At 62.0% G+C, this 41737-nt stretch carries 39 protein-coding genes, 1 tRNA gene and 3 pseudogenes; 17 read left to right on the top strand and 26 right to left on the bottom strand.

Annotation, left to right across the window (positions count from 1 at the left end):
• Positions 1-257: 257 nt before the first annotated feature.
• The 9 genes from ccmB to soxX all read right to left on the bottom strand — a co-directional run bounded on the left by ccmB (position 258) and on the right by soxX (position 7412).
• Entirely contained in the window at positions 258-929 is a 672-nt protein-coding gene (gene ccmB, locus G3480_RS12390; protein WP_164654202.1) for a heme exporter protein CcmB, read from the bottom strand.
• A gap of 6 nt (positions 930-935) precedes the next feature.
• Entirely contained in the window at positions 936-1553 is a 618-nt protein-coding gene (gene ccmA / locus G3480_RS12385) for a cytochrome c biogenesis heme-transporting ATPase CcmA (protein ID WP_164654201.1), read from the bottom strand.
• Positions 1554-1673: 120 nt separating this feature from the next.
• Entirely contained in the window at positions 1674-3836 is a 2163-nt protein-coding gene (gene rlmKL, locus G3480_RS12380; protein ID WP_164654200.1) for a bifunctional 23S rRNA (guanine(2069)-N(7))-methyltransferase RlmK/23S rRNA (guanine(2445)-N(2))-methyltransferase RlmL, read from the bottom strand.
• 153 nt (positions 3837-3989) lie between these two features.
• The gene (locus tag G3480_RS12375; RefSeq protein WP_206171695.1) at positions 3990-4403 is read right to left on the bottom strand and encodes a YajD family HNH nuclease; all 414 of its coding nucleotides are present in this window, start codon (positions 4401-4403) and stop codon (positions 3990-3992) included.
• Positions 4404-4486: 83 nt separating this feature from the next.
• A tRNA-Leu gene (locus G3480_RS12370) sits at positions 4487-4571 on the bottom strand.
• 107 nt (positions 4572-4678) lie between these two features.
• Complete coding sequence (locus tag G3480_RS12365) at positions 4679-5356, bottom strand: rhodanese-like domain-containing protein (protein WP_164654199.1); 678 nt, start codon at positions 5354-5356, stop codon at positions 4679-4681.
• Positions 5357-5390: 34 nt separating this feature from the next.
• Positions 5391-5945, bottom strand: coding sequence for a hypothetical protein (locus G3480_RS12360; protein WP_164654198.1), 555 nt, complete (start codon positions 5943-5945; stop codon positions 5391-5393).
• A 93-nt stretch (positions 5946-6038) separates the two neighbouring features.
• On the bottom strand, positions 6039-6878 hold the full coding sequence (gene soxA, locus G3480_RS12355; protein ID WP_164654197.1) for a sulfur oxidation c-type cytochrome SoxA: 840 nt from the start codon (positions 6876-6878) through the stop codon (positions 6039-6041).
• A gap of 150 nt (positions 6879-7028) precedes the next feature.
• Positions 7029-7412, bottom strand: a complete 384-nt coding sequence (soxX, locus tag G3480_RS12350) for a sulfur oxidation c-type cytochrome SoxX (RefSeq protein WP_164654196.1) — start codon at positions 7410-7412, stop codon at positions 7029-7031.
• Positions 7413-7776: 364 nt separating this feature from the next.
• Here soxX and soxB point away from each other — a divergent pair, with 364 nt between their 5' ends.
• Positions 7777-9558 carry a thiosulfohydrolase SoxB gene (soxB, locus tag G3480_RS12345; RefSeq protein ID WP_164654195.1) on the top strand — a complete coding sequence of 594 codons (1782 nt, stop codon included), beginning with the start codon at positions 7777-7779 and terminating at the stop codon, positions 9556-9558.
• A gap of 165 nt (positions 9559-9723) precedes the next feature.
• On the opposite strand, the gene G3480_RS12340 is transcribed toward soxB, so the two are convergent.
• The 6 genes from G3480_RS12340 to nifU all read right to left on the bottom strand — a co-directional run bounded on the left by G3480_RS12340 (position 9724) and on the right by nifU (position 17655).
• Positions 9724-11454, bottom strand: coding sequence for a cation acetate symporter (locus G3480_RS12340; RefSeq protein WP_164654194.1), 1731 nt, complete (start codon positions 11452-11454; stop codon positions 9724-9726).
• Entirely contained in the window at positions 11451-11759 is a 309-nt protein-coding gene (locus G3480_RS12335) for a DUF485 domain-containing protein (protein WP_164654193.1), read from the bottom strand. Before G3480_RS12335 ends, G3480_RS12340 begins: the two co-directional genes overlap by 4 nt.
• A 183-nt stretch (positions 11760-11942) precedes the next feature.
• Positions 11943-12116, bottom strand: a complete 174-nt coding sequence (locus G3480_RS12330; protein WP_164654192.1) for a hypothetical protein — start codon at positions 12114-12116, stop codon at positions 11943-11945.
• Positions 12100-15168 (bottom strand): ammonium transporter, encoded by a 3069-nt coding sequence (gene amt, locus G3480_RS12325; protein WP_164654191.1) that lies wholly within the window; start codon positions 15166-15168, stop codon positions 12100-12102. The genes G3480_RS12330 and amt overlap by 17 nt, the downstream gene beginning before the upstream one ends.
• Positions 15169-15436: 268 nt before the next feature.
• The gene (gene nifS, locus G3480_RS12320; RefSeq protein WP_164654190.1) at positions 15437-16663 is read right to left on the bottom strand and encodes a cysteine desulfurase NifS; all 1227 of its coding nucleotides are present in this window, start codon (positions 16661-16663) and stop codon (positions 15437-15439) included.
• A 92-nt stretch (positions 16664-16755) separates the two neighbouring features.
• Positions 16756-17655 (bottom strand): Fe-S cluster assembly protein NifU, encoded by a 900-nt coding sequence (gene nifU / locus G3480_RS12315; protein ID WP_164654189.1) that lies wholly within the window; start codon positions 17653-17655, stop codon positions 16756-16758.
• Positions 17656-17885: 230 nt separating this feature from the next.
• Between nifU and G3480_RS12310 the strand changes: the two genes are divergently transcribed.
• Entirely contained in the window at positions 17886-18152 is a 267-nt protein-coding gene (locus G3480_RS12310; protein ID WP_164654188.1) for a nitrogen fixation protein NifZ, read from the top strand.
• Between the two features lie 91 nt (positions 18153-18243).
• Here G3480_RS12310 and G3480_RS12305 read toward each other — a convergent pair whose 3' ends face one another.
• The 8 genes from G3480_RS12305 to flgA form a co-directional block, all read right to left on the bottom strand.
• Positions 18244-19296 carry a thioredoxin family protein gene (locus G3480_RS12305; RefSeq protein ID WP_164654187.1) on the bottom strand — a complete coding sequence of 351 codons (1053 nt, stop codon included), beginning with the start codon at positions 19294-19296 and terminating at the stop codon, positions 18244-18246.
• A 112-nt stretch (positions 19297-19408) separates the two neighbouring features.
• Entirely contained in the window at positions 19409-20491 is a 1083-nt protein-coding gene (gene modC, locus G3480_RS12300; protein WP_164654186.1) for a molybdenum ABC transporter ATP-binding protein, read from the bottom strand.
• A 1-nt stretch (position 20492) separates the two neighbouring features.
• Positions 20493-21161 (bottom strand): molybdate ABC transporter permease subunit, encoded by a 669-nt coding sequence (gene modB / locus G3480_RS12295; RefSeq protein ID WP_338114126.1) that lies wholly within the window; start codon positions 21159-21161, stop codon positions 20493-20495.
• A gap of 197 nt (positions 21162-21358) precedes the next feature.
• The gene (modA, locus tag G3480_RS12290; RefSeq protein ID WP_164654185.1) at positions 21359-22096 is read right to left on the bottom strand and encodes a molybdate ABC transporter substrate-binding protein; all 738 of its coding nucleotides are present in this window, start codon (positions 22094-22096) and stop codon (positions 21359-21361) included.
• Positions 22097-22205: 109 nt separating this feature from the next.
• Positions 22206-23018, bottom strand: coding sequence for a TOBE domain-containing protein (locus tag G3480_RS12285; RefSeq protein ID WP_164654184.1), 813 nt, complete (start codon positions 23016-23018; stop codon positions 22206-22208).
• A gap of 478 nt (positions 23019-23496) precedes the next feature.
• Positions 23497-23973: a flagella synthesis protein FlgN gene (locus G3480_RS12280; RefSeq protein WP_164654183.1), complete on the bottom strand. Its 477-nt coding sequence runs from the start codon at positions 23971-23973 to the stop codon at positions 23497-23499.
• A gap of 226 nt (positions 23974-24199) precedes the next feature.
• The gene (gene flgM / locus G3480_RS12275; RefSeq protein ID WP_164654182.1) at positions 24200-24514 is read right to left on the bottom strand and encodes a flagellar biosynthesis anti-sigma factor FlgM; all 315 of its coding nucleotides are present in this window, start codon (positions 24512-24514) and stop codon (positions 24200-24202) included.
• 104 nt (positions 24515-24618) lie between these two features.
• Positions 24619-25356: a flagellar basal body P-ring formation chaperone FlgA gene (gene flgA, locus G3480_RS12270; protein ID WP_164654181.1), complete on the bottom strand. Its 738-nt coding sequence runs from the start codon at positions 25354-25356 to the stop codon at positions 24619-24621.
• Between the two features lie 543 nt (positions 25357-25899).
• Between flgA and G3480_RS12265 the strand changes: the two genes are divergently transcribed.
• From G3480_RS12265 to flgL, 13 genes are all read left to right on the top strand, one after another.
• Positions 25900-26823: a chemotaxis protein gene (locus tag G3480_RS12265; RefSeq protein WP_164654180.1), complete on the top strand. Its 924-nt coding sequence runs from the start codon at positions 25900-25902 to the stop codon at positions 26821-26823.
• 128 nt (positions 26824-26951) lie between these two features.
• Positions 26952-27764: a CheR family methyltransferase gene (locus G3480_RS12260; protein ID WP_164654179.1), complete on the top strand. Its 813-nt coding sequence runs from the start codon at positions 26952-26954 to the stop codon at positions 27762-27764.
• Positions 27765-28156: 392 nt separating this feature from the next.
• On the top strand, positions 28157-28561 hold the full coding sequence (gene flgB / locus G3480_RS12255) for a flagellar basal body rod protein FlgB (RefSeq protein ID WP_164654178.1): 405 nt from the start codon (positions 28157-28159) through the stop codon (positions 28559-28561).
• 4 nt (positions 28562-28565) lie between these two features.
• On the top strand, positions 28566-28985 hold the full coding sequence (flgC, locus tag G3480_RS12250; RefSeq protein ID WP_164654177.1) for a flagellar basal body rod protein FlgC: 420 nt from the start codon (positions 28566-28568) through the stop codon (positions 28983-28985).
• 12 nt (positions 28986-28997) lie between these two features.
• On the top strand, positions 28998-29675 hold the full coding sequence (locus G3480_RS12245; RefSeq protein ID WP_164654176.1) for a flagellar hook assembly protein FlgD: 678 nt from the start codon (positions 28998-29000) through the stop codon (positions 29673-29675).
• A 41-nt stretch (positions 29676-29716) separates the two neighbouring features.
• Positions 29717-31048 (top strand): flagellar hook protein FlgE, encoded by a 1332-nt coding sequence (flgE, locus tag G3480_RS12240; RefSeq protein WP_164654175.1) that lies wholly within the window; start codon positions 29717-29719, stop codon positions 31046-31048.
• A 28-nt stretch (positions 31049-31076) separates the two neighbouring features.
• Entirely contained in the window at positions 31077-31817 is a 741-nt protein-coding gene (gene flgF / locus G3480_RS12235) for a flagellar basal-body rod protein FlgF (protein WP_164654174.1), read from the top strand.
• A 29-nt stretch (positions 31818-31846) separates the two neighbouring features.
• Positions 31847-32638 (top strand): flagellar basal-body rod protein FlgG, encoded by a 792-nt coding sequence (gene flgG, locus G3480_RS12230; protein WP_164654173.1) that lies wholly within the window; start codon positions 31847-31849, stop codon positions 32636-32638.
• 26 nt (positions 32639-32664) lie between these two features.
• A complete protein-coding gene (gene flgH, locus G3480_RS12225; RefSeq protein WP_164654172.1) occupies positions 32665-33360 on the top strand; it encodes a flagellar basal body L-ring protein FlgH in 696 nt (231 codons plus the stop codon).
• Positions 33361-33588: 228 nt separating this feature from the next.
• A complete protein-coding gene (locus G3480_RS12220) occupies positions 33589-34767 on the top strand; it encodes a flagellar basal body P-ring protein FlgI (protein ID WP_164654171.1) in 1179 nt (392 codons plus the stop codon).
• 8 nt (positions 34768-34775) lie between these two features.
• Entirely contained in the window at positions 34776-35834 is a 1059-nt protein-coding gene (gene flgJ, locus G3480_RS12215) for a flagellar assembly peptidoglycan hydrolase FlgJ (protein ID WP_164654170.1), read from the top strand.
• Positions 35835-35896: 62 nt separating this feature from the next.
• Positions 35897-37819, top strand: a complete 1923-nt coding sequence (flgK, locus tag G3480_RS12210; RefSeq protein WP_164654169.1) for a flagellar hook-associated protein FlgK — start codon at positions 35897-35899, stop codon at positions 37817-37819.
• A 16-nt stretch (positions 37820-37835) separates the two neighbouring features.
• Positions 37836-39077: a flagellar hook-associated protein FlgL gene (gene flgL / locus G3480_RS12205; protein ID WP_164654168.1), complete on the top strand. Its 1242-nt coding sequence runs from the start codon at positions 37836-37838 to the stop codon at positions 39075-39077.
• 107 nt (positions 39078-39184) lie between these two features.
• Here flgL and G3480_RS12200 read toward each other — a convergent pair whose 3' ends face one another.
• From G3480_RS12200 to G3480_RS12190, 3 genes and pseudogenes are all read right to left on the bottom strand, one after another.
• On the bottom strand, positions 39185-39514 hold the full coding sequence (locus G3480_RS12200) for a hypothetical protein (RefSeq protein WP_164654167.1): 330 nt from the start codon (positions 39512-39514) through the stop codon (positions 39185-39187).
• Positions 39515-39764: 250 nt separating this feature from the next.
• Positions 39765-39947 (bottom strand): annotated as a pseudogene (locus G3480_RS12195) (PD-(D/E)XK nuclease domain-containing protein); the annotation flags it as partial.
• A 19-nt stretch (positions 39948-39966) separates the two neighbouring features.
• Positions 39967-40764: pseudogene (locus tag G3480_RS12190) on the bottom strand (IS1634 family transposase); the annotation flags it as partial.
• A 180-nt stretch (positions 40765-40944) separates the two neighbouring features.
• Between G3480_RS12190 and G3480_RS12185 the strand changes: the two are divergent.
• Positions 40945-41463, top strand: coding sequence for a transposase (locus G3480_RS12185; protein WP_164654165.1), 519 nt, complete (start codon positions 40945-40947; stop codon positions 41461-41463).
• Positions 41460-41737: pseudogene (locus G3480_RS12180) on the top strand (hypothetical protein); the annotation flags it as partial. The gene G3480_RS12185 and the pseudogene G3480_RS12180, both read left to right, overlap by 4 nt.

Below are 41737 nucleotides of genomic sequence, written 5' to 3'. Positions count from 1 at the left end.
CGTCCAGGCTTCAGGGGCGAACGGCTTCCCGGGCTCTCTTCATAAACTCCGTTTATCACTCCTCCTTATCAATCCCTGAGAACAGAACATACAAGGGGCGAATTCATTCGCCCTCCCGCCAGTGCCAAGGGCGACTAAAGTCGCCCCTACGAGGTTTTTCACACAGCCTCTTAGGTCGACAGGTTCGGTTGATTTCTCAATCGCCGGCCTCGAACGCTCTTGATCCGCTCCCTCACGGCCTTGCGCCTTGTGCGGCGTCATTCGAGCGAGATCCGCAGCGCCGCCGACGCGGCCACGGGCGCGAAGATCGCGGCCATCATGAGGAAGGCCCCGAGCAGCGTGAGATAGGGCTGCGTATCCGTGATGGCGATGTCGCTGACCTGCACCGCCCCAGATCCATAGACGAGGACGGGAATATAGAGCGGCAGGATCAGCAGTGACAAGAGGATGCCTCCCCCGCGTAGGCCCAGTGTTAGGGCCGCGCCGATGGCGCCGATCAGGCTCAGCACAGGTGTGCCCAGCAGCAGCGACAGCATCATGATGCCGATCGCTGTGTCGGACAGATGGTACTGCATGCCGACCAAGGGTGCGATGAGCACCAGCGGCAGCCCGGTGAGGAGCCAGTGGGCCGCAACCTTGGCGAGTACCAGCAGTGATAGCGGCTGGGCAGTTAGCAGCATTTGCTCCAGGGTGCCGTCCTCGTAGTCGGCCGCGAACAGGCGTTCGAGCGCCAGCATGGACGCGAGCAGCGCGGCGACCCAGACGACGCCTGGACCCAGCGTCATCAGCACCTTGCGCTCGGTCCCGACGCCCAGCGGAAAGAGACTGACGACGATCATGAAGAAGAAGAGGGTGGTCAGCACGTCCGTGCGCCGGCGCATCGCCAGCGTCAGGTCGCGCTTGAGCACTGTCCAGAAAACGCGAAACATGGCTGCTCAGGCCCCCAGGTCCAGGCGCTCGACCTGGCCAGAGGTCAAGGGGACTTCCTGGTGGGTGGTCAGCACGGCCATGCCTCCGCCATCCACATGCTCGACGATGAGTTGCTGCAGCAAGGCGACGGCGTCGACGTCCAGGGCCGTAAAGGGCTCGTCGAGCACCCACAGTCGGGCTTTGCTGAGGATGAGTCGGGTCAAGGCGACACGCTTCTTTTGGCCCTGGGAGAGCATGCGTGTGGGCAGATCCTCAAAGCCGCGCAGACCAATGCGTGCGAGTGCCTCCCAAATCGTGGTGCTTGAAACGCGGTCGCCATCGAGCGTTGCGGCGATCGAGAGGTTCTCGATGCCTGTGAGTTCTCCCTTGATGCCGTTGAGGTGGCCGAAATAGAGCAGGTCGCGCCTGTAGTCGTCACCAAGCTCACGGATGGATTCGCCGCGCCAGCGGATCTCACCGGATTCTGGCGTGAACAGCCCGCAGAGGCTGCGCAGCAAGGTGGTCTTGCCGGTGCCGTTGCGCCCACGGACGTGAAGCAGCGTGCCGGGACCAAGCTCGAAGCTGAGGTTGGAGAACAAACGCCGGTCGCCGCGCCGGCATTCGAGCTGATGAGCTTCAAGCATTTTGGCGGGCTTTCACAAGGTGTTTGCAGCCGCTGCCCGATCTTGCGGAATCGCTGGCGGAGATCGCGGCGCGAGCGCGGTCGATGCTTGCTTGCCTTTGCGGGGCATGATCGGGGGGCGTCATTGGGGGCGGTACCGGATCATCCAGCAACTGTGAATGCGCGGGTTGCGCGCGAAATCGCGCGGCAGGGTATCCGCTCCGATGTCGACGACATTGAGTGGGGCGAGTCCGTCGGTATCGATGCGGAAGCGACGCAGATTGTTGGAGAAGATCATCATGCCGTCCGGCTCCAGCAGACGGACGGCGGACTTGATCAGGGCGACGTGGTCGCGCTGGATGTCCAGGGTTCCGTACATGCGCTTTGAGGTCGAGAAGCTCGGCGGATCCATGAAAATGAGGTCGTAGCGCCGACGCCCGTTCATCATTTCGATCCAGCGCACGCAATCGGCATGGATGAGTTCGTGCTCGGGATCCTGAACGCCGTTGATCGACAGGTTGCGCGCCGCCCACTCGAGATAGGTGCGCGACATGTCCACCGTGGTGGTCGATGCGGCCCCTCCCTTGGCGGCATGGACGGTGGCGGTGCCGGTATAACCGAAAAGATTGAGAAAGCGTTTGCCTTTGGCAAGGGCCCCGATCAACCGGCGGATCTCGCGATGGTCGAGAAAGAGTCCGGTGTCGAGGTAGTCCTCGAAATTGACCAGGAATTTGTGGCCGTACTCCTCGACCTGACGGAAGTTGCCTGTCTCGGCGAGTCTTTCATACTGCGCCCGTCCCTTCTGTTGGCGCCGCACCTTGAGAAAGACCTGCTCGCCCGGAACCTCGAGCACCTCGGGGATGAGTCCGAGCGCCTCGCGCAGGCGGTGACGGGCCTTCTTGGGGTCCACGCTCGGCGGGGCCGCATACTCCTGGACGTGCACCCAGCGCTTTTCCCCGCCGTAGACGTCGATGGCCAGGGCATACTCTGGAAGGTCCGCGTCATAGACGCGCAGACACTGAATATGCTCTTTCCGTTGCCATTTACTCAGTGCCTTGAGGTTCTTGGTCAGGCGATTGGCGAGCATGAGCGCACCCTCGCTGCGCTCTTCGGGAGGCAGCGGGCGGGGGTGATTGGAGACAAAGAAGCGCGGCTCGACCTTGAAATTGAGCAGCCGGCACTCGATCGGACCGTTGTAGAGCGAGTTCAGCTTGACCGCGCGCAGCCCCATGAATTTCCCAAGCTCGGGGTCGGCGGTGAAGACTGCGGCGCTCCAGCCGACGAAACGCTCTTTGATCACCGCGCCCAGGCGTCCGTAGAGTGCTGGAAGGTCTTCATTGGCGCCTAGGCGCTCGCCATAGGGTGGGTTGACGACGACCAAGCCTTCGTCTTCCGCCTTGCCTGGTCGGCAGTCGGCCAGCTCGCGGCGCTCGAAATGGGCCAGTCCCGCGAGACCAGCGCGCTCCAGGTGGTGCAGTGAGGCGCGAACCGCGTTGGGATTGACATCATAGCCGCGCATCGAGCCCAGGCGTCGGATGCCGGCGTCGCGGCGAATCCGTGCCTCGCTCAGCAGCCGCTGCCAGACCTGCTCGTCATGCTGGCTCCAGCCATGGAAGCCGAAGCGCTCACGCAAGAGGCCGGGGGCGATGTCGGCGGCGAGGAGTGCGCCCTCGATGACCAGGGTGCCCGAGCCGCACATGGGGTCGAGCAGTGCACCCCCTTCGGCCGCGATCTCCGGCCAGCCGGAGCGCATGAGGATTGCCGCTGCCAGGTTTTCCTTGAGCGGTGCCGCAGAGCCCTGATCGCGGTAGCCGCGCTCGTGGAGCGAGTTTCCCGAGAGGTCGATGCTGATACCGGCCTGGCCTTGCTGACCGTAGACGTGCACCCTGAAATCCGGGTTGCGGATGTCGACGTTGGGGCGTCTCCCCATGCGGCTCTGGAAGCGATCCGCGATCGCGTCCTTGACCTTGAGTACGGCGAATTGGCGGTTGTTGATCCCCGCGAGATTACCGTCAAATTGAATCGCAAAGGTTTGGTCTGGCGTCAGGTGATCTTCCCAGTGGATGTCGTTTGCAATGGCATAGAGCTCGTCAGGATCGCTCACCGGCAGCTGGGCAATGGGCAGCAGGATGCGGCTGGCGATGCGTGACCAGAGACAGGCGCGGTAGCCATCCTCAAGGCTGCCCGCGAAACGGGCGCCGCCGCGGGTTTCCGTGGCTTCCGCCATCCCCAGTCGCGACAGTTCTTCCGCGAGGAGGCTGCCCATGTGCTTTGGGGCTGAGGCGAAGAAGATGTGCTCGGACATGCGGTTTATTGCTGAGGCAGGCTGGATGCTGAGTTGTCGGCGGAAGGGTCTAGCTGCCGAGGTGCGCTGACGGACGGCCCGGGCGGGGAATTCGGATGAACGGCGAGGGAAAACCGATCAGACTCTGAGCGAGACCATGCGGTCCTGCCCTGTCTATTCCTTCTTCATCATTCCCGCCAGCCCCTCGAAGGGGTTGAAGGTGGTTTGCTTGCTGGCGCCTTTTTGTCCCTTGCCGCCCCCGGACGCGAGCGAGGCCAGATGCTCCTCGTACTTCTGGTGCTCGTTGTCGTGGCAGTAGATGCACAGCAGCTCCCAGTTGCTTCCGTCCGGCGGATTGTTGTCGTGGTCCATGTCCTTATGATGGACCGTCAGCTCACGGAGATTCTCTCGCGTGAAGGCGCGCGTACAGCGCCCGCAGACCCAGGGATAGAGCTTGAGGGCTTGCTCGCGATAGCCGGCGGCTCGCTCGTCGCTCGCTTTTCGGGCCTGTGCGACGACGCGGTCGAGCTTGCCGGTGTCGATCACCTTCCCGGTCTTGGCATGGCGTGGGCCATCGCTCTGTGCCATGAGTCGCATCCTCATCTCGGGGGTCACTAAGGCGGTGCCGGGGTTCAGCTGATTTGGCTCGACCGGCTCACTGGACGAATATCTGGTGCGCGAGGGGGGACTTGAACCCCCACGGATTACTCCACTGGAACCTAAATCCAGCGCGTCTACCAATTCCGCCACCCGCGCAATCCGCGCATTTTAGCGCGCTTCGGGGCAAAGCGGTATCGCAACGATGACAAAGCCGCGAGGCGCCCGAAGGCGCCTCGCGTTTAGGACCGAGCTGGACTCGGGTGTTAGGGCTTGACGACGGTCAGGCCGACGCTGACCCAGTCCTGCATGCCGCCGCGGTACCATTTGAGCTTGTGGACCGGATAGCCGATGCCAACCAGTGTGTGGATGTTGATCGAAGACTGACCGCACCAGATGCCATTGCAGAAGAGAATCAGCGTCTTGGCCTGACTGAAGTCCCAGCCCTGGCCGTCGGCAGTGCGATCAACGCCGAATTCGTCCTCGAGGATGTGATGAAAGCTGTCGGCCTCCGATGGTGTTTCGAAGGTGCCGGCCGAATCGCGATTGATCTTGTTCCAGGGGATGTTGACAGCGCCGGGGATGGTTCCCCGCATCACCCAATCCGGGGTGCGGGAGTCGATGATCATGAGGTCGCTCTCACCCTCAGCCATGCGCTTGAGGTAGCCGAGCAGTTCAAGTTCGCCGACGGTCTCGACACCAGCGACGACTTCCATGGGCTGGACGCAGAAGGGGGGGCAGCCTCTGTCCGTTTTCTGGAAGATCTCCGGGAGCGTCGCGTCGCGATCGTGTCCGCGCTGGATGGTCACCGGCTTGCCGTTGTGCATGACCTCGACGCTTTCGATATCAGGCGTGATCTTGTTATCGGTGGCGACGGCGGCCATCGGCATGGCAACCCCGAGGACGAGGGCGAAGAGGGTCTTGGATGCGGCTCTCTGTCTCATTTTGTAATTCTCCTGAGCAAGCGATAACGAGGGTCTATTGCTTCATGGTGACGTAGGACGGGAAGCCTGCATCCTTCTCGCGCATTGCCTGCTCGTAGCCCAGCTCACCTTGATGCTGTGCCTTCTTGGCGAGTGCGATCGACTCCTCGAACTTTCCTGACTTCGCCAAGCTATCGGCCTCCTTGATCAGCTCTGCGGTGTCGCGCCATTCACCACCGACTGAGTCGGCTTTCTCGCGGGCCTTCTCGGCAGCCTCGATTGCCTCCTCGGCGCGCTGACTCATGGCGACATCCGCATGCTCCTTGCTCGTCGCCTGCTCGTAGGCGTAGGTATCTTGCATGCGTGCCTTGGTGGCGATCTCCTTCGCCTTGGTGAACTGGCGCGACGGCATGAGCTTCTCGGCGCGCTCGATCATCTGCTGGGTGTCGCTCGAGGCAGCGTCGGCCTCTTTGGCCTTCTCATGTGCGGCCTTGGCCTCGGCGATGGCCTGCTCTGCTTCGACGCGGTGCGTCGCCCATGCGCTGCCCAACGGCAGTGCGAGCAGTAGGGCGGTGATCAAGGCCCTGTGGAACAGTCTGCGGATCTTCATTGTCTATCAACTCCTCATCGTCTCTATCAGTCAAGCTGATGCGCACTGCCAGTGCGCGCCTCGTTTCGCTTGACGCTGCGGTCTTTCTGCGAGCTACTTGCGTGCGCCTGGGCCGTTCAGCTCGAGACCGTTGTTCATGTAGGTCAAGAAGTACTCCAAGTCGCGATATTCTTCGCCCTGTGGCTTGAACGCCTTGGCCCGGACTTGCTTGTTACAGCCCGAGAAGCGACGGTGCAGCGTGCCCATTTCGCCCCACTTGGAGCGATAGACTGGAAAATGGGTTGTATGCCCATAGGCGGGACTGAGGATCTCGGTGCGCAGGGTGGTGCCAGAGTTGCCCAGGTGGCAATGCGCGCAAGAGAAGTTCAGCTGCCCGCGGCGGGCGAAATAGAATTGCTTGCCGCGCTCATAGGCCTCCAGTGCGCGCGGGTCGTCTTCCGGAATCTCCACGTTGGTGATCTGTCCGCGAGACTCGTAGGCGATGTAGGCGACCAGGTCGGCGATGGGGCCCTTGGCATATTTGAGTGGCTCCTCCCCATTCGCCTTGCGGCATTCGTTGATCGCTAGCGGTAAAGTCACCACCATGCCGCGGTCGCGGTCCCAGTAAGGATATTTTCCCTCGATTGCTGGTCCGTCCGGAAAGCAGTCTTTGTAGGTCTTGCCGTTCGCGAACGCCGTTTCCCACATCTCCTCGCCATTGCTCAAAGCGTTCTCGTAGGGGGGGAACTCCTCGATCGCCTCCCAGTTTTCCCGACCCACAGGGTCGATGGCGTAGGCGCCGTTCACGAAATCGTTTTCGGGGACATTCGGGAACCGCGTCTTGAAATAGGTCTGGAAGGTTTCCTTGTCCTGTTCAGGTGTCGCCACGGCCAATGGCAATGCCAGGGAACAGGCTAGACTGGCGGCGATGAGTGTGATGGTCTTGGTTGTCATGACGTTGGCTGTCTCAGGTGGTGGTCTCTAGACAGGCAGTCGCGGAACGGACTGCCGACAGACGGAGCAAGCCCCGGTTAGCACGCAGCGCATGGGCGATGGAAGTCGCCCCTCGCACAGGTGTCGAACACAAAGGGCGTCAGCGCGGGTCTAGAGTGACCAGATGTACTCGACGACGTCCTTGAACTCTTTGTCCGTGAGGATCTCGTGCTTACCGAAAGGCGGCATGACAGCCTCCGGGTTTTTCACTGTGGGATCCCAGATCTGCCGCGCGAGCTCCTGCTTGGAGGGGAAGCGCGTCTGCATGGCGATCAAAACCGGGCCGATTGAGCCAGGGCTTTCAGCCCCAGCCATGACGTGGCAGGCGACACAGTTACCCTTAGCGCGGTCGTTTGCCACAATCTTGCCGGACGCTGCGTCTCCGTTCAGCTGGGTGTCTGGCGGCATTTCAGCGAGTGCCGAGCCTGCCAACAGCGCCGAGACGCCCAGCGACAGCGCAACGAGGCATTGCTTGGACGTGCGGATAGACAACATATGCGAAACCTCCTCGATCTTCTTTTTGGTTGATTGCCTCAGCCTCACGCGAATGTCAAGCGAGGCGGTGACTGCCTTTCTCTGTGTGGCTCGCGGCCTCCCTCGGGTGATGGACTGCGTCCGCATCGGCCACGCCAGGTGCTGAATCCTAGCACGGGCACGGATGTGCGGATCGAGTCTCGCGGTGAGGGCGGAGCGGTTAGGATAGTGTCCACGCTGAGCAGCCAGGGCTGCAGCCGATCGGTTGGGAAACAGGTGACTTGGCCGAACATTCTTGCCGGTGTGCCAGCCCCAGCCACCTGACGACGAGAGAAAACCCATAACACCAGCTCCGCTGAGGAGCACATCGGAGGAATTTCAGTCAATGTCTCTATCCCGACGCGAATTCATCAGACTCATGAGCTTGGCCGGAGCCGCCGGAATGCTTCCCATGTCCGCACTCGCGGCACAGAAGAAGCCGTCCGATCTCTACGAGGTTCCCAAGTTCGGCAACCTGCGGCTGCTCCACATCACGGACACGCATGCCCAGCTCAACCCAATCCGCTTCCGCGAGCCAAACGTGAACATAGGGATTGGCCCGGCCTCGGGCAAGCCACCCCATCTCGTTGGCGAGCACTTACTGAAGCACTTCGGTATCGCGCCTGGTGGTATTGAGTCGCATGCCCTCACCTACCTCGACTATGTGGAGGGCGCGGAGAAGTTCGGCTCCGTGGGCGGCTTCGCGCACCTCAAGACGCTGGTCGATCGTCTGCGCGCGGGGGCCGGCGACGGCAACAGCCTGCTGCTTGATGGCGGGGATACCTGGCAGGGCTCGGGCACGGCCTACTGGACGCGCGGCATGGATATGGTTGGTGCCTGCAATTTGCTGGGCGTCGACGTCATGACTGGACACTGGGAGTTCACCTATCGCGACGACGAGGTCATCCGCAATATCGACGCCTTCAAGGGCGATTTCGTCGCCCAGAACGTGAAGGTGCGCGAGGAGGCCCTCTTCGACTACCGATTCGAGGACTTCGCTGGCTTCGATGAGGACCGTGGGCTGGCGTTCGAGCCCTACACCATCAAGGAGATCGGCGGCGTCAAGGTCGCCATCATCGGCCAGGCCTTCCCTTACACCCCGATCGCGAACCCGCAGCGCTTCATCCCGGACTGGACCTTCGGTATCCAGGACGGGCGCATGCAGGAGATCATCGACGAGGTTCGCGAGCAGGAGAATCCGGCGCTGGTCGTGGTGCTCTCGCACAACGGCATGGATGTCGATCTGAAGATGGCCTCGCGCGTCACCGGCATCGACGTCATCTTCGGCGGTCACACCCATGACGGGGTGCCGGCACCCAGCGTGGTGGAGAACTCAGGCGGCAAGACGCTGGTCACCAACGCCGGTTCGAACGGTAAATTCGTCGGCGTCATGGATCTCGACGTCAAGGACGGCAAGCTGCGCGACTACCGCTATCGGCTCCTGCCCGTCTTCTCCAATCTGCTCGAGCCGGATGCGGCCATGGTCGATTACATCACCGGCGTGCGTGCGCCCTACAAGGACAAGCTGGAAGAGAAGCTGGCGACCGCTGACGACCTGCTCTATCGGCGCGGCAACTTCAACGGCACCTTCGACCAAGTCATCTGCGACGCGCTGCTCAAGGTCCACGATGCCCAGATCAGCCTCTCGCCCGGTTTCCGCTGGGGCACGACCGTCCTGCCCGGGCAGCCCATCACCATGGACAATGTAATGGACCAAACCTGTATCACCTACCCAGAGACCTACAGGCGCGAGATGAGGGGTGCCGACGTCAAGGCCATCCTAGAGGACGTCTGCGACAACCTCTTCAATCCGGATCCCTACGTTCAGCAGGGCGGCGACATGGTTCGGCTGGGGGGGCTCAACTACGTCTGTGATCCGACCGCGGGCATTGGGGAGCGGATTCAGGACATGACACTTGATGACGGGACCAAGATCGAGCCGGACAAGACTTATGTGGTGGCCGGTTGGGCCACGGTCGGCAGCCAATCGCCGGGTGAGCCGATTTGGGAGACGGTCGCGACCTACCTCCGCGACGTCAAGACGGTGAAGATCACCCGGCTCAATACTCCCAAGCTCAAGAACGTCTCGGGAAATGCTGGAATCGCCGACTATCCTGTAAGCGTCTGACCGCAATGGAGCCCTCAGCTTCCCCGCTGGGGGCTCTTTCCAGGTCTGCGTAACCGCTGGAGCTGAAAATAAGCAGGGGGCCATCTGGCCCCCTGCTTTTTACCCTTTCACCGACAGGCAGTGAGCGGCCTCACCTCCTGTCGGCTGGCTCCCTCGATGGCTGCCTCAATGTGCGGTAGCGCCCTCGGCGCCAATTCCTGTCTCACAGCGAACCTTCTGTGCCTCGAAGGCGATACGCTCCTGCTTGGCACGCTCTGAGTTGTCCGTGAGGGACGCGATCCAGATGAAGGCGAAGGCCAGCGGCATGGAGATGATCGCAGGGTTGTTGAGCGAGATGAGCCCAACCGCCACCTCCTTTCCATCGACCATGGCCGTATGTCCCAGCACGTCGCCCCAGACCGCCTTGGATAGGATGGTCAGCACGACGGCCGAGATCAGTCCGACGAAGCCGCCGACCAGTGCGCCGCGCGTGGTCATCTTGCTCCAGAAGATCGAGGCGGCCAGGACCGGGAAGTTGGCGCTCGCCGCGATGGCGAAGGCGAGGCCGACCATGAAGGCAACGTTCTGGGTCTCGAAGGCGATACCCAGGCCGATGGCGACCAAGCCCAGCATGAAGGTCGCGATCTTGGACACGCGGATCTCGGTCTTCTCATTGCTCCGTCCGCGCGCGATGACGCTGGCGTAGAGATCATGCGAGATGGCGGACGCACCGGCCAGCGTCAGCCCCGAGACGACGGCCAGGATGGTGGCGAAGGCGACGGCCGAGATGAAGCCGAGGAAGAGATTTCCGCCCACGGCTTCGGCGAGGCGGATGGCCACCATGTTGGTCCCTCCGTTCAGACCGGTAATGAGCTGCCCTTTGATGATGCTGCCGTCCGCGGCGATGGCTTCGGGCTTGTAGAACTCGGGATGTTGGAGCAGCAGCACGATGGCCGCGAAGCCGATGATGAAGGTCAGAATGTAGAAGTAGCCGATGAAACCCGTCGCGTAGAAGACCGATTTCCGCGCCTCTTTGGCATCCGGCACGGTAAAGAAGCGCATCAGGATGTGCGGCAGGCCGGCGGTTCCGAACATCAGCGCCAGTCCCAGCGAGATGGCGTTGACCGGGTCGGTGACGAGCGAGCCGGGCGACATGATGGCCGCGCCCTTCGGGTGCACCTCGACGGCCTGGCGGAACATCTCCTCGGGCGAGAAGCCGAAGGCGGCGAGCGCCGCGATGGCCATGAAGGTGGCGCCAGACAGCAGCAGGACGGCCTTGATGATCTGCACCCAGGTGGTTGCGGTCATGCCGCCGAAGATGACGTAGACCATCATGAGGCCGCCGACGATGACCACGGCGATCCAATAGTCCAAGCCGAAGAGCAGCTGGATCAGCTTGCCGGCGCCTACCATCTGGGCGATCAGGTAGAAGGCGACCACGACCAGCGAGGAGATGGCCGCCATGGTGCGGATCTCGGTCTGACCGAAGCGGTAGGAACTGACATCGGCGAAGGTGAATTTGCCCAGGTTACGGATCTGCTCGGCGATGAGGAACATGATCACTGGCCAGCCGACCAGGAAGCCGATGGAATAGATGAGGCCGTCGTAGCCGGAGGCGAACACCAGTCCGGAGATACCCAGGAAGGAGGCCGCCGACATGAAGTCGCCGGCGATGGCAAGGCCGTTTTGGAGTCCGGTGATGCCGCCGCCGGCGGTGTAGAAGTCCTTCGCGGAGCGGGTGCGCTTGGCCGCCCAGTAGGTGATGCCCATGGTGCCGGCGACGAAGGCCAGGAACATGTAGATGGCGGTGTAGTTGGTGGCCTGCCGCTCGACAGCGCCCGTTAGCGCCGGCGCGGCCATGAGCATGAAGGGGGTGAGCAGGGCGAAGAGCACCCACCAGGTCGCGTAGCGCCTCATTGCTGCTCCTCCCGGACGGTCTTGGTCAAGGCATCGAACTTGCTGTTGGCCTTGGCGACATAGATGCCGGTCAGGATGAAGGCGGTGATGATGATGAGAACACCGATCGGCATCCCGATGGTGGTGGTCGCGCCTTCCGCGATGGGCGTTCCCAGCCAGGAGGGGGCGAAGGCGATCGTCAGGATGAAGCCATAGTAGATGGCCAGGATGATGATCGTCAGCAGCCAGGCGAATCGCTTGCGCGAGCGCACGAGTTCCTGGTAGTGCGGGTTTGCCTTGATGGCATCGACCGACTCTTGTTGCATGGAGTTTCCTTCGGTTGGTTGGGAGCAGTTGATGAGCGCGGAGTTCCAGCAGTCGCCTGCGGGGCCGTCTTCGCTCTTGGGCAATGCGCACGCCGCTGGCGCCCAAGTCCAAGGCTGGCAGGGCGTGTCTCTTGTTGCTGTGTGGTCGGCGCGCGTGCGGGACGTCGGAGCGCCAGGGATTCTTTAGCGCGGGATGATGAGCGTCAATTCTGCGCGCATGAATTTTTTCAATGTCCTGGATTGCTTTTTGTCTGGCATGGGCGTCGCGTCTCCCAACTTTGCTGTTTGCAGGGTCATGTCCTCGAGCGCGTGATGGTGAGCTGCTATCCCGCCGCCGAACTCAATGCCCTCGGTCACGACTCCCTGCTGCGCGCTCGCTCAATAGCGCCATGAGCTCGTGCTCAGGGACGGCTGGGCTGAAGAGGAATCCCTGGTAGCTCAGACAGCCCTCTTTGCGCAAGAAGTCGCGCTGACCCTCTTGCTCGACGCCTTCGGCGACCGTCTTGAGTCCGAGCGTGCGTCCGAGTGAGATGATGGCGGCGCAGATCGCTGCGTCCTCCTCCTTGGTATCGCACTCGCTCACGAAGGAGCGATCGAGCTTGATGGTGTCGATCGGAAAGCGTTTGAGATAGCTCAGCGATGAGTAGCCGGTGCCGAAGTCGTCGAGCGCGATCTCCAGCCCCAGCCCCTTGAGCGCCTGCAGGGTCTCGATGCATTGCGCGGTATCGCGGGCGAGGACGGTCTCGGTGATCTCCAGCTCGAGGCTGTTCGCGGGCTGTCCCTCTTCGGCCAGGATGCGGGCCACCGTCTCCGCGAAGCCGGCGTGCAGGAACTGCCGTCCGGAGACGTTCACCGCCACTCGGGGCGGGCGCAGCCCCTTGGTCTGCCAAGCGCGGTGCTGGCGGCACACCTGGCGAATCACCCATTCGCCGACCGCATCGATCAGCCCGACTTCCTCGAGGATCGGGATAAAGATCGCGGGGCTGACCAAGCCTTTCGCGGGATGCCGCCAACGCAGCAGTGCCTCGAGTCCCATGAGTTCGTCCGAGTCGATCATCAGCTGCGGCTGATAGAAGACCTCGAATTCTTCACGCTCCAGCGCATCGCGCAGGTCGTTCTCGCAATCCAGGCGCTCGGACAGCTGGTGGGCCAGTTCCGGAGTGAAGAAACGGCTGGTATTACGCCCCGCGTGCTTCGCCTGGTAGAGCGCGAGATCCGCGTTGCGGATCAGCAGTTCGGCGCTGTCTCCCCCATCGGGATAGACGGCCACGCCGATGCTGGCGGGCGAGCGCACCGGGCGATCACCCAGGAGGTGCGGCTGTGCGAGGACTTCGACGATGTGCTGCGCCTTCTGCGCGACCGCTTGTTCACCTTCCACTCCGAGCAGGGCGATGACGAACTCGTCCCCGCCCCAGCGTGCGAGCAGATCGTCACTGCGGATGCACTCGCGCAGCCGCCCGGCGACCGCGTGCAGCAGCTGGTCCCCGGCACCATGTCCCAGGGTGTCGTTGATGGTCTTGAAGCGGTCGAGATCAAGGAAGAGGACCGCGGCCTGTCGCGGCGAATCCGTCATCAGATAGAAGGAGAGTCCCTGACGGAAATGGTTGCGGTTGGAGACCCCGGTCAGTGAGTCGTAGTGGGCCAGCTGATGCAGTCGGCGTTGGATTTCACGCTGACGGGTGGCGTCGCGCACGTGCAGCGTGAACTCGGGACGTGGCCCCACGAGCACCTGGCTGACGCTCAGTTCGGCCGGAAAGGTCTCGCCGTCGACCCGCTGCAGGATGGTCTGGGTGCGCTGATCGAGCAGGAAGCGTCCGTCATCGACGAAACCGCGCGCGAGTGCCTGCTCGAAGGCGTCCCTGCGCTCGGGGGGGATCATGATGTCCACCAGTGCGCGGCCCAGAGCGCTGCGCTTGGAGCAACCGAAGGTGCGCGTCGCCGCCGGATTGAGTTCCAGCACGCGCCCCCGTCGATCGATGGTGATGATGCAATCGAGCACCGCATCCAAGATCGCGCTCTTGCGACTCTCGCTCGCGGTCAATGCCTGAAGTAGGTCCTCGCGTCGATGGATCTCCTCCTTGACCCGCTGCAGGACGTGGTTGTATTGACGCGCGATCTGGCCGACCTCGGTATTGGGCTCGGCGGTGACCGGTTGCGAGAAGTCGCCGCGTCGGCGCTGCTGATCCATCTCCCCAAGGAGTTCAAGGATTTCGGTGCTGGCGCCATGCTCGGCGACGTTGAGTCCGACCCGTTCGGACTCGGGATCGACCCGCAATGCGTAGACACGGTCGATGACCCAGAGCGCCGCCATGCTGACGAGGAAGGCGTAGGCGCCGATGCTCAGGATACCCAGCGCCTGCACCCAGAATTGCTGGGTGCGATCGCCGGTTAGCGTGAAGGCGCTTTCCGGGGCAAAGAGCGCGACCGCGATGGTGCCCCAGATCCCCGCGAAGAGGTGGGCCGGGATGGCACCCACGGCATCGTCGATGCGCAGCTGCTCCAGCCAGCGCGTTCCCAACACCACCAGGAGGCCGGCAACGGCTCCGATGAGTACGGCCAGCGCCGGCTCCTGGAGGTGGCAGGAAGCCGTGATCCCGACCAGGCCGCCGATGACCCCATTGAGTAGATCCAGCGCGACTGCATAGCCGCGTCGGGCGTAGCTGAACGCCATGGCGGCAACCCCGCCTCCGGCCGCGGCGAGAAAGGTGTTGAGGAGGATGAGGGGGACCTGTGCATTGAGCGCCAGGGTGCTGCCGCCATTGAAGCCGAACCAGCCGAACCAGAGGAGGATGACTCCGAGCGCTGCCAAGGGCAGATTGCCGCCCTGGATGGACGATCGGCCGGCCGTGTCGAAACGCCCTTGGCGCGGCCCGAGCCGCAGCACGGCGGCCAGCGAGACCCAGCCGCCGACCGAGTGGACGACCGTTGAGCCGGCGAAGTCGATGAAGCCCAGCCGCGCCAGCCAACCCTCGGGCTCAGCGTCCGGGGTGCCGCCCCAGGCCCAGTGGCCTGTGATCGGATAGATCAGGGCGACCATCATGACGGCGGTCAGACCATAGGCCAGGAAACGCATCCGCTCCGCCACCGCGCCGGAGACGATGGTCGCCGAGGTGCTGCAAAACATCGCTTGGAAGACGAAGAAGCTCAGCGTCCAGGGCGAGGTGTCGGCGCCGAGCAGGAATCCGCTGGTGCCGACCCAGCCGCCATAGGTCGGACCGAACATCAGCGCATAGCCGAAGCACCAGAAGATCAGGCCGGACAGGCACAGATCGGTGATGTTCTTGATGGCGACATTGATGCTGTTCTTCGACCGGACCAGCCCGGTCTCGAGACAGAGAAAGCCCGCCTGCATGAGGAAGACTAGAAAGGCGCAAAGCAGGATCCAGGCGATACTTGAGGGGTCGGACATGGTCTGGGCCGAATTCGACGATCGGTGGCCCGCTTATGGTACGTGAAAAGTGCGCCCCAGCGCCTGCTCCTTCTTCCCGCTCTGTGACGCGATCTGTGGAAAACCGGGGCCGTCAGCGGGACGGCTCCGATCGATGGCCTGTGCTGCTCTGCCCAAGCCTTGCGATCGGTCGAGCCCCGTCGGTTCGGGCGTTGTCTATAGCGCCTCAGCTTGACGTTTCGCGTGGAGCGCTGTGCCGTTCCACGCGTAAGGGTTTCGACATCACGTCTCAGGCATAGGCCGGCGCAAAGGCCTTCTCCGGCTCCTCCACGGGGCCATTCTCAGCCCAGTAGGGCGAGAGCTTTCGCAACTGGGCCACGATCGGCGGCACGGCCGCGATGACGCGCTCGACCTCTTCCATGGTGTTGTAGCGCGACAGCGAGAAGCGTGTCGTGCCGTGGGCGGCGGTGTAGGGGATGCCCATGGCGCGCATGACGTGGGAGGGCTCGAGCGATCCGGAGGTGCATGCCGAGCCGCTGGAGGCGGCGATGCCGAGCTTGTTGAGCAGCAGCAGGATGGCCTCGCCCTCGATGTACTCGAAGGCGATGTTGGCGGTGTTGGGCAAGCGGTTGGAGGGATCGCCGGTGACGAAGCTATAGGGCACGGCTTCGATGATGGCCTGCTCCAGCCGATCGCGCATGGCGCGTACGACGGTTTGCTCGTGCTCCATGTGCTCCATGGCCATTTCGCAGGCCTTGCCGAGTGCGATGATGGCGGCGGTGTTCTCGGTCCCGGCGCGTCGGCCGCGCTCCTGGTGGCCGCCGCGCAGCAGTGGACGGAAACGGGTGTTGCGGCGCAGGTAGAGGACGCCGACGCCCTTGGGCGCGTGCAGCTTGTGGCCGGAGAGCGAGAGCATGTCGATCGCGGAATTCTTGAGGTCGATCGGCAGCTTGCCGACCGCTTGCACGGCGTCGGTGTGGAAGAGGACGCCGGCAGCCTTGGCCATCTCCGCCATCTCGAGGACGGGGAAGAGGGTGCCGCTCTCGTTATTGGCCCACATCACGGAGACGATGGCGACCTGGTCCGACAGCAGTTTCCCGTAGGCTTCCAGATCGAGCCGACCCTTGCCGTCGACCTTGAGGTAGTGAACCTTGTAGCCTTCCTTCTCTAGGTGCTCGCAGAGCGCCAAGACCGCCGGGTGCTCGACCACCGTGGTGATGATTTCCTTGCGGTCCGGCTGGGCCTTGAGCGCGGAGAGGATCGCGGTGGAATCGGACTCTGTCCCGCAGGAGGTGAAGACGATCTCGGAGTCGTGCTCGGCGCCGAGCAGCGTCTGGACCTGCTGACGCGCCTTCTTGATGGCGAGCCCGACCTTGTTGCCGAACAAGTGCATGGAGGAAGGATTGCCGAACTGCTCGGTGAAGTAGGGCAGCATGGCCTCGACGACTTCCGGTGCGACCATGGTCGTGGCGTTGTTGTCGAAATAGATTCCTTGAATCCCGGTGTCAGTGGTCATGGCGCTGGTCCCGCTCAAATGCAGATGGTCTGAGTAAGCCCGCAGCGAAGGGAGACCCGGCCGCTGCAGGCTGGCCGCTGGGAGCTGATCGCTCAGCCGTGAGCCCGCTCGGCCCGGGGCATGAGTTCGGCAGGCATGACGCGGACGAATTCGCCCAGCTCGTTGATGATGCATTCCTGGATGCCTTCCAGGGTCACGGCAGCCATCTGACAGCCGGCGCAGGCGCCGGTCATCTTGACGTAGATGTTCTTGCCGTCGACATCGATCAGCTCGACGTCACCGTGGTCGCGCTGCAGATTGGGACGGATGGCGTCGAGCGCCGCCTCGATCTTGCGGATGCGCTGAACACTGGTCATCTTGGCCGTGGGCGTCGGGATCGCAACGGCGACAGGTGCCGGTGCGGATGGCTGGAAAGTCTGACCGGACTCGGCCATGACGCGGGTCAGGATCTCTTCGACACCTTCGTGACAGGCCGAGCAGCCTCCGCCCGCCTTGGTGAAGTTGACGACGTCTTCCACCGTCGTCAGCTTGTTGTTGCGGATGGTCTCTTCGATGAGGACAGAGTCGATGGCGAAGCACTTGCAGATCAGCGCGCCTTCCTCATGGTCGTCCTTCCACTCCTCGCCACGGTAGTTGGCGACGGCGGCTTGCAGGGCCTCGCGGCCCATGACCGAGCAGTGCATCTTCTCGGGGGGCAGGCCGTCGAGGTAGTCGGCGATGTCTTGATTGGTGACCTTGAGGGCCTCGTCCAGCGTCTTGCCCTTGATGATCTCGGTCAGGGCGGAGCTGGAGGCGATGGCGGAGCCGCAGCCGAAGGTCTGGAAGCCGGCGTCCAGGATGACCTCGGTTTCCGGATCGACCTGAAGGCTCAGGCGCAGCGCGTCACCACAGGCCAGCGAGCCGACGTCGCCGACGGCGTTGGCTTCATCCACGGCCCCGGCATTGCGGGGGCTGAAGAAATGTTCTTGGACCTTTTCCGAATACTCCCACATGGCATGTCTCCAGCTGCGTTGGCTTGTGTGCGCACCGATTTCATCGGGCGCATGGCTTAAGTTTTGCTGCACTTCGATGGCGATGAATCTGCAAAGCCTATGCCAGAGGCTGGAATGTAGTAACGGCGCGGATTCATTGACGATCTTCAAGGCGCGGCCAGCTCTTTTGTCGTCTCTGAAACAGGCAATAGCGGTCGTCTGGTGATAAACCCGACAATGAGAGTCCACGAATGGAATTGATCCAGCTCAATCCCGGCGACATGGTGTTCGCCGCCACAGACATCTTCAACGACGGTGGGATTCCGGACATGCCGGAGGAGGCGCTGATCGCCAAGGCTGGAACCCGTGGCGTCATCGTCAACATCGGGCATCTTGAAGAGAACCCAGACAAGGAACTCTTTCTGGTGCGTTTTGAGGGGGAGGATCTCGTCCTCGGCCCCCCGACCGGCTGCTGGGCCGAGGAGCTGAAGGCGGCCGAGGTCGACTCGGCGCAGTGACATTGAGGGCGGAGCAGCGCAGCGCGGTCCAGCGGCGCTGCGGCAGGCGTCTGCAAAGGTGGATTCGCTTGCGCGCATCCACCCACAGAGATCACTCGTCTGAGATCGATACGTCCTTGCCTTGTGACGTCAGCTTGGCCGTCTTGGCGTTGATGTAGTCGAAGGGATCATTCGGATATTCCTCGTAGTGCCGTTCGCCGACGTATTCGAGCAGACCGAGGAAGTGGTAGCGGTAGAGCATGCTTTCGATCCGCAGGATCTGCTCGCCCTTGTCGTAGAGCACCAGCGTCGGCTCATAGGAGATGCCGAGCGTTTCGGCGAGCTGTTTGGGCGTGGTCTTGGTGCCGTCGGGTGCTGTGATGGGCTTGTCGGATTGGTCGTCCAAGCGCACGACAACGAACTTCTCGAGCGCCGCGTTGACACTGGGGTCGCCAAGGTGGCCGTCGTGTAGGTCATCGCAGGCGACGCAGGCGGCGTCCTCGAAGAGGATCGCGAGCGGCTTGTCGGTGACGCTGCTCAGGTCGTCGATGTCTTGAAACTGCGGATGGTCGCGGAAGCTGTAGCTCGGCTGGGTCTTGCGCGTCTCCAGGAATGCGGCGAGCGTTTGCGTCTCGTAGGCCTTGGCCGCGACATAGTCCAGAACGGCTTTGAAGTCTTGCGGATTGCGGTAGCCGTTGATGCGTGCGACCGGATCCTTGGCTTGGTTGAGGAAGATGAGGGTCGGCGTGTAGCTGACGCCGAGCTGCTTGGCGAGTGCCTTCTCCGTCAGCGCTGTCTCCGCATCGAAGGCGACCTCGCGGTCACCATAGACGTTGAGGGCGATGACGTCGAACTTCTCCTGGATGAAGTCGCTGTAGGCCGCGTCTTTGAAGTTCTCCTCGAGCATCTTGTAGCAGTAGGGGCAGCCGTTCATCTCCAGAAAGAGGATGACGTGCTTGTCCGACGCGGCGGCTTCGTCGACATCCTCGGTGATGTCGAGGAAACTCTCCTTGAACCAGGCTGGATGGGTCGACATCTTGCCGCCGCTGACCTTACCCGTGGGGCTGTCGACGGGCGGCGATTCCGCGCGCTCCTGCCCGCTCGCAGGCAGTGCGAACAGGGTGCTCAGGGTGAGTGCGATGAGCCATGGGTGTGGGCTGTGCATGCTGAAAATCCTCCTTCCCCGCGCATCGTTGCCGATGCGTCTCTGATGAATCCTGGATGAGACCGCAGCGGACCGGATCGGTCCCGCGTCAGGGGTGAGTGGTGTCTGACCCTCAATCCATCAAGGCCACGGCCTTGACCTGGGCGTAGACCTCTTGACCGACGCCGAGGTTGAGCCGGTCACGCGAGTGGCGGGTGACGCGTGCGAGCAAGGGGGTCTGCTCTCCGCTGCCGGTACAGAGCTTTACCAGGACCTGGGCGTGCTCGATCTCGCGTATCTCCAGGATGCGTGCGGGCAGGATGTTGAGGATGCTCGAGGTGCCGGGCTCGTCCAGCGCAATGCTGACGTCGCGGGCATGGATACGCACGCGGGCCAGCTCGCCGACCGCGCGTTCGAGGCGCGCGACGGTCAAGCTGCCGCCGGGGATCTCAAGTCGGCTCAGGCGGTAGTCGTCGTCGTGGCTCAGCACCCTGCCGTCGATGATGGAGCTGGCCTCCGCATCTTGCGCGAGCGGCAGGTCCAGTCGGGAGAGGATCTCGGTCGCCGAGCCGCTGGCCTGGATGTGGCCGTCCTGCAGCATGATGATGCGGTCGGCAAGGCGCGCCACCTCGTCCGGCGAGTGGCTGACGTAGAGCACCGGGATCTGCAGGTTGTCGTGCAGGCGTTCCAGGTAGGGCAGGATGTCCTGCTTGCTGGTGTGGTCCAGCGCCGAGAGTGGTTCGTCCATCAGCAGCAGGCTGGGGCTGGTCAGCAGGGCGCGGGCGATGGAGACGCGCTGGCGCTCGCCGCCGGAGAGTCCGGCCGGATCGCGGTCAAGGTGCTTGCGGATGCCGAGCAGGTCGACGACCTCGTCGAATCCGACCTGGCGCTGCTCGGCCGAGATGCGTTTGAGCCCGTACTCCAGGTTGCGGCGGACGGACAGGTGGCTGAAGAGGCTCGCCTCCTGAAAGACATAGCCGATGGGACGGCGATGCGTCTTGAGAAAGATCCCCCGGCTGTCGTCCTGCCAGGCGTCGCCGTCGAGGCGGCAGTGGCCGGCCGCGCGCTCCAGTCCGGCGACGCAGCGCAGCACCGTGGTCTTGCCGCAGCCGGAGCGGCCGAACAGCGCGGTGACGCCGACGCCGGGCGCCTTGAAGGCGACGTCTAGCTTGAAGCCGCCGCGGTCGAGTTTGAAGGCGATATCGAGATCCTTCATGTCAGACCTTCCGCATCCGCTGACCAAGGACGTTGATCGCCAGCACTACCAGGAAGGAGAAGAGCACCATGCCGCCCGCGAGCCAGTGGGCCTGGGTCCACTCGAGCGACTCGACGTGGTCGTAGATGGCGACCGACAGCACCTTAGTCTCGCCTGGGATGTTCCCGCCGATCATGAGGATGACGCCGAACTCGCCGACGGTATGTGCGAAGGCGAGGATGGCGCCCGACAGCAGCCCCGGCACGGCGAGCGGCAGGGCGACGTTAAAAAAGCGTTCTAGAGGTGACGCGCGCAGCGTGGCGGCCACCTCCAGCGGTCGGCTGCCGATGGCCTCAAAGGCGTTGTAAGCCGGCTGGACCAAGAAGGGCAGGGAGTAGATGACCGAGCCCACCACGAGGCCGGCAAAGGTGAAGGGCAGGGTGCCCATGCCGATCGCCTCGGTCAGTTGGCCGACCGGACCCGCGGGGCCGAGCAGCAGCAGGAGGTAGAAGCCCAGCACCGTTGGCGGTAAGACCAGCGGCAGTGCGACCAGGGTCGCGACCACCTGTTTCATGCGTGAGCGCGTCTGCGAGAGCCACCAGGCGATGGGGGTGCCGACCACCAGCAGCACGGCGGTGGTGATGGTGGCGAGCTTGAGGGTGAGCCAGACGGGCTCGAGGTCGAGATTCACTTCAGCGATTTCCGTGGATTGAGCGGCCTGGGGTGGGTGCAGCGCGGCCGAACCCACCGACGTGTCCGCGCGAGTTTGCCGAGTTGTCGAAGGACTCAGGACGTGATGGGTCTCGCGGCCAGAGACCTTTGGGGGCAGCCCGATCGATTCTTCGGGCCGCTGGACCCATCCCTCGCATCAATGTGGTCGTGAGGGCGTCATTCTACCCCGTACCCATACTTCTCGATGACGGCCTTGGCCTCATCGCCCTTCAGGTACTGCATCAAGGCACTGGCGGCCGGGTTTTCGTCACCCTTGGTCAGCAGCACGGCGTCTTGACGGATGGGGTTGTAGAGATCCTGGGGCACTTCCCAGCTCGAGCCGCTGGAGTCCAAGGCGATCTGTGCCTTGGCGACAAAGCCCAGCTCGGCGTTCTTTGTGGCGACGAACTGGTAGGTCTGGGCAATGTTGTCACCCTGGACCAGCTTCGGCTCCAGCAGTTGTTCGACCTTCAGCGATTTCATGACCTCGAGGGCGGCTGCGCCATAGGGGGCCGTCTTGGGGTTGGCAATCGCCAACTTCTTGAACTCGGCACGGCCGAGCACTTTGGCGTCCTTGATCAGCGTCGGGTCGGCGCTCCAGAGGACCAGTTTTCCGACGGCATAGGTGAATTCATCGCTCGCCTTGCCGGCATCGACCAGGAGTTTGGGGCGCTTCTGATCGGCGGCCAGAAAGACCTCGAACGGCGCGCCGTTCTCGATCTGGGTGTAGAGCTTGCCGGTCGAGCCGAAGCTGATCTGAGTGGTGTGCCCGGTCGCCTTCTCGAAGTCCTGCGCGATCTCCTTCATGGCCGCGGTAAAGTTCGCGGCGACGGCCATCTTGACCTCTTCGGCCAGGGCGCTGGCGCTCGCGCAGGAGAGTGCGAGTAGGGCGACGCTGGTCTTGAGTGCTTTCATCATGAGTCTCCTTGAGATGAGTGAGGGTTTCGTAATATCAAACTGGATATAACGCATGGCAGCCAAGAAAGCGCTCGGCTTGCCTTGTTCGACACTGTTCCAGCGCGCTTCAGTCGCTGACGGCGAGGATGACATGAGGGGCCTTGATCAGGGCGCAGGCGCGCTCCTCGGTCTTGAGTGCCAGCGCTTTCGCGCTCTCGTTGGTGACGATGGACGTGATGCGCGCCCCGCCGTCCAGGGCGAGCACGACCTCGGTGTTGATGGCCCCTTCGGTCATATGCTCGATGGTGCCGCACAGCCGGTTGCGAGCGGAAGTTCTGAGCCCACCGTCTTCAGTGCAGAGGATGACGAAGGATGCCTTGATGAGCGCAAAGGCTTCGCTGCCCTCCACCAGCCCGAGCGCGGCGACGCTTTCATTGGTGATGACGGCGACCAAGGGGACGCCGTTGATGTCCAGCGTGACCTCCGCGTTGACCGCGCCAAGCTTGATGTCCGAAACGATACCGCGCAGATGATTCCGTGTGCTGACCTTCATGTTGAGTACTCCGAGTAGTGAGTTGAATCGGTCGAAATCTTTGATGCTTTTGCTGAGCCGCTCGAGGAAGCGCCGGTGCTCTTGCTCGGCGGCTTCGTACACGGCGATCAGCCGTCTACCCTCGTCGGTCAGTTCTGTGCCGCCGCCATGCCGACCGCCGGTGCGCCGACGTACCAAGGGCTCGGCCGACAGATTGTTCATGGCGTCGACCGAGTCCCAGGCCTGCTTGTAAGACATGCCGATGGATTTCGCCGCTTGCGAGATCGAGCCCGTCTCCGCGATGCGTCGCAGCAAATCGATGCGCCCCTGTCCGGCGAAGCGGTTGCTGCTCAGCTCCAGCTGGAGCTTGGCGCTGGTTTCCAGGTCTTTGTCGATGTGATGCGGCATAGTCAGCGAGACGGCGCGTTGGCGAGGCAGCGTTATATCACAAATGAAATAGCGACTTTCGGGCCAATCTCGGTTCTTACTGAGCGGCAGTGCTATGAGCGGGAGAGGTGAAGGCAGTGCAGAAGGGGGAGGGTAGCAGCTTTTTGCGCTTGTTGGGTCTGCGCGGGTGGTCAGATAAAATATTGAATTGTATTGATTTTATGGTTTCTGATTGCGGGGCTGTCCGCCATGCGGCGCCCCGGATGTCGCTGATGCAAGTGACCGTGCTTCGGCAAATTGGGGCGCGCGCTGCGTTGCCTGACGAAGAGGCAATGCTTGTCGCATTGCCGACATGCGGTCGGTTTGTGAGGCGTATGGCACAGGTGACCCGGGGCGATGCCCTGCGTGTCGAGCTGAAAGCGCGACCTCAGACCGCTCCATTGCGGTCTTTGCAAAGGGCATCAGTTTTGGTCGCACCCAGCAAACGTAATGTCTGGTGTCACGCTTGACTGATGGTTCGGCCCTGGATTCGGCTGGTCTGGGCTCGCCCTTTGGGGTCATAGGTTGAGGACGCCCCGTCCTCTCCCTTGAGGATACGAAGCGATAGGGCAATGCGTTTTTGATCGCGCTCGATGAGGCGCGCATTCTTCTTATTGAGCCCGTCGCACCGCCCGATACCGGCCCGCAGCTCGCCCCAAGGTTTGCGGAGCTGATCCTTGGGATCCACGGCCGTGATGAAGGCGTCGATACCCTCGGGTGTGAAACTGTGGTGCTCTAACTCGACCCATCCCTTTTGCTGAGCCGTCTCATGCTCCAGACGATCAACGAGTTCGAGCTTTTCGACCACGATCTGCTGGAGCTGCTCGGGCGCTCGCGACTCGATCGCGCGCATCTCTTCGAGCATCACGCCTTCAAGTTGATGGATCAGCTCGACCGAGCGCCTCAGTGAGTCCGCGAATTGCTCTAGGCGATCCATAGGCGATTGCTCTTTGCTCTGGGTTCGAGTTGCCGAGATTCGGTCGAGCCGTCTCGGCAACAGCTAAGAGGACATCCGGTTCAGAAATTGCATATAAAGCACAAGCATCTGTAATTTCTTGAATATATCGCTGGACTCTAACACCACGATGATTCGGCGATTGATCCTTTAGATGTTGTAAATTAAATAATTTCAAGGCTTAAGCACATTCTGTTCCGGATATCCTCTAAGCCAGCAGCAGCCGTTCGTAGCTCAGCATGCTGTCGGCCACGCGCTCGTTGTCGATCGGGTAGCGACCTTCGGCGATGGCGGACTTGATCTTTTCGACCGTGGCCTCGTCGAAGGGGGCCTCAGTCGCATTCTCCTGCGCGACCTTCATACTCTGAGCGGTCGCCGTCAGCGTGACGGACTCGCTGGACTGGGGCGCGGCCCCGGTCTTGGCTGTGGCGCGCTCGGCGGAATCCTGCACGCCGTGCGGCTTTGCGCTGGAAACTGTCCCGCCCGGGCGCTGGGGCGAGCCAATCGGCGTCGTGATACTCATGGTCTCTCAGATCCAGGTTTGATTGGATTGCTTAGAGTAACGGCCGCGTCTTGTAAAACTGTAGCGCAATTCTGGAGATCAATACGCCCCGACTCAAGCCTGAATCATAAAGCCACTCTGATGGCGCCGGAAGGCTCGACATAGCCCTCAACGACCCGTTTGGACGAGCGGTTGCGGACGCGGATGCGTTGGCCTTCGGCGCCGTCCTCCAATGCCTCGCCCTTCATGCGCACGGTTAGTCCGGGGCGGACGGCATAGAGTATGACCTCCTGGCCGCGCTCCACGAGCTGAGGCGGCGCGACGTGCGAGGCCGTCAAGACCTGGCCTGGAACCAGCCTGCGCTTGGTCTCCTGTCCGATGACCGCTGCCGGGTCGGAGAAATAGCCGCTTGTCAGGCCGGATGTCTCCTTGCGCTCGAGGCGCACGTCCTGGCCTTTGATCAGCTGTTTGCGCGCTAGGGCGCGGGCGGTGACGACAACCTCGGCGTGGCGCTCAATGCGCACGGGTACGAAGATCGACCAGCCGACAGGCTCGGAGCAGCGAACATTGACGGTGGTATTGCCGTCGGTCCGTCCGCCTGGCGCGAGCTGTGCCGTTGGGATGTGCGCACAGCGCCTGAGCTTGAGTCGGCTGTCGAGCTGTCCGAGTTCGATGCGGGTCTCCGTGCTGGGGTCGTCGGACAAGCGCTGAGCGAGAAAGCTGCGCGCGCTTTCCAGGATGCGCTCAAGAGGCTCGGTCTCGCCGGCATGGGCCATGGCACTCGAGAGAATGAGCCCAGCGCAGGCTATCAACGCCAGACGCCCCTTGATCCGCCTTCCGCAGTGGTGTGGGATAAACGTCATTAGGTCTGCATCTCCTCGCTTCGGGTCGTGATGGCATCAATCAAGCATGAATCGGACCGGGACCCGGTGTGCCGGGAATCCATCGGCTCAATCACTCGAGGGCTCCATGCCTTGCAGCTGTTAGACTCAGCGGGAGACGCTTTGAGCCTCGGGAAATGCGGCCTTGGTCATCAGTTGGGCCGGTAGGGTGGACGAGCGAGCGCGAAGTCCAGCGAATCCCGCGTCGGCGTTGGTGGACTGCGCTGCGCTTGTCCACCCGACGGAAGACGACTGGCCGAAACGATGATCGACGCCCGAAAATGCCAATCCAGTCAACCTTTGTCTGGGCGATTTGTGGTGATCTTGCACGGGCGCGATCAGCCGCGGCTTAGCCAAGGGCCCGGTGGCTGTATTCCGGTTTCTCTCAGGCTCACTCAGGCCTGTCTGAGGCGCGTTCCGGTTGACTGAATTTTGACGCGCGGGAGCAGGCTGCTCGATGCGCTTGAACAGCAGGTCGTCACGGGTCGCGTGACCTGGGGCGACTACAGAGCGGGAGGCGGTTGAATGAGTCAGTTTATTGACGATGTCGATCAAAGAACGCGTCTTGTGGGCCAGAACAGGATGGAGCTGCTGCTCTTCCATCTCGGCAGCGAGCAGGCATTCGGCATCAATGTCTTCAAGGTCCGTGAGGTGATCGCGAAGCCCGCGCTCAGGCACATTCCGGGCTCAAGCCCCGTCGTCTGCGGTGTGGCGAACATTCGCGGCAAGACGGTGTCGATTATTGATCTCGCCCAGGCAATCGGTTTCCCGTCGCCCGAGATCGAGCATGATCAAGATGCCAAGGTGATCGTGACCGAGTTCAACCGCTCGGTGCAGGGGTTCTGGGTGTCGGCGGTGGACCGTATCGTCAACGTCACCTGGGAGAACGTGAAGCCGCCACCTCGCGGTACGGGTCAGGACAGCTATTTGGTCGCGGTGACGGAGGTCGACGGGCACTGGGTCGAGATCATTGATGTCGAGCGGGTCTTTGCGCAGGTCAATCAGGTCAATGCCGACGTCTCCGAAGCCGTGCAGAAGGAAGCCGAAGGGCTTTCGCACGATCGCCGGATCCTGGTCGTCGACGATTCCTTGGTCGCGCGCAAGCAAGTCGAGCGGGCAATCGCCGAACTCGGCTTCCGCACCGAATCGCGCTCGGACGGTAAGGCCGCACTGGAGTATCTTGAGGAACTGGCCGATGCGGACATGGTGGACCAGCACATCGAACTCATCATCGCCGACATCGAGATGCCCCGCATGGATGGATATACTCTGACACGCAAGATCAGAGAGAATGCCAAACTCAAGAACCTGCGGGTGGTATTGCACTCGTCGCTCAGCGGTCAGTTCAACATCGATATGGTCAAGCGTGCTGGGGCAGACGATTTCTTGGCGAAGTTCGACCCGGATGATTTGGCCGCGACCGTGCTCAGGAACGTGCGCAGCGATTAGGGTGCGCGAGACAGCGGGGCGCTACAAGTGGCGCTCGCGGACCCTATCAATATCTAGCCCTATCGGTACATCGAAGTTTTTGGCTTGCAGGAAAGGCGTGATGCGAGAATCCATCCGAAGGTTTAGCCGTGATTGACGCCCAGGACTACGCGGGGTTCGCCCGCTTCCTTTCCGAATGCTGTGGTCTCGTGCTGGGCGAGAACCGTCAGTATCTCGTCTCCAGCCGGTTGTCCCGGCTACTCGACGAGTTCGGCTTCAACAAGGTGGAGGATCTGCTCCGGGCCTTGCGTCAGTCTCCGGATGCGAAGCTCAAGTCGCGCGTCATCGATGCCATGACGACCAACGAAACCTCCTGGTTTCGGGACGTTTACCCGTTCGAAACCCTGCGGCAAGTCGTGCTTCCGGAGCTTGCCGCCAAGAAGCGGCCGATCAAGATTTGGTCGGCCGCTTGCTCCAGCGGTCAGGAGCCCTACAGCATCTCCATGATCGTCTCGGAGTGGGAGGCCGCGTGCCGACCCAAGGTGGTTCCTGTCAGCATTACTGCGACCGATCTCTCGGAGAGCATCCTGGCGGAGGCGCGGAGCGGGCTTTATGACGGGCTTAGCATCGCCCGCGGTCTCAGCGCCGAGCGGCGCCAGAAATTTTTCGACACCGTCGAGCAGGGCCACCAGATCAAGGCGGACATCCAGCGGCGCGTGCGTTTCCAGAAGCTCAATCTGATGGATTCTTATGCGCTCCTGGGGAAGTTCGACATCGTCTTCTGCCGCAACGTCTTGATCTACTTTTCCGCTGACACGAAACGACAAATTTTTGACGGCATCGCCAAACAGATGGACCCAGGGGGTTATCTGTTCGTTGGCGCTTCAGAAGCCGTCGGCTCTTATACCAACGCCTTCGAGTCGATCCGCACCCCCCAAGGCAACATGCTGCGGCGCCGTTGAGGTGGATGGCCCCGCATTCGGTAAGTCGAGCCGCCAAGGGGCGCGACGCACAACAAGGCCTTGATTGATAGGCATCCTTCACCCTCTGGATGACCATGGTCAACCACGCAAAATCTTGAATTCCCTCGCATGCTCGGTCGGTGCGTGGGGGCGGCGCTGCCACGAGGCTGTGCCGGACTGACGCCCCATGCCTCCCGCCGCTGCGGACCGCGCTGGTCGCTCTCTTAGAGCATGCGCTCGATTTGCGCGCTAACCGCGCACAGCCGTCACGGCATTCTGTGCGGCGCTCCACATCTTCGCCGCTTCGACACCCCAATCCAAGACACCTCGGCCGCGCGTGGCATAGGGCGTGCATTCCTCCATGCAAGCCAACCTTGCACCTCACATGCGTCATGAGTCTGTCACTCGACAAAGCCTTCGGAATCTTGCCCGCGTCTGTGGCACTGCAGGCGCGTCGGACTGAACTGCTGGCGTCCAACTTGGCGAATGCGGATACGCCTGACTACAAGTCGCGCGACTTCAATTTCAGAGAGACCCTGGCGGGTATCGAAGGGCGGGGGAGCCAGCTTGAGCTGAATCGCACCCAAGCCAACCACTTGACGCTTACCGGGAACCACTCCGAACTGGAGCCCGATCTGCTCTACAGGACTCCTGCCCAGCCCTCATTGGATGGCAATACCGTTGACCCGCAATTGGAGCGTGCCGCCTTTGCGGAGAATGCCTTGCACTTTCAAAGTAGCCTCGAGTTTCTAAATCGACGTATTTCCGGCATCCGTGCCGCGCTGCGCAAGGAGTAAAGTCATGAGTGATCTCTTCAGTCTCTTCAACACCTCGGCGTCGGCGCTCACGGCACAGTCGGTGCGCCTGAATACCGTTGCCTCGAACCTCGCCAATGCGAGCACAGCGGCCTCCAGCCCTGAAGAGGCCTACAAGGCCAAACAGGTTCTCTTTCAGACCGTCCTGAATCAAGAAGACCCCAATGATGCCGCCATGCCGGTAAGGGTGACGGGCATCGTCGATTCGGATGCTGAGCCCTTCCCTGCCTATGAGCCAAATCATCCGCAAGCCAACGATGAGGGCTATGTCTTTCGCCCCGCCATCAGTGTCGTCGAGGAGATGGCCAATATGATGTCGGCGTCACGAAGCTATGAGGCGAACGTGGAGGTCATGAATACCTCACGGCAGCTCTTGCAGCGCACGCTTCAAGTCGGCCAAAGCTAAAGGAATTCACCCATGACTCAGATCACTTCCGATTATATCAGCGGGCTCGGGCTGAGCAGCTATGGTGACAAGGCAGCGGAGACAGAGGACGACTCACTGGGACAGGATGAGTTTCTGACGCTGATGATTGCGCAGATCAAGAACCAAGACCCGACGAATCCGGTGCAGAACGAAGACTTCGTCGCTCAACTGGCGCAATTCTCGACCGTATCTGGGATCGAGGGGCTGAATTCGTCCTTCGAGGACCTTGCTCAAACGCTCAGTCAGAACCAAACGCTGCAAGCGGCGTCCTTGGTTGGGAATAGAGTCCTCGTGCCGGCGCAAACGGCCGAGCTGTCGGAGGGTCAGGGCCTGACGGGGGCCGTCAATCTGTCGTCATCGGCTGGCAGCGCTGCGCTGAACATTTACGGACCGGGCGGCGCTCTCGTCCGGACCCAGGCACTTGGGAGCTTGAGTGCGGGTCTCCAGGAGTTCAGCTGGGACGGCTTGCTCGATGATGGCTCTCCGGCGCCCGCGGGAGCCTACACCATCGAGGTGACCGCCCAGACGGATGGGGCCACCGAGGCGCTCGATACCATGATCGACGCGGAGGTCCAGAGCGTGACCACGGACAACGACGGCGGCGGATTGCTGCTGAGCCTGCTAGGAATCGGGACTGTCAGCTTCTCGGACGTCTATCGCATTGGCTGACGCCGGCTCGGCGCCGAATTACTCGAACTGGAGATGACATCATGCCTTTTCGCATCGGATTGAGTGGTCTGAATGCAGCCGCGGCGGACCTAGAGGTCACCGGCAACAATATCGCCAACACAGCTACCGTGGGTTTCAAGGAATCCCGCGCGGAGTTCGCCGATGTCTTTTCCCAAGCCTATGGCGGCATCAGCAAGACCGCGATCGGCTCGGGCGTGCGTCTGGCGGCGACGACCCAGCAATTCTCGCAGGGCAACATCGAGTACACGGAGAATGCCTTGGATCTTGCCATTAATGGTCAAGGCTTCTTCGTCTTGAACGACGATGGTGGGCGTGTCTATAGTCGTGCGGGGGCATTTCAGATCAATCGTGATGGCTATGTGGTCAATACCAGTGGCCAACGCCTTCAGGTGTATGAGCCTGTCGATAAAGGTGTGACGGATACGAAGTTCAATACCGGACAGCTGACGGATCTACAGTTGGAGTTTGGTGACAATGCGCCCGCGTCGACTGAAGAAGTGATGGCTACATTGAATCTCGTTTCCGACGCGCTACCGCCAGCCGACGAAACCGGAGCAGCTGTTACGGTGGTCGATGTCACGAATCCAGATAGCTATAACTATTCGACGTCTGTGACGATTTATGATTCCTTGGGCACGCCTCGTACAATGACAATGTATTTTCTCAAGACGGGAAGTGGAGGTCCTCCGGCAGATGACATCGTCTCTGATCCTTTGAAATGGAAGGTCTACATGGAGTTGGATGGCTTGACGACTGGGGCGACGACTCCGGGGCAGGAGTTCGACCTGGAATTCGATTCCAATGGACAGCTCGTGGATCCAACGGGTCCATTGGTGCCTGACTTTCCTATTGCTGATTACGAGCCAACCAACGGAGCGACCATTGGTGGCATTGACCCGATCACAGGTGATCCCGTCCCGATCCAAGTGGATGTATCAGGACTGACCCAATACGGCACCCAGTATTCGGTCAGCGACCTCTCTCAAAACGGTTATACGACGGGGCGCCTGAGCGGATTTGACGTCGATCAAACGGGTGTGGTTTTCGCCCGCTACAGCAACGGGCAGTCCGGCGTGCTCGGTAAGGTCGCGCTGGCCAACTTCAAGAATCCGCAAGGGCTGCAGCAGCTTGGCGACAACAACTGGGCCGAGACCTATGCGGCGGGAGATCCCGTCTTCGGTGATCCTGGCACCAGCAATTTGGGCTTGATCCAATCCGGCGGTCTGGAGGCATCGAACGTGGATATCGCCGAGGAACTGGTGAATCTCATCACGGCCCAGCGCAACTACCAAGCGAACGCCAAGACCATCACCACCGCAGATGAAGTGACGCAGACCATCATCAACATCTGATGATCCGCCGTCCGGCCGAGGGTAAGTCATGGACCGTTTTATGTACCTGGCGATGTCCGGCGCGAAAGAGAATCTCTACGCGCAGGCCATCAACAACCACAACCTGGCGAATGCGACGACACATGGCTTTCGTCAGTCGCTCGCGGATGCCTATACGGCGCCTATCAGAGGGCCCGTCTACGACTCACGCGACTACGTCCAGGTCGGAAACGAGGCCATCGACTTCAGCCACGGCGCACTGCAGAGCACTGGTCGCGACTTGGACGTCGCGATCCAAGGCGAGGGCTTCATTGCCGTTCAAGCGCCGGACGGTGGTGAGGCCTACACCAGGGCCGGCAATCTTCATGTCGACGCGACTGGCATGCTTTTGACGGATCGGGGACTCCCGGTGCTGGGAGGCGGTGGTCCTATCACGGTTCCGCCCGACGAAAGCATCCTCATCGGCACGGACGGCACCATCACCATCCGCCCCGAGGGCTCGGCACCCAATGCGCTGGCGGCGGTGGACCGCATTCGACTGGTCAATCCGGATATCCAGACCCTCGAGCGCAAGGAGGATGGCCTGATTCGTGCGGCGGACGGTCAGGAGGTCGAGGCCGACGCCAATGTCCGGGTCATCACCGGCATGCTCGAAACGAGCAATGTGAATACGGTGGCAGCCTTGACGCGAATGATCGAGCTGTCGCGGACCTACGAGACGCAGATCAAGATGATGGAAACCGCCAACAACATCGAAGAGAACCATAACCGCCTGCTGGGCACCAGTTAGCGGGGCCGGGTCGATAGAGGAGCCAGACCATGAACCAAGCGCTTTGGATCGCCAAGACGGGCCTCGATGCGCAGCAGACCCGTATGTCCGTGGTCTCGAACAACCTGGCCAACGTCAATACGACGGGCTACAAGAAGGGCCGCGCCGTGTTCGAGGACCTGATTTACCAGACCATTCGCCAGCCGGGGGCTCAGGCGACGCAAGAGGCGCAACTGCCCTCTGGCTTGCTGCTGGGAACAGGCGTGCGGACCGTCGCGACCGAGAAGCTGTTCGAGCAGGGCAATTTCGTGCAGACGGAGAACTCACTCGATCTTGCCGTTCAGGGGCAGGGCTTCTTCCAAGTCCTCATGCCGAACGGCGATCTGGGATATACCCGCGACGGCAGCTTTCAGATCAATGCCAATGGCGAAGTGGTGATGTCGAACGGCTACGCGCTGCAGCCGGGGCTGGTGGTGCCCGAGGGCACACAAACCATCAGCATCGGCAGCGACGGAACCGTGTCGGCTCAGCTTGCCGGTGAGGCGGCTCCGGTCGAGCTTGGGGCCATCCAGCTCGCGAACTTTATCAACCCGGCCGGCCTACAGGCGGTTGGCGAGAACATTTATCTGGAAACCGCCGCGTCCGGCAATGCGCAGCAGTCGAATCCGGGACAGAACGGCGTCGGTACCGTGCTTCAGGGCGCACTGGAGGCCAGCAACGTCAACATGGCGGAGGAACTGGTCAACATGATCGAGACGCAGCGTGCCTATGAAGTCAACTCCAAGGCCATCTCCGCGGCTGACGAGATGCTGCAGTACGCCAACAACAAGCTGGGCTCGTAGTCAGTCACACAGCCTGAGAGAACGTCATGACGACATCAATCGCCCGCATCGTACTCCTCATCACGGCAGTGGGTCTCTCCGCGTGCAGTACGCTGAATCCGCCGAAGCCAGGCGATGCAGCCGAGTATCGGCCGACGGCGCCAGTCGCGCCCAAGCCCGCGGCCGCGAACTACGGTGCCATCTTTCAAGCGTCCCAGAGTCAGGGGCTCTTCGAGGACTACAAGGCCCGTCGTGTTGGTGATCTGGTCACGGTCGTCCTGGCCGAAAACACCAACGCCAAGAAGTCGTCGTCGACGTCGACCGCCAAGGATTCCGGCGTGGAGATGGATGTTGGCAATGTCACCGTCGCCGGCAGGACGCTGATCGACAGAGATTTGACGCTCTTCGGCGCGTCAGCCACCGGTGGACGAACCTTTGACGGCTCCGGCGATTCTAGTCAGAGCAATCAGCTCAGCGGCGAGATCACGGTCACGGTGGCGGAGGTTTTGCCTAACGGCAACCTCGTCATCCAGGGTGAGAAATGGCTGGGCATCAACCAGGGGCAAGAATTCGTCCGTATCCGCGGCATCATTCGGCCCGAGGATGTGTCGACCTCGAACTCGGTGCAATCGACCCAAGTCGCCAACGCGCAGCTCTACTATGGCGGGACCGGCGCCCTGGCCGACAGCAACGCCCAAGGCTGGCTGTCCAGGTTCTTCAACTCACCGATCTGGCCGATCTAAGAAGGTGCCCATGAACAACTTCCCCCCTTTTGCAAAGGGGGGGCAGGGGGGATTTCGGGCGGCATCGCTCGCATCGGGAAACAATTGATGGACACTTTTTAAGACCCGGCAAGGTGCGACTGGTGCAGAGATTGCTTTGGATCTGGTGAGCTGATTGCAAAAATGGTTGTCTCCTAACTTGGGGCCAATGCCGCGCCCCCCAGCGGGGTCGAGAATCCGAGGTCCATCATGAGCAGGATCCTGACGTTCACAGGCGCACTCGTCCTCGCCGCTGCCACGGCCCATCTGCCGAGCACGACGTTCGCGGGCAACACGGTCGTCGTCGACGACTATGGCGACCAAGCCGATTGGAGCGGCGTTGGTCTGGAGCGGATCAAGGACCTGGCGACCTTCGCCGGTGTTCGGGACAACCAGTTGGTGGGCTATGGTCTCGTGGTCGGGCTCGACGGCACGGGCGACCAGACCACCCAGGCCCCCTTCACGGTACAGAGTCTGAAGAACATGCTGGTCCAGCTGGGGGTGACGGTTCCAGAGAACATCAATCCCCAGACCAAGAATGTAGCCGCCGTCATGGTAACGACGGACCTCAAGCCTTTCTCCAAGCCAGGGCAGCGCATGGACGTCACCGTGTCTTCCTTGGGTAACGCCAAGAGTTTGCGTGGCGGCACGCTCTTGATGACGCCGCTGCAGGGCGCTGACGGCCAGGTCTATGGGATGGCGCAGGGCAACCTCACCGTTAGCGGCTTCGGTGCTGGTGGGGCGGACGGTAGCCGTATCACGGTCAATGTCCCCAGCGTTGGCCGCATCCCCAATGGCGCGACGGTGGAGCGCGAAGTGCCGACCGGTTTTGCTCAAGGTGACTACCTCACACTGAATCTTCGGCGTTCTGACTTCACCACCGCCGACCGCATCGCCGAGACCATCAACTCAAACATGGGCGATGATCTTGCGCGGGCGCTGGACGGCGCTTCGATTCGTGTTCGAGCCCCCTTGGATCCGAGTGATCGCGTGTCATTCGTCTCGGTGCTGGAGAACCTGCCCATCGAGGCCGCCGCGCCGCCGGCGCGTGTCATCATCAACGCTCGCACGGGCACGGTGGTGATCGGCGAAGGTGTGACCGTGACACCGGCTGCCATCTCGCATGGCAGTCTCACCGTCACCATTAGCGAGAACCCGCAGGTCTCGCAGCCAGGTCCCTTCGCCGCCGGCCAAACCGTCGTCACGCCGCAGAGCAATATCCAGGTCGAGCAGGAGAAGAACCGCATGTTCCTGTTCAGCCCGGGTCCAACCCTGGGTGATATCGTCCAGGCCGTCAACGACGTGGGCGCGGCACCGGGCGATCTGGTCGCCATCCTCGAGGCCCTGCGTGAAGCCGGCGCCTTGCACGCCGAGTTGGTCATCATCTGAGCCAAGCCATGTTCTCTTCGAGCGACAAACTTGGCTTGGGTGCTTCCACCGCGCTTCAGACCGGACTGGTCAGCGATCCGGCCTCCTACAAGTCCCTCGCCGCCTCGGCTCGGACGGGAAGCGCGGCTGGATTGGAGGCTGCGGCGCGCGCGTTCGAGTCCTTGCTCGTCGGCCAGATGCTCAAGCAGATGCGCGCGGCGAGCCTGGCGGATAGCTTGTTCGACTCCAGTCAGAGCCGGCTCTATCAAGACCTATTCGATCAGCAGGCCGCGACCGTGCTTAGCGAAGGCGAGGGCATGGGTATCCGGAAGGCCCTGATGCGTCAGCTCGCCCCCGAGCTGACTGGTGATCGCGACGAGCGCGATGCCGATGATCTGATCGTCCCAGAGCGCAACCCGCTGCTGAGGAGCTTCAAGCGCCGCAAGGTCGATGCTGCGGTGGACGCCGTGACCGGGGTGGGTGGTCAGAAGGAATCCGCGGCCAGCAAGGCTTCCGGTGGTACGCTCAAGGTGAGCGCGACGGGTCAATGGCCGCCGAGCAGCGCGGAGGAGTTTGTCGCCTACCTCAAACCCTACGCCGACCAAGCCGCCGAGATACTGGGAATGGACACCAGCGTTCTACTCGCCCAGAGCGCCCTCGAGACCGGCTGGGGAAAACACGTTCCGCGCCGCTCGGACGGCAGCAGCAGCTTCAATCTCTTCGGCATCAAGGCGGATCGCAGCTGGAAGGGCGACAAGGTGGGGGTCGGGACCCTGGAGTACCGCAACGGCGTGGCGCGCCGCGAGCAGGCCAAGTTCCGCGCCTATCACAGCCCTGCGGACTCCTTCGTCGACTACGTCGCGTTTCTGAAACGCAATCCGCGCTATGGTGAGGCGTTGCAGAGTGAAACTGGCGAAGATTTCGTGCGTGGCCTGCAGAAGGCCGGCTATGCGACTGATCCTCGCTATGCGTCCAAGATCCTCAGCATTCGCGACCGCCTGCTGCGGATCAGCGCGGCGATCGAGACGCAACCGGCGCAAGAGACTCAAGTTTCAGTCATTGAGGCCGATACCCCAGCAGAGGGCTGAACAAATGCCCGCACGCTTTATGTCGGTGGGGGTCGTGACTTCAAAATCAGAAGGTTAAGCCCATGAGCATACTGGGAACCGCAGTCTCGGGTCTGCTGGCCTACCAGCGCGCCCTCGCGACGACCAGCCACAATATCTCGAATGCCTCTACCGAAGGCTATAGCCGCCAGCGTGTTGAGCTGGAGGCAAGGAATCCGCAGCGACTTGGCGGGAGCTACATCGGTCAAGGCGTTGACGTGTCCTCGGTGCGGCGGCTTCAGAACGACCTTGTCGACGCCCAGCTTCGCTCCAGCCTCTCGAACGCCGCGGAAGGCGAAGTGCGCGCCGAGTTTGCCGAGCGTGTCGACCGACTGTTGGCCGATGAAAGCACAGGGTTGGAGCCGGTCCTGGAGAGCTTCTTCAACTCAACCCAGGATGTTGCGAGTGACCCGACCTCACTGCCCGCGCGGACAGTGATGGTGAACGAGGCCGAGACCCTGGTCGAGCGCCTGCATCAGATCAACGGTTTGTTGGATGAGCAGCGGACACTGATTAACGGCAACATCGAAACCGCCGTCGAGGAGATCAATCAATACTCGGAGGGGCTTGCGAACCTCAATGCGCGAATCGTGTCGGGTTTTGTTGGTGGGGCAACGCCGAATGACCTTCTGGATCAACGCGATGTGCTGCTGAGCAAGTTGTCCGAAAAGATCGAAGTCAATGTCAATGCTCAGGATGACGGCTCGGTCAATGTCTTCGTTGGCAATGGGCAGTCGCTGGTCATGGGGGCTGTTTCCAATCAGCTCGTAGCGGATCATCTCTCTGGCGATCCCAAAAATTTCGACATTGGACTGAAGAGCAAGAACAATAGCGGCAGTGCGCCGATTGATGTGACGCGCTTCATGAGCGGTGGGGAGCTTGGTGCGCTGCTGGAGACGCGCACCGGCATGATCGATGACGCGCAGAATCAGCTTGGCCTCATCGGGCTCAACCTGGCCATGCAGTTCAACGATCAGAACGGGCTTGGTCTTGATCTGAATGGGGAGGTGGGTGGTGACATCTTTGATATCCCGCCGGTGGAGTTGACCGCAAACTCGACGAATAGCAACAATCAGTTACCGGGCGTGACGATTGAGGATGTGACTAAGCTGACGGCCGATGATTATCGCCTCAAGTATTCGGGAACGGGTTTTCAGCTGTTGCGCTTGCCGGACAACGAGGTTGTCGATCTGGACCATGACGCGACGACCGACCCGCCGAATGTCTATCATGCTGACGGTCTTAAGTTCGACACGTCGTCGTTGTTGTCGCCAGCGGCAGGTGATAGCTGGCTCATTCAGCCAACGCGCTTTGCAGCAACCAAGCTTGAGGTTGCCATGACGGATCCGGAAGGCATCGCGGCGGCGGCAGCCGTTTACGCGGAGCCCTCTGATCTCAACACGGGTGACGGGACAGTTCTGAGTGTCGCGGCGGTCGATGCGGATACGCTCGACCTGGGACGAGTCGTCCTGACCTACGACGGAGCAGCCTTCACGGCGACGGCAGAAGACGGGAGCACGTCCACGGTCACCCCCGTCTACGATTCGGCGAGCGACACCACGACGGTGACGCACAATGGTTGGGAGTTCAAGATTCAGGGCAGTATCGCTGTCGATGATGAGTTTGTAATCGACAGCAATGTCGGCAACCAAGGCGACAACAGGAACATGCTGTTGATGGCGAACATCCAGAACGAGCGCTCGGTCGAGGGGAATTCCACGATACAGGGCAGCTACAACAGCATTCTGGCGGAGGTTGGTACAGAAACGCGTCAGGCTCAGATCATGCGGGACTCGAGCGCAACGCTGCTCGAAGATGCGCAGGCACAACGCGAGGCGATCTCAGGCGTCAATCTGGATGAAGAGGCCGCCGACCTCATTCGCTATCAACAGGCCTACCAGGCGGCCGCACAAGTCATCGCAGTCTCCCGAACCGTGTTCGATACTCTGATCAACGCCGTCCGTTAGTCACTAGGAGCGGCTCATGCGCATCTCGACCAACCAGCTCTTCCAATCAGGCGTCTCCGCCATGCAGCGAGCCCAGACGGACATGAGTCGCACCAGTCTGCAGATGGCGACGGGGCGTCGTATCCTGACGCCGTCGGATGATCCGAGCGGCGCCACCCAGTCCGTGATGCTGCAGGCAGCGGTGACAAAAACTGAGCAGTACCAGCGCAACTCGGACTTGGCCTTGCCGCGGCTCGAGCAGGAAGAATCGCAGATCGACGCCGTTCAGAACTATCTGCAACGCGCGCGCGAACTCGTCGTGGCCGGCAGCAACGATACCTACAACGACGAGAACCGTAAGACGCTCGCCGATGAGATCCGCCAGATCCGCGACGCCATCCTTGGTGTCGCGAACAGTCAGGACGCCAACGGCGAATACCTCTTCTCGGGGACCGACTCCTTCACCCAGCCATTCGAAACGAATGCCGCGGGTCGGGTGGTCTATGTCGGAGCGGAGGGGACAGGAGCGGTGCGCGAGGTCGCCATCACTGCAACCCGAAACATTCAGGTCGGCGACACCGGCGAGTCTGTCTTCATGGCCGCAGCCGACAAGAGTGGTTGGGAGATCGAGGGAATCCCCGCGCCGTTGAACGAAGGTACAGTGGTGGCGGCCAAGAGCGAGGTGACCGACAAGGCGGCTTTCGACCTGGACCCGGACGAGGTTTATACGATCAGGTTTACGGGTGCGGGGCCGGTGCAGTACGAGGTCTTCGATAGTGGCGGGATGGCCGTGACCGACGACAGCGGTGCACCGATCGCTGGGACCTATTCGGAAGGTTTGACAGTCGAGTTTGCCGGCCGCAGCGTGCGGCTTTCGGGCGATCCCGCAAACAATGACGAAATCACTGTCCGACCGGCATCCGAGGTCAGCATCTTCGATACCTTGGACGCCATTGTCACGGCGCTGGAGAATCCAGCCGACGAGGACGCAGGCGTCACCTTCGAGGATGCGACCGCCAAGGCTCTGCTCAATCTCGATTCCGGTCTGGATCGGACGAATGAGATCCGAACCTCGGTCGGGCTGCGCATTAGCGACCTGGAGACTCAGAGCGGACTCAACGATCAACGTGTCCTGGATCTCGAGACCACGCTCTCTGAGATCCGCGATCTGGACTATGCCGAAGCCATTAGTCGCTTCAAGCTCCAAGAGGTCGTGTTGCAAGCCGCTCAACAGAGCTACGTACAGGTGAGTCGCCTGTCCTTGTTCGATTTCTTGTGATTATCAACGAGTGTGCGCCTGCGCGCATTCGGCATCATTGGTCCGCGGGCTGACATGCTGAGGTCGTAGGTCATCTGTGCAGCCAGCCCGGAGCCTAACGGGCGGCTTCAGCGTTTCCGCTTCGGCGCTTCATATGCCTCTTGCATCCGGCTCTTGCGCTTCGGAGGGCGGCCCGCTTGCTGGCGCTTCAGGGCCTCTCCGGTCGCTTGCCGTCTCGCGACCGCACGGCTGGCAACCTCGGTTTCCAGTTGACGAACCGACCTCAGTTGCTCTGCCTCCGATTCCGAGAGCGGAGCTTCCGCTGCGAGTTCCACAAGCTGCTCAAGCAGCGCGGCGCGACGTTTCTGAATACGCTCCACCAGCGTCCAGTCATCGACCAGGCTCGCCTGCTTCATCTGGTTCGTGGCATCGGACAAGTCCGAGATAAGCTGCGTCATCTTTGGCATCGTGGGGTACCTGGTGGCTTGGCGGACAGAAGTAACTATAGGCATAAGCGAGGAGCATGCCGGAGTCCAAGAAACGACGTATCCAAGCTGTCGGGCGGGGCAGTTGCGAAGTCGCTCCGAGGGAGCGGCGCCCCGCCGCGATCTGGCGTCGCGCCGAGGTTAGTAGCCGGCATAAGGCCAAACGTCCGGGGTGGGGTGAATACGTCCCCCGGCGCAGGAAGAACTGGTCGGACGGACTGCCCTAGCCACTCCCCGCCGACTCCAGCGTCTCTACTTCGAACCCCACTACCGCGCGTTGCTCGCGGCTGAACTCGACCCCGATCAGATGGATCGGCTGACCATCCGCGCGGTACTTGTCGGCATAGCCGCGATCCTTGATCTGCTGCAACGCCCGGCCTTCGGGCTCCAGTTCCACCACCTTGAATCCGTCATTCCGCACCCCGTCAGCCGCTTGCAGAATATATCGCCACATAGCGCGGCCCGAGCAGCTGCAGTAAGTCGCTGTGGTGTTGCTCGACGTTGAGCACGATCTGCTCGACGTGCTCAACGACCAGCACATGGATGCCTTTGAAAAATTGGAACACCCAACGCGCCGTGGGACGCGTGGTGGGCTTGCCCTTCTGATCGGGAACGGTGGCCTGCTCGGCCTTGAGGACCTCGCGGATACGCTGCTCCAAGGCGGCGTAGACCAACAGGCACAGGGTCATGACCATCATCAGGGCCATGATGCGCTCGGGCTTCTTGAGGAAGCGCGTCGCGGCCATGAACATCGGGTCCTTGAGGAAGCGAAAGCCGCGCTCGACCTTCTGCTGGTCCTTGTAGGCGGCGATGAGATCTTCATCACTGAGGACCTGCTCATCGAGCTGGTTGGTGGCGAGGATGAAGCAGCTTTTGCGCTCGAGGCGGCGTTGGCGCTCCTGCACCCGCGAGGCCAGCGCGCCGACGATGCGATAGACAAAGAAGTCTGGCTCGCGCCCCTTGGCCGGGCGCCCCTTGCCCTTGAAGCGGGGCAGCGCCTCGATGTGGGTCTCACCGAGCATCGCGATCTTGAGGGTGCGCTCGAAGCGCGCCAGGGCCTTGAGCGCATCGGCCTCGCAGGCGAAGTCGGTGTTGCACAGGCGCTCGAAGTCCTTGAGCTCGGCGCGGCCCTGCTTGAGACAGTGCTTGTCGACGCGCTTGAGGGCGCGTTGGCGCGCCTGCGGGGAATACACCACGACCCAGCGTTGGCGTACTTCGCCATAGCCCCCAGTGTCAGGATAGAAGTCGCCTCCCCTGGGAGGATGTGTGTGAAGATGGGGGCATGATCGTCCTGGGCCTTGCGCCCGCTGGCTGTCGCTGGGAAGGAGCCCGGAGGGCGAGTGGACAGCGACAGCCAGCGGGCGCGGCGCGAGCCCCCAGGACCAGCAACGAGGCGACGCATTGTGAAGACCTATTCCGAGGAGTTCAAAGCCAGCATCATCGTGAAGCTGCTGCCACCGCATGACGCCCGGGTGCCGGCCTTGGCGCGTGAGTACGGGATTCCCCGTGACACCCTCTACAGCTGGCGCCGCCAGGCCGGAGGTCAGGGGGCGCTGCCCGCCACACCATCCGCGAGCGTCGGCGTGCTCAGCGGCGCGGAGAAGTTCGCCGTGGTGGTGGAGACGGCGACCCTCAATGAGCTCGACCTGGGTGCCTACTGTCGGCGCAAGGGCCTGTTTGCCGAGCAGATCGCGGCTTGGCGCACCAGTTGTCAGCGCGCCAACGACCCCCAGCCGCGCGCGGGCGATCGCGCCGAGCAGCGCGCCGAGCGCGAGCAGATCAAGCAGCTCAGTCAAGAGCTGCTGCGCAAGGACAAGGCGCTGGCTGAAGCCGCCGCCTTGCTGTTGCTCCAAAAAAAAGTGCAGGGGCTCTGGGAGGCGCCCGAGGGCGCTCTCTCAGCCACGCGCGGCGCCTCGAAGTGAGCACCTGGATCGCAGAGGCCTGCAGCGCCGGGGCGCGCCTGGAGCACGCTTGCGCCACCGTGGGGCTGAGCGCGCGCACCCTGCAGCGCTGGCGCCAGGGCGGCGCTATCCAGGGCGATGCCCGTCGGCGCGAGCACCGCGCACCCGAGGCCGTGCGCACCCCGGCCAACCGTCTCTCAGCGCCCGAGCAAGCCGAGATCCTGGCGGTGGCGAACCAGGCGGAGTTTGCCCATCTCTCCCCACACCAGATCGTCCCGGCACTGGCCGATCAAGG

This window comes from Thiorhodococcus mannitoliphagus (genome assembly GCF_010915725.1).
Lineage (GTDB): Bacteria > Pseudomonadota > Gammaproteobacteria > Chromatiales > Chromatiaceae > Thiorhodococcus > Thiorhodococcus mannitoliphagus.
The sequence above is the reverse complement of the archived record's forward strand: the minus strand, read 5'-3'. Positions and strand labels throughout refer to the sequence as shown.

What these genes read in the sequence shown, in the direction of transcription:
- G3480_RS12375 (WP_206171695.1), bottom strand. Translation starts at nt 4,403, where the DNA reads ATGGCACAGAGCGATGGCCCACGCCATGCCAAGACCGGGAAGGTGATC.
- flgC (WP_164654177.1), top strand. Translation starts at nt 28,566, where the DNA reads ATGAGTGATCTCTTCAGTCTCTTCAACACCTCGGCGTCGGCGCTCACG.
- flgJ (WP_164654170.1), top strand. Translation starts at nt 34,776, where the DNA reads ATGTTCTCTTCGAGCGACAAACTTGGCTTGGGTGCTTCCACCGCGCTT.
- G3480_RS12310 (WP_164654188.1), top strand. Translation starts at nt 17,886, where the DNA reads ATGGAATTGATCCAGCTCAATCCCGGCGACATGGTGTTCGCCGCCACA.
- G3480_RS12285 (WP_164654184.1), bottom strand. Translation starts at nt 23,018, where the DNA reads ATGCCGCATCACATCGACAAAGACCTGGAAACCAGCGCCAAGCTCCAG.
- flgA (WP_164654181.1), bottom strand. Translation starts at nt 25,356, where the DNA reads ATGACGTTTATCCCACACCACTGCGGAAGGCGGATCAAGGGGCGTCTG.
- G3480_RS12280 (WP_164654183.1), bottom strand. Translation starts at nt 23,973, where the DNA reads ATGGATCGCCTAGAGCAATTCGCGGACTCACTGAGGCGCTCGGTCGAG.
- flgF (WP_164654174.1), top strand. Translation starts at nt 31,077, where the DNA reads ATGGACCGTTTTATGTACCTGGCGATGTCCGGCGCGAAAGAGAATCTC.
- G3480_RS12335 (WP_164654193.1), bottom strand. Translation starts at nt 11,759, where the DNA reads ATGCAACAAGAGTCGGTCGATGCCATCAAGGCAAACCCGCACTACCAG.
- soxB (WP_164654195.1), top strand. Translation starts at nt 7,777, where the DNA reads ATGTCTCTATCCCGACGCGAATTCATCAGACTCATGAGCTTGGCCGGA.
- flgG (WP_164654173.1), top strand. Translation starts at nt 31,847, where the DNA reads ATGAACCAAGCGCTTTGGATCGCCAAGACGGGCCTCGATGCGCAGCAG.
- flgH (WP_164654172.1), top strand. Translation starts at nt 32,665, where the DNA reads ATGACGACATCAATCGCCCGCATCGTACTCCTCATCACGGCAGTGGGT.
- G3480_RS12245 (WP_164654176.1), top strand. Translation starts at nt 28,998, where the DNA reads ATGACTCAGATCACTTCCGATTATATCAGCGGGCTCGGGCTGAGCAGC.
- G3480_RS12360 (WP_164654198.1), bottom strand. Translation starts at nt 5,945, where the DNA reads ATGAAGATCCGCAGACTGTTCCACAGGGCCTTGATCACCGCCCTACTG.
- nifS (WP_164654190.1), bottom strand. Translation starts at nt 16,663, where the DNA reads ATGACCACTGACACCGGGATTCAAGGAATCTATTTCGACAACAACGCC.
- flgK (WP_164654169.1), top strand. Translation starts at nt 35,897, where the DNA reads ATGAGCATACTGGGAACCGCAGTCTCGGGTCTGCTGGCCTACCAGCGC.
- G3480_RS12265 (WP_164654180.1), top strand. Translation starts at nt 25,900, where the DNA reads ATGAGTCAGTTTATTGACGATGTCGATCAAAGAACGCGTCTTGTGGGC.
- G3480_RS12220 (WP_164654171.1), top strand. Translation starts at nt 33,589, where the DNA reads ATGAGCAGGATCCTGACGTTCACAGGCGCACTCGTCCTCGCCGCTGCC.
- flgE (WP_164654175.1), top strand. Translation starts at nt 29,717, where the DNA reads ATGCCTTTTCGCATCGGATTGAGTGGTCTGAATGCAGCCGCGGCGGAC.
- amt (WP_164654191.1), bottom strand. Translation starts at nt 15,168, where the DNA reads ATGTCCGACCCCTCAAGTATCGCCTGGATCCTGCTTTGCGCCTTTCTA.
- ccmA (WP_164654201.1), bottom strand. Translation starts at nt 1,553, where the DNA reads ATGCTTGAAGCTCATCAGCTCGAATGCCGGCGCGGCGACCGGCGTTTG.
- flgL (WP_164654168.1), top strand. Translation starts at nt 37,836, where the DNA reads ATGCGCATCTCGACCAACCAGCTCTTCCAATCAGGCGTCTCCGCCATG.
- nifU (WP_164654189.1), bottom strand. Translation starts at nt 17,655, where the DNA reads ATGTGGGAGTATTCGGAAAAGGTCCAAGAACATTTCTTCAGCCCCCGC.
- soxA (WP_164654197.1), bottom strand. Translation starts at nt 6,878, where the DNA reads ATGACAACCAAGACCATCACACTCATCGCCGCCAGTCTAGCCTGTTCC.
- G3480_RS12305 (WP_164654187.1), bottom strand. Translation starts at nt 19,296, where the DNA reads ATGCACAGCCCACACCCATGGCTCATCGCACTCACCCTGAGCACCCTG.
- ccmB (WP_164654202.1), bottom strand. Translation starts at nt 929, where the DNA reads ATGTTTCGCGTTTTCTGGACAGTGCTCAAGCGCGACCTGACGCTGGCG.
- G3480_RS12365 (WP_164654199.1), bottom strand. Translation starts at nt 5,356, where the DNA reads ATGAGACAGAGAGCCGCATCCAAGACCCTCTTCGCCCTCGTCCTCGGG.
- G3480_RS12200 (WP_164654167.1), bottom strand. Translation starts at nt 39,514, where the DNA reads ATGACGCAGCTTATCTCGGACTTGTCCGATGCCACGAACCAGATGAAG.
- modA (WP_164654185.1), bottom strand. Translation starts at nt 22,096, where the DNA reads ATGAAAGCACTCAAGACCAGCGTCGCCCTACTCGCACTCTCCTGCGCG.
- modC (WP_164654186.1), bottom strand. Translation starts at nt 20,491, where the DNA reads ATGAAGGATCTCGATATCGCCTTCAAACTCGACCGCGGCGGCTTCAAG.
- flgB (WP_164654178.1), top strand. Translation starts at nt 28,157, where the DNA reads ATGAGTCTGTCACTCGACAAAGCCTTCGGAATCTTGCCCGCGTCTGTG.
- G3480_RS12340 (WP_164654194.1), bottom strand. Translation starts at nt 11,454, where the DNA reads ATGAGGCGCTACGCGACCTGGTGGGTGCTCTTCGCCCTGCTCACCCCC.
- rlmKL (WP_164654200.1), bottom strand. Translation starts at nt 3,836, where the DNA reads ATGTCCGAGCACATCTTCTTCGCCTCAGCCCCAAAGCACATGGGCAGC.
- flgM (WP_164654182.1), bottom strand. Translation starts at nt 24,514, where the DNA reads ATGAGTATCACGACGCCGATTGGCTCGCCCCAGCGCCCGGGCGGGACA.
- soxX (WP_164654196.1), bottom strand. Translation starts at nt 7,412, where the DNA reads ATGTTGTCTATCCGCACGTCCAAGCAATGCCTCGTTGCGCTGTCGCTG.